Origin of the sequence: Nostoc sp. (genome assembly GCF_036917275.1) — a bacterium.
Classification (GTDB): Bacteria; Cyanobacteriota; Cyanobacteriia; order Cyanobacteriales; family Nostocaceae; genus Nostoc.
Genome location: NZ_JBALDF010000041.1, coordinates 230686 through 271115, shown reverse-complemented (window position 1 = coordinate 271115; position 40430 = coordinate 230686). Strand labels below are relative to the sequence as shown.

36 protein-coding genes and 3 pseudogenes (1 of these 39 running past the window's edge) are annotated in these 40430 nt (G+C 41.8%); 19 read left to right on the top strand and 20 right to left on the bottom strand.

The features are described from left to right. The 4 genes and pseudogenes from V7K35_RS16400 to V7K35_RS16385 all read right to left on the bottom strand — a co-directional run. A pseudogene (locus tag V7K35_RS16400) lies at window positions 1–194 on the bottom strand (photosystem II q(b) protein); the annotation flags it as partial. Between the two features lie 212 nt (window positions 195–406). After that, a complete protein-coding gene (locus V7K35_RS16395; RefSeq protein WP_335080298.1) occupies window positions 407–1078 on the bottom strand; it encodes a DUF2834 domain-containing protein in 672 nt (223 codons plus the stop codon). Window positions 1079–1294: 216 nt separating this feature from the next. Next, window positions 1295–2425, bottom strand: a complete 1131-nt coding sequence (gene hrcA, locus V7K35_RS16390; protein ID WP_335080297.1) for a heat-inducible transcriptional repressor HrcA — start codon at window positions 2423–2425, stop codon at window positions 1295–1297. Window positions 2426–2860: 435 nt separating this feature from the next. After that, window positions 2861–3193 (bottom strand): rhodanese-like domain-containing protein, encoded by a 333-nt coding sequence (locus V7K35_RS16385; RefSeq protein WP_335080296.1) that lies wholly within the window; start codon window positions 3191–3193, stop codon window positions 2861–2863. A gap of 157 nt (window positions 3194–3350) precedes the next feature. Here V7K35_RS16385 and V7K35_RS16380 point away from each other — a divergent pair, with 157 nt between their 5' ends. The 6 genes from V7K35_RS16380 to cysE all read left to right on the top strand — a co-directional run bounded on the left by V7K35_RS16380 (window position 3351) and on the right by cysE (window position 8523). Further along, entirely contained in the window at window positions 3351–5009 is a 1659-nt protein-coding gene (locus V7K35_RS16380) for a DUF3352 domain-containing protein (protein ID WP_335080295.1), read from the top strand. A 521-nt stretch (window positions 5010–5530) separates the two neighbouring features. Next, window positions 5531–5716, top strand: a complete 186-nt coding sequence (locus V7K35_RS16375; protein ID WP_335080294.1) for a hypothetical protein — start codon at window positions 5531–5533, stop codon at window positions 5714–5716. A gap of 166 nt (window positions 5717–5882) precedes the next feature. Beyond that, the gene (locus tag V7K35_RS16370; RefSeq protein ID WP_335080293.1) at window positions 5883–6497 is read left to right on the top strand and encodes a molecular chaperone DnaJ; all 615 of its coding nucleotides are present in this window, start codon (window positions 5883–5885) and stop codon (window positions 6495–6497) included. Beyond that, window positions 6490–6969, top strand: a complete 480-nt coding sequence (locus tag V7K35_RS16365) for a nucleotide exchange factor GrpE (RefSeq protein ID WP_335080292.1) — start codon at window positions 6490–6492, stop codon at window positions 6967–6969. Before V7K35_RS16370 ends, V7K35_RS16365 begins: the two co-directional genes overlap by 8 nt. Before the next feature lie 164 nt (window positions 6970–7133). Further along, a complete protein-coding gene (locus V7K35_RS16360) occupies window positions 7134–7625 on the top strand; it encodes a hypothetical protein (protein WP_334795432.1) in 492 nt (163 codons plus the stop codon). A gap of 133 nt (window positions 7626–7758) precedes the next feature. Next, window positions 7759–8523 carry a serine O-acetyltransferase gene (gene cysE, locus V7K35_RS16355; RefSeq protein ID WP_335080291.1) on the top strand — a complete coding sequence of 255 codons (765 nt, stop codon included), beginning with the start codon at window positions 7759–7761 and terminating at the stop codon, window positions 8521–8523. A gap of 270 nt (window positions 8524–8793) precedes the next feature. Here the strand turns inward: cysE and V7K35_RS16350 are convergent, their stop codons facing one another. After that, complete coding sequence (locus V7K35_RS16350; protein ID WP_335080290.1) at window positions 8794–9378, bottom strand: Npun_F5749 family FMN-dependent PPOX-type flavoprotein; 585 nt, start codon at window positions 9376–9378, stop codon at window positions 8794–8796. Window positions 9379–9469: 91 nt separating this feature from the next. After that, the gene (locus V7K35_RS16345; RefSeq protein WP_335077043.1) at window positions 9470–9592 is read right to left on the bottom strand and encodes a hypothetical protein; all 123 of its coding nucleotides are present in this window, start codon (window positions 9590–9592) and stop codon (window positions 9470–9472) included. A gap of 26 nt (window positions 9593–9618) precedes the next feature. On the opposite strand from V7K35_RS16345, the gene V7K35_RS16340 reads away from it, so the two are divergent. The 4 genes and pseudogenes from V7K35_RS16340 to V7K35_RS16325 all read left to right on the top strand — a co-directional run. After that, on the top strand, window positions 9619–10500 hold the full coding sequence (locus tag V7K35_RS16340; RefSeq protein ID WP_335080289.1) for an isopenicillin N synthase family dioxygenase: 882 nt from the start codon (window positions 9619–9621) through the stop codon (window positions 10498–10500). Further along, window positions 10501–11628 carry an NAD(P)/FAD-dependent oxidoreductase gene (locus V7K35_RS16335; protein WP_335080288.1) on the top strand — a complete coding sequence of 376 codons (1128 nt, stop codon included), beginning with the start codon at window positions 10501–10503 and terminating at the stop codon, window positions 11626–11628. A gap of 335 nt (window positions 11629–11963) precedes the next feature. Next, window positions 11964–12179 (top strand): hypothetical protein, encoded by a 216-nt coding sequence (locus V7K35_RS16330; protein ID WP_335080287.1) that lies wholly within the window; start codon window positions 11964–11966, stop codon window positions 12177–12179. Window positions 12180–12385: 206 nt separating this feature from the next. After that, window positions 12386–12867 (top strand): annotated as a pseudogene (locus V7K35_RS16325) (ATP-binding cassette domain-containing protein); the annotation flags it as partial. Here the strand turns inward: V7K35_RS16325 and V7K35_RS16320 are convergent. Both V7K35_RS16320 and V7K35_RS16315 read right to left on the bottom strand, forming a co-directional pair. Then, entirely contained in the window at window positions 12830–13570 is a 741-nt protein-coding gene (locus V7K35_RS16320; protein ID WP_335080286.1) for a hypothetical protein, read from the bottom strand. The pseudogene V7K35_RS16325 and the gene V7K35_RS16320 overlap by 38 nt on opposite strands. 101 nt (window positions 13571–13671) lie before the next feature. Beyond that, window positions 13672–14454 carry an ABC transporter permease gene (locus V7K35_RS16315; RefSeq protein ID WP_335080285.1) on the bottom strand — a complete coding sequence of 261 codons (783 nt, stop codon included), beginning with the start codon at window positions 14452–14454 and terminating at the stop codon, window positions 13672–13674. A 149-nt stretch (window positions 14455–14603) separates the two neighbouring features. Here V7K35_RS16315 and V7K35_RS16310 point away from each other — a divergent pair, with 149 nt between their 5' ends. Together V7K35_RS16310 and V7K35_RS16305 are read left to right on the top strand one after the other, a co-directional pair. Next, window positions 14604–15209, top strand: a complete 606-nt coding sequence (locus tag V7K35_RS16310) for a DedA family protein (RefSeq protein ID WP_335080284.1) — start codon at window positions 14604–14606, stop codon at window positions 15207–15209. Between the two features lie 488 nt (window positions 15210–15697). Next, window positions 15698–17146, top strand: a complete 1449-nt coding sequence (locus tag V7K35_RS16305; protein WP_335080283.1) for an FAD-dependent oxidoreductase — start codon at window positions 15698–15700, stop codon at window positions 17144–17146. A gap of 146 nt (window positions 17147–17292) precedes the next feature. On the opposite strand, the gene V7K35_RS16300 is transcribed toward V7K35_RS16305, so the two are convergent. Further along, the gene (locus tag V7K35_RS16300) at window positions 17293–17850 is read right to left on the bottom strand and encodes a hypothetical protein (protein ID WP_335080282.1); all 558 of its coding nucleotides are present in this window, start codon (window positions 17848–17850) and stop codon (window positions 17293–17295) included. Between the two features lie 131 nt (window positions 17851–17981). Between V7K35_RS16300 and V7K35_RS16295 the strand changes: the two genes are divergently transcribed. Next, the gene (locus V7K35_RS16295) at window positions 17982–18572 is read left to right on the top strand and encodes a thioredoxin family protein (RefSeq protein WP_335080281.1); all 591 of its coding nucleotides are present in this window, start codon (window positions 17982–17984) and stop codon (window positions 18570–18572) included. Between the two features lie 152 nt (window positions 18573–18724). On the opposite strand, the gene V7K35_RS16290 is transcribed toward V7K35_RS16295, so the two are convergent. From V7K35_RS16290 to V7K35_RS16280, 3 genes are all read right to left on the bottom strand, one after another. Next, window positions 18725–18955 carry a DUF6737 family protein gene (locus tag V7K35_RS16290; protein WP_334795444.1) on the bottom strand — a complete coding sequence of 77 codons (231 nt, stop codon included), beginning with the start codon at window positions 18953–18955 and terminating at the stop codon, window positions 18725–18727. A gap of 394 nt (window positions 18956–19349) precedes the next feature. Further along, window positions 19350–21386 (bottom strand): NAD-dependent DNA ligase LigA, encoded by a 2037-nt coding sequence (gene ligA, locus V7K35_RS16285; RefSeq protein WP_335080280.1) that lies wholly within the window; start codon window positions 21384–21386, stop codon window positions 19350–19352. A gap of 86 nt (window positions 21387–21472) precedes the next feature. Next, a complete protein-coding gene (locus tag V7K35_RS16280) occupies window positions 21473–22537 on the bottom strand; it encodes a vWA domain-containing protein (protein ID WP_335080279.1) in 1065 nt (354 codons plus the stop codon). A 323-nt stretch (window positions 22538–22860) separates the two neighbouring features. Between V7K35_RS16280 and V7K35_RS16275 the strand changes: the two genes are divergently transcribed. Both V7K35_RS16275 and V7K35_RS16270 read left to right on the top strand, forming a co-directional pair. After that, a complete protein-coding gene (locus tag V7K35_RS16275; RefSeq protein WP_335080278.1) occupies window positions 22861–23163 on the top strand; it encodes a hypothetical protein in 303 nt (100 codons plus the stop codon). A gap of 280 nt (window positions 23164–23443) precedes the next feature. Continuing rightward, on the top strand, window positions 23444–24538 hold the full coding sequence (locus tag V7K35_RS16270; RefSeq protein ID WP_335080277.1) for a DUF3466 family protein: 1095 nt from the start codon (window positions 23444–23446) through the stop codon (window positions 24536–24538). A gap of 308 nt (window positions 24539–24846) precedes the next feature. Here the strand turns inward: V7K35_RS16270 and V7K35_RS16265 are convergent, their stop codons facing one another. The 4 genes from V7K35_RS16265 to V7K35_RS16250 all read right to left on the bottom strand — a co-directional run bounded on the left by V7K35_RS16265 (window position 24847) and on the right by V7K35_RS16250 (window position 30070). Continuing rightward, window positions 24847–25542, bottom strand: a complete 696-nt coding sequence (locus tag V7K35_RS16265) for an SAM-dependent methyltransferase (RefSeq protein WP_335080276.1) — start codon at window positions 25540–25542, stop codon at window positions 24847–24849. Window positions 25543–25762: 220 nt separating this feature from the next. After that, a complete protein-coding gene (locus V7K35_RS16260) occupies window positions 25763–26869 on the bottom strand; it encodes an iron-containing redox enzyme family protein (protein WP_335080275.1) in 1107 nt (368 codons plus the stop codon). Window positions 26870–27263: 394 nt separating this feature from the next. Continuing rightward, window positions 27264–29102, bottom strand: coding sequence for a peptidoglycan D,D-transpeptidase FtsI family protein (locus V7K35_RS16255; RefSeq protein WP_335080274.1), 1839 nt, complete (start codon window positions 29100–29102; stop codon window positions 27264–27266). A 272-nt stretch (window positions 29103–29374) separates the two neighbouring features. Beyond that, window positions 29375–30070, bottom strand: a complete 696-nt coding sequence (locus V7K35_RS16250) for a hypothetical protein (RefSeq protein WP_335080273.1) — start codon at window positions 30068–30070, stop codon at window positions 29375–29377. Between the two features lie 492 nt (window positions 30071–30562). Here V7K35_RS16250 and V7K35_RS16245 point away from each other — a divergent pair, with 492 nt between their 5' ends. From V7K35_RS16245 to glgB, 3 genes are all read left to right on the top strand, one after another. Then, window positions 30563–30805 carry a hypothetical protein gene (locus V7K35_RS16245; protein WP_335080272.1) on the top strand — a complete coding sequence of 81 codons (243 nt, stop codon included), beginning with the start codon at window positions 30563–30565 and terminating at the stop codon, window positions 30803–30805. Window positions 30806–31645: 840 nt separating this feature from the next. Beyond that, window positions 31646–31978, top strand: a complete 333-nt coding sequence (locus V7K35_RS16240) for a hypothetical protein (protein WP_335080271.1) — start codon at window positions 31646–31648, stop codon at window positions 31976–31978. A gap of 204 nt (window positions 31979–32182) precedes the next feature. After that, window positions 32183–34474 (top strand): 1,4-alpha-glucan branching enzyme, encoded by a 2292-nt coding sequence (glgB, locus tag V7K35_RS16235; RefSeq protein WP_335080270.1) that lies wholly within the window; start codon window positions 32183–32185, stop codon window positions 34472–34474. Between the two features lie 159 nt (window positions 34475–34633). Here the strand turns inward: glgB and V7K35_RS16230 are convergent, their stop codons facing one another. Next, window positions 34634–37048, bottom strand: a complete 2415-nt coding sequence (locus V7K35_RS16230) for a beta strand repeat-containing protein (protein WP_442939733.1) — start codon at window positions 37046–37048, stop codon at window positions 34634–34636. Between the two features lie 401 nt (window positions 37049–37449). After that, window positions 37450–38562: pseudogene (locus V7K35_RS16225) on the bottom strand (IS630 family transposase). A 210-nt stretch (window positions 38563–38772) separates the two neighbouring features. Between V7K35_RS16225 and V7K35_RS16220 the strand changes: the two are divergent. Then, entirely contained in the window at window positions 38773–38961 is a 189-nt protein-coding gene (locus tag V7K35_RS16220) for a hypothetical protein (RefSeq protein ID WP_335080268.1), read from the top strand. 397 nt (window positions 38962–39358) lie between these two features. Here V7K35_RS16220 and prmA read toward each other — a convergent pair whose 3' ends face one another. Together prmA and serA are read right to left on the bottom strand one after the other, a co-directional pair. Then, the gene (gene prmA, locus V7K35_RS16215) at window positions 39359–40279 is read right to left on the bottom strand and encodes a 50S ribosomal protein L11 methyltransferase (protein WP_335080267.1); all 921 of its coding nucleotides are present in this window, start codon (window positions 40277–40279) and stop codon (window positions 39359–39361) included. 146 nt (window positions 40280–40425) lie between these two features. After that, a protein-coding gene (serA, locus tag V7K35_RS16210) for a phosphoglycerate dehydrogenase (RefSeq protein WP_335080266.1) crosses the window boundary here: on the bottom strand, window positions 40426–40430 show its 3' end. Its footprint extends 1576 nt past the window's final position; 5 of the gene's 1581 nt are visible here — the last part of the coding sequence; its start codon lies beyond the right edge, outside the window — the gene reads right to left on this strand; it ends in the stop codon at window positions 40426–40428.

The window sequence follows — 40430 nt, the reverse complement described above, 5'->3', positions numbered from 1 at the left end:
TCACGGATACCATCGATGTCTACTGGAGGTGCGGCGATGAAGGCGATTACGAAGCAAGCGGTGGCGGCTAGCAGGGTGGGGATCATGACTACGCCAAACCAACCGATGTAAATCCGGTTGTTTGTGCTGGTGATCCACTCACAGAATCGATCCCATACGTTGGCGCTTTCGCGACGTTGAATGGTTGTTGTCATTGTTTTATAAATGCGATTATTTGCAAATGAATTAGGTAGGTTTGACTACCTGTTACACATATTAAAGGATTTATTGCGTTTTGTAAAGTACTTTCAGAAAAAAATTTTCTCTTGGGATTTACACACCCGCAACAGAAAATCCCCGATCTACTGAAAAAGGCGATTTTGGGTAATACCATTTTGGATTGCGAAAAACGCACTTACTTTATTCTTCAATTTACTGCTGGCTGCTTGGATATTGACTCTACACCCACTTCTTGTAAAGGTGGACGCACAGATAAATAAATCAATGGGCCGAATAGCGGTATCAACGTTATTAACCAGAAAAACTGGGGATTCCAACTGCGACGCGCCATATCATCCCCTAGTAATGCGGGAAATAATAGGCAAAGTAGGCAGAAATCTAAACTCATCACATTGATGAAGCGATTTGTTTGCCACTGTTGCACAAAATTACCCCAATCTCCTCCTGTTAAACCATAGGCAATTAGAATAACCGTGGCTACTGTCAAAACAACCCCAGTAACACGAGAATCTAGCAGCTTAAGCAAGGCATTCTTTTTACCGACAAACTTGTTATTAGGTTCCCTAAGGGCTAAGTAGGGTAACAAGGCAAATATCCCGACTGCGAAAGAGGCGATCGCAAATAACCAAGCAGGTATTTTTTGCCCTCTACCGTCAATAAACACTACTGCACTGTAGATGAGAGGCCAGATACCCATGAGGTTGAATAGTGCTATGACTAACGGGTTGACGCCTTGCCACTGACCACTAGAAAGGTTTTTAATTAACTCCAATGTACCGGGTTGTTCAGGAGGAGCGAGGAAAAAAGCATAGGTAATAAATCCTAGCCACAGGAAGCCAAAGGCAATTTTTCTAACCATAAAAGATTTAAGTATAGCAACAGCCAAGGTGGTTAGGACATTAACAGATGATAAAACTTAGACACAAAAAGGCTTTTCACCCAGTCCCCAGTCCCTAGTCCCCAGTCCCTTGCTATAGTATTAATTATTGATTTTGCCGCTACAAATTGGGATATCTGCCTGCTATGGTATTGTTCACTCGCCTATACCCACAGCAGCTTGTCCCTGAACATCACCTTAAGGATTGAAATAACTGAAAGCTTCTGAGAGGTAATCGGCAGCAGATGCCACAACTGCGATCGCACTTTCATAATCTAGTCGCGTTGGCCCCAAAACTCCCACACTTCCTACTGGTATTAAACCTCGGCGATAGGTGGAAGAAATTAAGGTACAGGTACGTATCGGTTCTAGTGGATTTTCGGCGCCAATGCGAACCGTTACCCTTGACTTACCCACATCCTCAGGCTCTGGTTCCTCAAATATTAATCGCCATAGTTGGTCTTGTTCTTCTTCCAGCAGGTGGATAATTGTTTGTACCTGCTGTAACTGGGAAAATTCCGGCTGGCGCAAAACTTCTGACACACCCCGAACCATAATTTGTGTTGCAGTTGGCGCAAGAGTGCGACGAGTCAATTCTGCAACTGAATTTTTCAAGAATTCCCCGTAGCGTTGGAACTCCTGATCTAGTTCGCTCCAGTTGAGGTTGGCTAATTCCAACAGACTTCGCCCCCGCAAGTGGCTATTCAAAAAATTAGAAACAATCTGCAACTCACGATCAATTACCTCTGAATCCCGTTGTGTTTCCTCTGGTATTGGCGACAAATCCATCAACTTGGAATGTGTCTCATAACCTTCAGTCACTACAATTAACATGATCCGCCCCGCTTCAATTTGCACTAATTGCAGATGTCGCAATAGCGCTGTAGTTGTTTGCGGCATCGTAATCAAGCTAATGCAACCACTTAAGGTTGCTAAAATTTGTGCAGCTCCTTGTAGTAGGGTTTCTAAACTCCAATCTTCCCACTGGAGGCGCTTTTGTAGTGCCACCTCCACTTCTCGTCCTAAAGTTTCCGTTCGCGTAACGTCTGTCTGCGACACGCTGCGCGAACGCAGCGAAGGTGTAATTAGCTGGTCAACATAAATGCGATAGCCTGAATCTGAAGGTATTCGTCCGGCAGAGGCGTGTGGTTGGTAGAGTAATCCAGACTTTTCTAAAACGCCCATCACATTGCGAATTGTGGCTGAACTTACACCCAGATCGTACTCTTCGACCAAAGCCTTTGAACCAACAGGCTCTGCTGTAGCAATGTAGTGACGTACTGTTGCCCAAAGTATATGCTGTTGTCGATTTGTTAACTGGACTTCCATAGGGTATGTTTCGCTAGAGGCAAATTTTAATCAGACTCTGGAAAAATTCGTTGATTTGATCGAAAACAAAGAATATTAATAATTAATTAAGATCATAAATTATACAATTATCTTGTGATAATTAACTTTAAGGTTTACATACAGCACTCTTTAAAAGTGCGCTCCAAACAGAATTTAGGCTTTTGCGGCAAAAGCTAAGAGTTTGAATTTACAACATCCTTTTTCGACTTATATTTGCATAATTCTACACTGATAAAAGTATTATTAGATACGTATTTTTGCGGTGATAGCCGCAAAAATTGGGGTAGAAAAACTCCGTAGATATGTACAAATTGCCAAAAGTGGCAAGCCCCTAAACTTATCTACTGCTGGTTTCACAATAGCAAAAGCCAGATAAAGAGTAAGTTCCATCTGAGTAATGCACCTAAACACAAGCTAATACTGAGGAATTGAATGGTCTACTAAGAGGGAGTAAGCATCAATACCACCCGAAATATTTTGCACATTTGTAAAACCTTGAGCAATCAACCACTGGCACATCTGGGCAGAGCGGATGCCGTGGTGACATAACACAAGGGTTTCAGCTTGGGGATTGAAGAGGTTTGGGACTTGATCTCCCCATTCGGTAAACTGACTCAGGGGTAGGTTGACAAAGCCTTCAATGCTAGCGATCGCCAATTCTTGTGGTTCTCGTACATCTACTAGCTGAATATTTGCATCACCAGAAGAAAGACGTTGTGCCAGTTCTTCTACACTAATCTGGTTCATGGGTTGACTAAAAGAATTCCCTATAAAGAGTCCTAATACTATTTATGGTTACAGAAAATCTCTGCCTTTGCATGAGTATCCATTCTCAAGAAGGCTGATATATCCTGGTAAGCTTTCTGCTTAAATGGCTGTAAACCGTCTTTATTAAAGGTTTAATGTGAATAGGCAACGTTCATTTATTGGTTTTATCGTCGCAGGCGCGATCGCACTGCTAGTGATTGCGATCGTTGGCTTTTACTGGTTTTTCGCCAAAAGTCCAGCTAACCTGATTGGTTCTACCTCCCAGCCTGGTGCAGCCATATTCGTGTCAAAACTTTCCCCTGTAATGGTTTCATTACTAGCGAATCCTGAACGTTTGCAGGCGCTGGAGCGGGAAGAGGAACTATCTAAACTCAAAACCAGTTTATTCGCCAAGAGTGGCATAGATTACAAACAAGACATTCAACCCTGGTTAGGGGACGAAATTACCTTAGCTATCACCACCTTAGATATTGATCGCGATCAAGAAAACGGACAGCAACCAGGGTATTTGTTGGCACTAGCAACCAAGCAACCGGAGAAAAGCCGCGAGTTTGTCGAGTTGTTGTTTTCTAAACGAGCTTTAGCTGGAGCAAACTTAGCTGTTGAACAATACAAAGGCGTAAAGCTGATTTCTGACAATTCTCAACCAGAACAAGACTTGCTTGCTGGTGCTGTTGTTGGTGAAGACTTTGTGTTGTTTGCCAACGATCCTAAAGTGTTGCGAGACGCGATTAATAACGTCCAAGCGCCCGATCTCAATTTGACTAGCTCCTCTGAATACCGAAAAGCTACAAAACAACTTCCCAAAGGGGGTTTAGCTGTAGCTTTCTTGAATCTTCCCATTGTGGCAAAATGGCAAGGGTTAGAACTGCCAGAACAACTTTATAACAGCCAAATTATTTCCCTGGCGTTAAACCCCAAAGGATTGCTAGCAGAAACTACCTTTCTGACTTCATCAGAAATTGTCCCTCCATCCCCACCGCTATCTAAACCTGTGGGAGCATTGCAGTATATTCCAGCGTCCACAGGTTTGGCAATTTCTGGCTCAAATTTAAGTAATTTGGGTGACAGTGATGTAGCCAAACTTTGGAGACAAGCAACAGCAACTATATATGGTTCTAAGGAAGATGTGGTTTCTCGACTAGCAAAACCTTTGGCGGATGTTCAAAAACGCTGGGGGATAAACTTTCCAGAGGATATTTTCAGTTGGGTAAAAGGAGAATATGCCATAGCATTGTTACCAGAAGAGCAAGCAACCCCCCATTGGATTTTTGTGGTGGAAAAATCCGAGGCTGTAGAACAAGGTGTTACTCGATTAGATGCGATCGCCTCATCAAATGGACTCAGCATTAATCCGCTGACTATAGACAAGCAAAAAATCTCTGCTTGGACAGAGTTAACTACGGCTACAAAAAAAAGTGATGTTAAAAAAGGAGCATCCTTTAGCATTGAAACAAAAGTGCGGGGATTGCATACAACTTTAGGAAATTACGAAATTTTCACCTCTGACTTAGAGACGATAGATAAAATTCTCACAATCAAGAATAATTCCATAATTGATAATCCCAATTTCAAAGATAGTATCGCTGCGATTCCCTTACCAAATCAAGGCTATATATATCTTGACTGGACAAAGAGCCAGAATTTGTTAGAGCGTCAAGTACCGATTCTTAAACTAGTGGAAGTCTTAGGTAAACCGTTTTTTGATAATCTGCGATCGCTCACAGTTAGCAGTTATGGAACTGATACAGGAGCGCTTAAAGGAGGCGTCTTCTTTAAACTCAATAATTCGTGAGATTTTCATGGAGATAGGACTTACATCGAACCACAGAGGCGCAGAGGACACGGAGAAATGAGAGTTTAAGAGAGTCAAAGTGCAGAAGGTTAAAAATTATTTAACCTTCTGCCTTTTTTTTGCCCCATAATATTTACGTAGACTTTCTGTAGCATTTGCTATAGCAATCCTATTTGAGATCCGAACAGGGGTCATACTGATGCAGCTTAGGAAAATCAAATTCTTGGTGATTGGTAAAGAACTTATATAACGCCATTTTTACTGCTATTGCCCGTTTAAGCTCCCTTGCTTCTGGATGACTGTGAATGAACTCTGTTAAAATTGCTATTCTTTCTCATTTTTGTTGTTGTTTTAGTAAAAAATTATTCATCAGTATAATTTGTCATCAAGACTTTAGTATAAAAGTATCATGAGTTTGGATCTCATTTAGGATTGCTATATAAACACGACTTACGCAAAAATTGCTAAAAAGCTTAATTTATCGAACCGCCAAGACGCCAAGAGCGCCAAGAATTCGTAGAGTGTGCGTAAGTCCTAATAAATTAGGCTATTGGGCTTATGAACTCTGTCCAGATGATCCAAATATCCAAGAAGTTTATCGGTTTAGCCAAGAACTAAAGGATATTCAAAATCTGATGAAATGCGATCGCTTTGATGAAGCCGTCCGTCGGGCAAAATATTCACAACATAACTCTATTCACAACTAAGTCGCTGAGTTTTTTATTAATACCTTGGTTAAAGGTATCCAAAACCGCAATTTATCTTTTGATTTAATTCAGCAATTAGGTCGTTGGGCTTATAAACTTTGTCCAGACGAACCTGCTTTTCAAGAAATGTACCGTAGCCTCAACCTTCGTTAATTAAAGGTATTTTATGGAATATAATCCTTATGATATTCTGGGTGTATCCCCAGCAGCATCCAAAGGTGAAATTGCAAAAGCTGTAGCAGTGGCAATGAAGCACAAAAAACATCCTGTGGATATCATTGCTAAAGCCCAAAAAAGCTTACTAAAACCAGAAGAACGGATCATAGCCGATTATTTGCGTCCGATACTGCCCACGATTAAGCACTTCAAATATAGTGATTTATCGGTTTTGCTTCAGCCAGCACCTAGATTGGTATTATTGCCAGAATTTGATGGATTAGAGCAAGCGATCGCACAATCTGCCCAAGAAGAACGCCTAGAGCGAGAGCCTTTACCGATAACCCTATCAGAGTTATTCACTGAGGGCATTATAGCTTGTAAAGAGGAACGTTACCCCAAAGCGATAAAATATCTAGAAGACTACTGCCAAGGCTGTACAGACACTAATAGTAAAGATTACATTCAAGCCCAAATGTGGTTGATTAAAGTGTATAAAATAGTTGGACAGTTAGAAAGAGCGATCGCGCTTTGTCAGCTTTTGAGTAACCATACCCATCCGCAAGTGCAAAATTGGGCAACTAAAACTTTACCGAAGTTATCAAAGGAGGTTTCCCATGTCTAATTCTATTATCAGTCAAGAACAGATCGACTTGACTATAGAACAATTTGGCAACCTCCAAAAGGAAAATGTTTCACAACAACAGTCTTTGCGAGAACAGCAAACGCAAACCGCAGCAGATACAGAAGATTTATTTTTAGAACTGCTAGAAATTCGTGATGCACTAGAAGCCTTGCTGGACTACCTCAAAAACAATGGCGACTCCAACCCAGAATTTATCCAGCGTTTACCCAAGTCTGTAGGAGCGGTCAATCGTAAGTTTCTCAGTTTACTAAAAAAGCGCCAAGTCTTACCTATAGAACTGCAAACTACACAGCCAGATTTTAATTTATGTCGTGTTGTTGATCGTGAAGTCAGAAATGATATAGCAGACCAAACAATTACTAAAATCGTCCGTCAAGGGTTTTCTTTAAAAGACAAGATCCTGCGTCCAACAGAGGTGATCACATCCAAATTAGAAGTTGAAGAATTGTAGCTGCTGTTTATATCAAGAAAAAGCCTAGCAATTAACGGCTTGCTTTCACAACCCTTTATTGTGGCACATTTGAATGTGGCACAAGCAACTGAAATTTCACTAGAATTTTTTCAGTAAAATATGTATATATCATTACTAATTTAAAAGCCTGTTGGAGGGCTACTATGAAATACTGTCGCCCCCGACTTCAGTTTCACGGTGGCTGGCTGTTGGCTATACTTACCGCCATCACAGCTACCCCTGTAATAGCAGAGACAGCAAATTTTGGTACTTTCAATTTATCAACAAACTTCGATCCAGCACAAGGAAGAGTGCAGGGGTTTACAGGTGGTTCTTACTCATTGTCTGCCATAAGTAACCGCGATCGCGATCAAAAAGCCTGTATTGGCTTTGCTGATCCCACTCCAGATCACATTATGGTTTTGGAAAAGGACTTTTCCCAGCTAACAATACAAGTTGATAGCAACAACAATGACACAACTTTACTGATCCAAGGTCCAGATCAAACCACAATTCGTTGCGGTGATGACACTGGCAAAAGTAAAGATGCTAGCGTTAGCGATCGCAAATGGAAAAGTGGCACTTATCGGATTTGGGTGGGTACATTTAATCCTGGGGTTAAGCGCGATTATACTCTGACAGTGGAGCAGCAGTGAATTAAAGAGTTAGGAGTTAGGGGTAAAGTCCCCAATTCCTAATTCCCAATGCCCAATTCGCAATTTTTACGCGCAACACCTGAAAGGATAATATGGGAGAGTCGCTTGTTGTGCTTTTCGAGGGTGCTATCTCGTGCTATCTATACTACGTGCTGACTTTCGTATCATCTTTGAACGTGACCCAGCTGCCCGTAACTGGTTGGAAGTTTTATTTTGTTACCCTGGTTTGCAAGCCTTGCTATTCCATAGGCTGGCTCACTGGCTTTATACTGTTGGTCTTCCCTTTATTCCTCGCCTGATTTCTCACTTGGCTCGGTTTTTGACTGGAATTGAAATCCATCCTGGTGCAGCAATTGGGCAAAGCGTGTTTATTGACCACGGGATGGGTGTAGTAATTGGTGAAACTGCGATCGTGGGAGACTATACGCTAATTTATCAAGGTGTCACCCTTGGAGGTACTGGTAAAGAATGTGGCAAGCGCCATCCCACTGTGGGTGAAAATGTCGTAGTTGGAGCTGGAGCTAAGGTACTGGGCAATATCCAAATTGGCAACAATGTCCGTATTGGCGCTGGGTCTGTTGTTCTCAGGGATGTCCCTTCTGACTGTACTGTAGTGGGCGTGCCTGGACGGATTATGTATCGTTCTGGAGTTCGGGTTTCACCTCTTGAACATAATAACTTACCAGATTCAGAAGCTCAAGTAATTCGTGCTTTAGTAGACCGAATTGAGGCGCTGGAAGAACAAATACAAACTCTTCAGCGCACCAACTCTTCTGGAAAAACTCTTGTCTTGACAGGTTGTGTAACTTCTAACCAAGCTGATTTCTTACAAAATGCTCCTGTGTGTAACCTTAGAGATAAGGCAATACAGCAGTTTCTAGATGGTGCGGGTATTTAAAGAAAGTTAGGAGTTAAGAGTGAGGAGTGAGGAATAAAAATTATAGATGCTAACTTTGCAGATTCCAAATAGACTTGAAAACAACCTATCCGGCCGCACAGGAATGTTTACCCACTTTGGTAATTACAACTTGATTACCCAGTAGCAAATATACCTTGTTCTTATGAAATAAATGCTTGCGGAAAAATAGCTAGAATAAGGTTGCCCAAGGGATGATGTGAAAGAGAACCGAACTGTATTCTCCCCATTCCCCATTCCCTTTTCAAAAAATTAAGGATTAATTTCTTCACAAAACCATTCTTGATTTTCATCGCGGCGATAAAACTTTCTATTTTGTGGTTCACCTTGCAATTCTAAGTGGTCTACCTGCACTGGGTCGAGTAGCAGTAGACAAAAATTAGACAATGGTTGTACGGGGTTGGGTGCTGGTGGTGCAAAAGCTTCTGGGGTTTCAACTCTAGGTTTACCAGGATGTGGCCAAGCAAATTGTAAACGTGCAGCATCACTCAGTTCTTGCCAAATAGAAATGCGGGCTGGCTGTAAATCCTGGTGAGAATCATCATTTCCTACCAGGGTCAAACAGCCAGTGATGCGGAATTGTTCTCGTGTATTGGGGAAGTACCAGCAAACTTCTGCCCAAGGTTGTTGGTGTATCTGGTCGGCTTTAGCGCTACGGCTATCGATGATAAATTTTAGCTGGTTTGTATCTTCTAGAAAGCCGCGAAAGACTAGGGTACGATTAGCGGGGTGACCGTTCGGCTGCACCGTTGCTAGTTGCAGGTAACGGGCATAAACAAGGCTGCGGTTGCAATCGAGTGCATGAGCGATCGCGCTTCGCCAAGGAGCAAGAGTCATTGTCAAATTCCGTACCTAAGTATTGAGTATACTACTGTTAATAAAACACAAAATCTATAATCATATAGCAGTCCTAAATCATTTGTGAAAATTATATGTCTCTTTCTTCTTTCTTCCCTTTGCGTCCTTGGCACGCCAGTTGCTTCAAGTCGGCACAGCCGCCCAACGCACTGGCTCGTCCTTGGCGGTTCGTTTCATTATCTACATTTTTCACAACTCAGATAGGATTGCTATATATAAATGGTTACAATTCCAGTAATAGATTTAACTGCCTTTACCAATGGCAACACAATAACTCGACAAACTGTTATCAAAATCTATCAAGCTTGCCATGAAATTGGCTTCATGTACTTACAAAATTCAGGAATATCAAAAGACCTAATCAGGCAAGTATTCACTCACAGCAAATATTTCTTCAATTTACCCTTAGAAGTTAAGCAAAAGCAAGCTTGGAGTGATGAGTTTAGTAACACGGGTTATGTTGGTCTTGAAAAAGAACGTCTTGACCCCAACAAACCAGGCGACTTGAAAGAGGCGTTTAATGTAAACAAACAAGCGGCTGTAGACATAGATGCTTCTATTGTCGCCCTTTATGATAGTTGCACAGAACTTGCAAACACGGTACTGCAAGCTTATGCTTTGACGTTGGAATTACCAAAAGATTTTTTTATCACAAGACACAATCAACAAAATCATACGTTGCGCTTACTCCACTATCCCCCATTGCAGATACCACCTAAACCCGGACAGGTGCGTGCTGGTGAGCATTCCGATTATGGCAGTATTACCTTACTTTTCCAAGATGACGTTGGCGGGTTGGAAGTACAGACAGCATCTGGAAATTGGATTGGCGCACCAACAATTCCTGATACTGTGGTAGTTAATACTGGCGATTTAATCCAACGGTGGACAAATGATATGTTTTGCTCAACCAAGCATCGGGTAATGATTCCCAGTGATAATAGGATGAAGCAATCCCGGTATTCTATTGCTTTTTTCTGTCATCCTAATGATGATATAGAAATTGCTTGTTTGGAAAGTTGCCAGAAAGAACAATCGCCTATTTATCCCCCTATTCTTGCGGGAGAATATCTTTTAAATCGTTTACAAGCAACATATTAGATGACAACTTACGATTGGATTGTAGTTGGTGGTGGAATTACGGGTGCTGCACTCGCCTACGAACTGGCTAAAACTGGCTTCTCTGTACTTTTGTTGGAGCAATACAGCAGACCACAGAATGCAACTCGTTATAGTTATGGTGGGCTTGCTTATTGGTCGGGGAATACGCCACTAACTCGGCAATTGTGCGAAGATGCGATCGCGCGTTACCATATCCTATCTCAAGAGTTAGACGCTGATATCGAATTTCGGGAATTAGATTTATTACTAACTATTTCAGCCGCTAGTGACCCAGAAGCAACTGCTGCATCATATAATGATTGTGCTATTCCACCCCGTTTATTGAGTGTCCAAGAAGCTTGTGAGTTAGAACCACTGTTGAATCGAGAGGCGATATCTGGGGCTTTAACTGTCAAACACGGTCATATCCATCCAGAAAAAACAACACAAGCTTACATCCAAGGCTTTCTGCGGGCTGGGGGTGAAATGCAGATTACCCAAGTATTACAAGTGCTGCAAGATGGTGTAAAAACAACTACTGCAACTTTCCACAGTGCTAAGGTTGTCATTTGTGCAGGTGGACTCAGCCGCCAGCTTCTAAAATCTGCTGGTATTCCCATCAAACTGTATTTTACCCACGCAGAAATAATTGAAACCTCGCCCGTTGATGTGCAGTTACGCACCTTAGTTATGCCAGCTAATGTGCAACGGTTTCAACTAGAAGCTGAATCTACTCAAGTTGATGAATTGTGGAATCAACCCGGTAATGAGCCAGTACCGCCAATAATAGATGCGGGTGCGATTCAGTTTCAAGATGGTAGCTTCCGCATCGGTCAAATTAGCCGCGTTCTCACAGATCCTCTTGCCTTGGTAGACTTAGAGGCGAGTGAAAAGTGGCTGCGAAAAAGTGTCGGTGAAGTTTTGCCAGTTTTGGAGAATTTAGCAGGAACTTGGCATCATTGCTTGGTAGCATTTAGTAGCGATCGCTTGCCCTTGATTGGTACTATCCCAGGATTTGAGAGCGTTCATATATTCTCTGGGTTTAGCAATCCTTTGGTGATTATACCACCTTTGGCGAAGCGCTTTGCAACTAATCAACAATTCAAGCGTTCAAATTGTATGGGTTGATGAGAGGATGTTTGAAAAGTCATGATTGATGTATCAAATATTTTTTACCCCACCCTAACCCTCCCCTTTCTAAGGAAAGGGAACTAGATTTCCGGTCTCCCCCCAATACATCGGGGAGCCACTGCGTTGCGGTGAGGCAGTCCGGTCTTGGGGGTTTCCCCCATGAGGAACTGCTGAACCCGAAGGGAGGTTCCCTCCGTTGTAGCAAGTGACGTGGGATTAAGGGGAGTAATTAAAATCACACCTAACCACTTTTCAAACAACCTCTGAGCCGCTACATCGAGAAGCAATAGATTTATTGTTTAGCAAGATAGGATATAGCGGTTCCCATTCAGATGCAGTACAACGTTACATCACGAGGTGTAGGGGCACGGCATTGCCGTGCCCCTACGGGTGTACCTCACGTAAACGATAATTGCTATAAAACCTATTTGTTATGTGATGCTGTAAGTTTTGTGTTAATGCGTAGGCAAGGAATTATGGAGGCATTAACAACTGATAAACACTTTGAGCAAGAAGGTTTTACTCGTTTGTTGCGGTCAGTAGGCTAACATTGCTCTGCTGCTCTTACCTGTGAGCCTATTACGCATCCCAAACTTGAGGTAATTGACCTAGCAAACTTTGGTTTTAAACTTGTAAATTAAGTTTTTGAACTCGAAAACTTAGTTTTGAACTTGAAAACTTAGTTTTGAACTCGAAAACTTAGTTTTGAACTCGGAAATTAGCTTCAAAACTCCTAAACCTATTTTTTGGAACAAGGACAAAGTTAGGAATTGGTTATGTCCCCCAAGGACGAGAAATTATCCCCCGGTTGACAGTCAAAGAAAATCTGTTGCTGGGGTTGGAAGCTAGACGTAAACCAGTAAAAAAAGCAGAAATTCTAGAGGAAGTTTTTAGCTTATTTCCGGTATTAAAAACGATGCTTTCGCGGATGGATGGCGATTTAAGTGGGGACAGCAGCAACAATTAGCGATCGCCCGTGCTTTAATGGGGGAACCTCAATTACTCGTCTCAGATGAACCTACCGAAGGTATTCAACCTTCAATCATCCTAGAAATTGAAGCCGCAGTCCGTCGCATCGTCGAAACCACGGGTATTTCGGTTTTATTAGTAGAGCAACATTTGCACTTTGTCCGTCAAGCTGATTACTATTACGCTATGCAAAAAGGTGGTATTGTCGCCTCCGGTTCCACATCTGAACTCAGCCAAGATGTGATTCAACGCTTTTTAGCGGTTTAATTTTTGATATTTCTATATCAATTGTGTCACTAGCAATCAAGTCTGCTGCTTCTTGTAAAAGCTCAGTTTGTTCTTTTTGAATTGTTTCTAAACGATTAGAAATTTCTGCTAATCGTTGTTGTTTATTTGGTTGAAAACTTTCAGGTAGTAAAGCTGGCAGGTTATCAGTTGTTTTATTAGCTGTGATTCTTTGAATACCAAAGCTACCAACTTTAACTAAGAATAAAAAGCTAACTTGAATTAAAGCTTGAATTAATTTTATTGGTACTTTGAGTATTGACCAACTAGCTGTTTCAATTAAGCGGACAATTGCTTTGATGATGCTCCAAACTAGAGCAAGTGCAAACAGCAAAACCACTATACTAATAATTGGGTGATTAGTCGCCCAACCTAGTATTTGAACTAACTTAAAAAATATCGGGTGTTGTGTCAGCCAATCACTTGCAGAAGACGCGATCGCATCTTTAACTGCTCCCGATGTTGTACTCTTAAATTTATCAGCAGTTTGCCAACTTTGTTCTAAGCTTGTCGTAACTGTATTAATTGCTTTATCAGTCGTTGTAGTGGCTGTTGACTTCAAAGACTCCCCAACTTGTTCTGCTGAATTAGTCAAAGAGTTAACACTTTCATTTACAAAATCTTTCACATTTTGCAAGCGTTGTAAAATTCCATTAGGCAAAGGTACGTCTATTGGAGATGCCATATAACATTTCACCGAGGTTGAAATCAAACCCTTAACCCATCTTTGGGGCGATTAGTGGGAACTAACACACTAACTAAATGAACTACGAATTACGAATTATTTTAACTCGAAGCACTAGTATAAAACCGCAACGCAAATCGCCAAAACCAAGTAGAAGCGAAAAACAACGCTACTGCTAATATTGCCGCACCTATCAACCAACTAATTTCACTCCGACCCAACAGTGCTTGGGCTGGTACAGTAGTTAAAAAAGCTACTGGCATCACAAAGGTGAAGAAAAAGCGGTAAGCAGTGGGATATGCGGCGATAGGATATCGTCCAGCTTCCAACAAACCACTCAACACTTCGGTAACGTTGTATATTTTGACAAACCAGATACTCGTCGCTCCCAACATAAACCACAGGCTGTACAGAATCACCAAGCTGAACAATAACGGCAGCACACCAAATAGATAGTCGTCTATCCCTACACCGAGACGTTTACCTGCGTAGCCAATAATAATACTACCAAAAATTAGATCCGGGAGTCCCCAAGGTGAAAGGGTATGGGTAGAAAGCCAAAACTGACTGCGGATAGGTTTTAATAATATAAAGTCCAAAGTACCTTCTTGGACATGGCGGACAATGCGATTCAAGTTCGACGCTAGAAAAGTAGCAGAAAATCCTTGTAGTAAGGTAAAAATTCCGAGAACTACTAAAGCTGCTTCCCATGACCAGCCACTAAAAGTGTAGCCAGTGCGGTAAAACAAGAATAGTCCAAACAGGCTGCCGAGAAGATTTCCCAAGCTGCTGAAGGTAGCTATGAAAAAGTTAATCCGATACTCTAACTCGGCTGCGATCGCAGCAGTCCAAAATAGTCTTAATACTTTCAAATATCTTTGCATTTTGCACCTTTAACATAAAATATGCTATCCGTAATAACATTTCCCAAGATTACACAATAACTTTACGTAAATTTAATATTACTTTTTATTCAGGAAAATTGCTAAACGTTAAGATGTGGTGGATCTATTGTTGAAAGGTAAGAAATTCTATGCATCTAGATTTACCACAATTGGTTAAATCAATTGGCTACCTTGGGGTATGGGCAATTATCTTTGCTGAATCTGGCTTGTTAATTGGTTTTTTTCTGCCTGGAGATAGTTTATTGTTCACTGCTGGATTTGTCGCATCTCAGAATTTACTGAACATTTGGGTTCTGATTTTTGGTGCTTTTGTTTGTGCAGTTTTAGGTGACAATGTTGGCTATTTTACTGGGCATAAATTTGGCAGAAGACTATTTTCAAAGGAAGATTCATGGTTGTTTCATAAAAAACATCTTGTTAAAACCCAAAACTTTTATGAACAACACGGTAAAAAAACGATTGTTTTAGCTCGTTTTTTACCCATTGTACGGACTTTTGCGCCGATTGTGGCTGGGATTGGTGCGATGCATTATCGCACATTTATGTCTTACAACTTAGTCGGTGGCTTTCTTTGGACATTCGGCATCACCATTTTAGGGTTTTTCTTAGGGAAGTCTCTGCCACCTGAACAGGTAGATAAGTATTTGTTACCGATTATTGGATTAATTATAGTTATTTCTTTAGTCCCATCAATTATTCATGTAATACAAGAAAATAGAGCAAACAAAAGTTGAAGTATTTTTTGTAGCTCCTTAGTAAATGTTTTCTTGTAGAGACTAAGTATATTTATTTACTGAATCCACAAACATCAGAGTTTGAAAAAATGCCCTCATGACCGATAAAGAAAAAATACAGAGCAACTAAATTTATTTATGGGAATTTTTAATTTTGAATTCTCACTAGACCTCTTGCATAAGTCGAATAGACCCCCCTTAATCCCCCCTTATAAAGGGGGGAAACTTGAAATCTTGCTCCCTCCCCTTTAGAAGGGGAGGGTTGGGGAGGGGTGATTCAAGGATTTTTGCAAGAGGTCTACTCACTAAGAAGTTTTCACTGCGTTCAAGATTGGTTGTAGGTGATGAGGAGCGTCACCTGAAGCATCTTCTCCAGTCTACTTTAAGGTTGAGGCTGGGGACTCCCGCGATCCGTTGAAAGGCTAGTTAAATTTTAGAAAATTGTTTAGCCTAGTAATATACCACAAAATTCTTTTGCAAGAGGTCTAATGAATCATTATTACAAGAAAAACGTTGTCATTATGGGAGGAGGCCCGGCAGGATTAGCCACAGCTTTAATGTTAGCGAAAAGAGGTTGGAAAGATATTACAGTTCTTGAAAAAAGACCATCAGCAGATTATTACGAACCAGATAAATCCTTTAGTTATCAAATTGATGGTAGAGGGCAAAAATTAACTGATTTGTTAGAAATAACTGCCAAACTAGCTGATTTAAGTGTCGCTAGTACCGAATTTTATTTGACTATCATTCAAAAAGACGGCACACGTAAAACAACGAAAGTACCCATTGCTGATTCTAAACGCAAGACTGCCTATTGGCTGCCAAGAGCATCTTTTGTGGAGTTACTTTACCAAGAAATTCATCAACATTGGCAAGATTCGATTCAGGTCTTATTTAATACTGAAGGTGTAGAAATTAAACAACATGTAGAGCATTTAGAAATTATTACCCAATCTCAATCTCAAGAAAAATTGAGCTTTATTCCTACTCTGATAGTAGGTTGTGATGGCTTAAACTCTATTGTGCGTGAAACTCTTCATCAAATGGAAGGTCAATCACATTCCTTTGAAATGCAAAAATTTCCTTCTCCTAGTTCCGGTTTAAAATACAAAATTCTCACTTTACCTCCTCAATTTCCCTTATCAGAGTCAGAAGGAGATTTAGCACAAATTACAATGGCTTATGCCATTAGATCTGCTTTTAAAGGGCGTAAAAAAGCAATTTCTCTGGGGTTATTACCCTTTAAAAATCCTCATCAACCAAGAACGGGAAATATTATTACCTACCCAGATCATCAAATCTGGCAATTAAAAACTAAAGAAGAAGTTAAACAATTTTTGAAAGAAGCATTTCCTCAGCTTCCCCTAGAAAAAATTATTTCTCCTGAAGAAATAGCTAGATTTACATCTAGTGATGGGGGTAAATTTCCTATTCCTCAATATTGTTCAGGGTTGTATAAAATTTGGGGAAAACCTGAAGATAACCAAGGAACAGCAGTAATTTTATTGGGAGATGCAGTTCATTGTTTTCCTCCTGATATTGGACAAGGCGTTAATTCAGCTTTAGAAGATGTCTATGAAATCCATGAAATTTTGGCAGCAACTCAAGATAATCTCTCTCAAGCACTTCCTCGCTATGAAAGCTTACGTCAACCAGATATTAAAGCTTTAATCCGTTTAGTACAAATTAGTTATCCTTGGCAATATAATCAAGACCTTTTACAGAAGCGATTATGGAGTATTAACTTCTTTCTGCGCTTACTTTTAAATCGTTTATTCCCTTTTTTATTTAATCCTCATTCCATTTTACTGATTCAGAATCCTGAACTATCTTACTCAGAAATTCTCGCTAAAAGTAATAGAACTACTCAAGTTTTAGGTATTTTAGGAGGATTGGCAATATTGACTTTAATCGTGAATTTTATGACTTACAAATAAAAACCTTTTGGGTTCTAAAAGCAAGTTGCAGTAGGTACGATATTTATTGGTTTTTGAATTGGTGCTGTGGATTGTTAACTACGCCATAAATGTTTATTAATTGCCACGGTGTTTCACTTTTAAGTAAAATCCAACTCTGACGTTAGCTAAGGATTAATCGCAGAATTAGCCATTTTTACCAAAGAAGTGCGATCGCCTGCTTTTAGCCCAACAACATACTGTACACCTTGTTGTCTCCAAGACAAGGTAGCATCTGAGCAACCAGCACCACAAGTAAAATCTACAAAATAGCCAGTGATGCCCTTAGCTAAAGATACAGGTTTACCACTAAGGCGGGGTGTTTTGTGGGTTACAGCTTCAGCAGAAATAACGCCCAAACGACATGCAGAGGCACCATTACAGTCTGGAGTGAAAGCCAGTAAAATCTCATACTTTTTTTGCGTTGCAGCTTCTATAATTGCGTAAATTGGATTTTCCCCATCTGACTCAGGAATGAACTTTGGCAATAAAATCTTAATTTGAGTCTTTTGTCTTAATTTAGGCAGAATAGATTTAAAAACTGGGTGTAGCTGGGTTTTACTCTGCTGCGCTATCAGTTGGGACTGGTTGTTTATAGTGGCGATCGCTGATTTGTGAAAGCTGCTAACGCTGACTAATAAAAATACCGCACACACAGCACTGTTATTTCTGAAGCTTAAAATCATCTTTTAAAACCTATATCATCTAAAGTACTTATTTGTAATACCCATTTTGAGGATCAAATTACGTATTAAAGAGCGCTTGGAGTCAGCTAGACTGAAGAAGAAATTACTTAATAAGTTTTTATAATTTTGTTATGAGTACTGATTCATCTGTTAATTCCCCCGATAAGTCTGAATCCACATTCGGGAAGCGTTTGAGAAACTTCTTGATTGTAATGGTAGCGATCGCTCTAGGCGTTGCCCTGATCTTAGGATTGCGAACTGAAACAACCTCGGTTTCCCTTACCAAATTAAGCGATTCGTCTACACCGCTAGAAGTAGCAATCAGCAACGGCAAACCATCTTTAGTAGAGTTTTATGCAGATTGGTGTACTGTCTGTCAAAAAATGGCACCAGATATCGCTCAATTAGAAACAGAGTATGCTGACAAGATGAATTTTGTCATGCTGAATGTGGATAATACAAAGTGGCTACCAGAGATGTTGAAATATCGGGTAGATGGGATTCCCCATTTTGTATTTTTAAGTCACCAAGGGGAAACCATAGCCCAAGCGATTGGTGATCAACCCCGGAAGATTATGGCTAGCAACTTAGAAGCTTTGGTTACTGGTTCGTCTCTCCCCTATGCTGAAGCTAACGGGAAAGTTTCCAAATTTTCAGCCCCAGTAGCACCAACAGCTAGTCAAGATGATCCCCGCAGTCATGGCAGCCAGGTGGTAAATTAGCAAAAACAACAGGATCTTGAAGTTTGGGGGATAAAAAGGAAATCCAAAGCAGGCGGACTTTTTTAATGCGATCGCCCCAAAACTTCACTTTTAATGTCAGTAAAATAATTTTATCTCTTTGGAGCAATTTACAGTAACATATCAAGTTCAAACTAGTCTTTATACGACTCCAAAATACCACTGCGAATCATTAGTTGTGGCCAAAACAATACAAAAAATCCCATCCACGTCACTACAGGAATAGAGACGAGAACTGTTAGCCAGATAGTTTTAAATATTAACCAGCTACCACCAATCAGTGTTACACCTGTGAGAACTATAGACCACGGTTGACACCACCAAGGTTTGTAATTCCAGGGACTTACGGGCTTTTGTTCAGACATTGGTTTTATTTAATAAAACTCCAAATTTTGCTTTTACAATTTTTAGGATAAATGCAGATAAATTCAATGGTATTACTATAGCGCTTATCGTTTGTATGCAATACATTTTTACCTCACTTCTAAAACGAGTGAGGCTTTGAATCTTACCCCCTAACGTTACCTGACTTTTCAGGTATCTGGAAAACCTCACTTCCATTTCTCTCTTCCTTTAAGGAGAGAGACTTTGAATTTTCCCCCTTCCCGTGTCGGGAAGGGGGTTAGGGGGTTAGGTTTTTCGTGGGCTTTTCCACATGACTTGAATTGTCAGCTAACGCTACAAGGGTTGGGGGAGAGGTGTAAATCCTGTCCTTAACCCAAGCGTATTGTGATCTGAGTGTGACTTGCCAAATATGCATCAATCCTCAAGCATCTCCAACAACTGCACCTCGCTTAACTGCACAATTCCAAAAGATAGCGCTTTTTCTAATTTAGAACCTGCATCTTCTCCTACCACCAAATAATCTGTTTTTTTACTTACTGATTCAGTAACTTTCCCACCAGCTTTTTGAATCAAAGCCTTCGCATCATCTCGCTTTAAGGTTGGCAATGTTCCCGTAATTACAAAAGTTTTACCTGCGAACTTTTGATTACTATCACCAACTGTTTTTGTTTCTTCTGTGGCAGTTAATTGCAATCCTTCTACTTGTAAGCGTTCTATTAACCTTTGGTTGGCATCAATCCGAAACCACTGATACACAGATTGGGCAATTTCAGCACCGATACCATAAATTCCTTCAATATCTGATTGCTTTGCTGTCGCTAACTCGTCTACAGTGAAATATTTTTGAGTCAACAATTGGGCATTCACGCTGCCAACGTGACGGATGCCTAAACCATACAATACCCTTGACCAAGGTTGGTTTTTTGATTGAGCGATCGCATCTACCAACTTTTCTGCTGACTTTTGCCCCATCCTTTCCAATGCACACAATTTCTCTGCTGTCAACTCATACAAATCGGCAACAGAATGCACCAAATCTTTATCAACGAGTTGATATACCAACTTTTCGCCTAAACCTTTAATATCTAAGGCATCACGACTTACCCAATGTTCAATGGAACCTTTAAGAATCGCTGCACAGGAAGCATTGACGCACCGAGTTACCGCCTCACCTAATTCTCGCACCACTGGTTGACCGCAGACTGGGCAATGGGTGGGCATAACGAAGGGTTCAGTGTCAGCAGGGCGAAGTTCTTTGATTACCCTCACCACTTCTGGGATGATTTCCCCAGCTTTGCGGACGATGACAGTATCGCCAACGCGGATATCTAATTGAGTAATGCGATCGCTGTTATGTAAAGTAGCGCGAGAAACTGTTGTTCCCGCCAGTTGCACAGGGCGCATCTCGGCTAACGGCGTTAACGCCCCCGTTCGTCCCACATTCACAGCAATATTTTCTACACGAGTGGGTGCTTCTTCGGCTGCGTACTTCAAAGCGATCGCCCAGCGAGGGAATTTCTGCGTAAACCCTAGCTGTTCTTGAAGTTTAAAAGAATTCAGCTTTACTACTACCCCATCAGTCATGTAGGGTAAATTTAGCCGTTCCGTATCCCAGTATTCATAATATTTTGCCACTTCTGCGATCGGGGCACACAATTTATGGTTGGGGTTGACTCGAAAACCCATCTTTTCTAATAACTCCAATGCTTCCCATTGGGTATTGGCAATACTGGCGTCATCTCTACCAGGAATGTGCAAGGTGTAGCCAAAGAAATCTAATCGCCGTTTAGCGACAATGCGCGAGTCTAGTTGCCTGAGTGTACCAGCTGCGGCATTACGGGGATTGGCAAATAATTGCTCACCTGCTTTTTGTCTTTCCTCGTTAATTTGTTTAAATACTTCCAACGGTAAAAACGCCTCGCCCCGTACTTCTACCCTTTCTAGAATTTCTAACCCTTCAAAATTCAAACGCAAGGGAATTGAGCGAATTGTCCGCACATTTTGGGTGATATCTTCACCTGTCGCCCCATCACCCCTAGTTGCACCCCTAACTAGAATGCCATTTTGATAGGTAAGAGCCAAAGCAGAACCATCAATTTTAAGTTCACTGACATATTCCACCGAGTCTATTTTCGGTACTTGTCGCCGCCAACGATGATCCCAGGCTTGCAACTCATCAATATTAAATGCATTCTCCAGACTGTACAGAGGGATATTATGTCGCACCGAGGTAAACGGGGTATGCTTAAGCTCACCCACGCGCGCAGTCGGACTATCGGGAGTCGCCAATTCTGGATATTGAATTTCCAGTTGTTGCAATTCTCGATATAGCTGGTCATAGATTGCATCCTCCATAATTGGAGCATCTAAAACGTAATAAGCATAGCTGGCTTGTTGCAATAACTGGCGCAGTTCTTCTGTACGTTTTACTTCCGGCTTAATCTGGGTCATTAGACTTATTACAAAATACCTAGCGAATAGAATAGCCTGCATCAGCAGGCTTTGTTTGGGTAGCCGCGACTTGTAGTCGTTGGGATTTAGCGATCCCAGTCTTCGACTTCATATAAAAATCGAGTTTTGCCAATCAGTTTACGATTAGCAGAGGTACTTTGGACAAACACAACATACTTTTCTAGGTTACTAGGTTTAATCCGAATCGTTGCATCCATCGGTAGACCTAACATTTCTCGTGCAGCGCCTCCTTCAAATAAATCACCCGTTCCCCGATCCATTAAAATAATTTCTTTTTGAGCCTGGATAGTTTCTGTTTTTGTGAATTCGTAGAAACCCCGCCCAACTTTAAAACTTAAACCATTTTCTAATACAAACGCTTTAATTGAAATCTCTTGTTCAACCTCTAAAATTTGGAAACGCCCCGGAGAAACTGCTCGTAAATCAGCCGATTCGTAATAGGATGTTGCTTCCCGCTTCATCATGGTGTTAAATATTTTATTTAACCCCCGGCTCATGCGTCCTTGATCAATTACTTCTTGTTCATAAGCTTGTAGCTGATCGTTAGAAGATTGTTGGTAGCAAACTGCTAAAAACAAATCACTAATATACGAAAACTGGTCTAAGTTGATATGAAAACCGCCAGACTTTTCTGCAAGTTCTTGATAAAAAGGACTAGCATGAGGGCGATTGAGTGCTTGAACTCCGTAAACTGTAATTTCTGCCTCAGCTAATTTATCTAACTCTTTGCGCCAATTTAGTTTTTTCGGATTGTGTGCTGGAGGGTGGGGAATATCATCGCCAATCAAAACCAATGATTTTGTTGCTGATTTTGACCAAGATAAAGATTGGGATTCATGTAATACTAACTCGTAACATTCTGGTGCATCTCCACCACCAGTAGGTGCAACATTTTGCACAAAATCACAGATAGCATCAACATCACCGGATATATTAAATGTTTTGGTGACATAAGTTGAGCCTTCATCGCAGTAGTCACCATGAGCAATAATCCCAATTTTAATTAAGGGAATTTCGTCTATCAGTCTGGTAACAGTATTTTTAATTTTTCGCCGTACCTGGGTAAGGCAAGGGTACATACTCCCAGTTGTATCAAAACTGAAAACAATCTCAATATTATTACTTGTCATCCGCTCACCTAAATTAATATTTAATTTTTAACTTACAAAATTACAAATGGCACGCAATTATGGTTAAAAATTTTACACGTAAGCCCCCAATTATGATTGCTCACCGAGGCGCTAGTACCGCAAGGCGGAAGTCAAAAGTCAAAAGTCTTATGGAATGAGCTTTTTAGATATTAGACCTCTTGCATAAGTCGAATAGACCCCCCTTTATCCCACGCCACTTGCTACAACGGAGGGAACCTCCGCAACGCAGTGGCTCCCCGATATATTGGGGGGAAACTTTAAATCTTGCCCCCTCCCCTTCATAAGGGGAGGGTTGGGGAGGGGTGATTCAAGGATTTTTGCAAGAGGTCTATTTTAAATGGTTGCTCTATTTCCGCCGTGGCGTACTAGTGGTTATTGTCCAGATACATACTGCTGCCTATAAATTAGCGATACCTGCGGCGGGCTGCGCCTACGCACTGGGCGCTGATCATATTGAATTCGGGCAGTTGTTTATTGAATTCGGGCAGCCGTTTATTGAATTCGGGCAGTCGTTTATTGAATTCGGGCAGTCGTTTATTGAATTCGGGCAGTCGTTTATTGAATTCGGGCAGTCGTTTATTGAATTCGGGGGGGAATGTTTATAGAGACAGCAGTGGGAAATTGCATAGACGCGAAGCGGCTTATCGCCAGACATCGCCAACATCTTTAGTCATCGATGCTCATGCAGTTGGTTTGTTAGTTCATGTCTGGACTTTCGCAATGAAGACTATTTTTTACATTAGGTGTTGATGACGTATTTAGCGACTACCCAGATACGGCAGGTTTTCACTCTACTGTTCAGTGGTAATTTAGTAGGGGAATAAAAAATCATGGAAAAGTCACATGCTTTTACTTAAGTGGAAATCCTGTATAACAGCAATAACCTTGACTGCAATCAGTCTCACTGCATCCAAGTCAGTATTGGCGGCATCACTATACTCAGTTACTGACTTAGGCGCTCTTACGGGACAAGCCTTCAGTTATGCTACAGGCATTAATGACTCAGGTGAGGTAGCCATTAATTCTTTGACGAGTTCTTTTTTTTACAGCAATGGTTCAGTTAAAAAAATTAGTCCCCTACCTGGCGATAATCAACTTGGAGTAACCGGTATCAATAACTTGGGGCAAGTAGTTGGTAATTCGGTTGGTAATAATAACTTTACTGGAAATGACCCTTTCCTATATAGCAATGGCATCACCCAACCCCTCGCTATCCAAGACGCTATTCCTTATGCGATTAACGATCGCACCCAAATAGTAGGGGGATCGAGCAAACTTGGGCCTTTCTTGTACAGCGATGGTATTGCAACCAGCATCGGAACTCCTGGTACTGTTGCCTACAGTTTAAATAACTTGGGACAAGTAGTGGGCATTCTGAATACAAACACAGCTTTTCTGTACGAAAAGGGCCAAACTACTAATTTGGGAACTTTGCCAGATGATGCGTACAGCGTAGCAAATGATATTAATGACTCAGGACAAGTGGTAGGTAGTTCTGGACTTACGGGAGTAGATGATGGTAATGCTTTTCTTTACAGTTCCAGTACGGGACTCCAAGACCTCGGTAGGTTACGTCCTACAGATTTGTTCAGTGCTGCTATAGGGATCAATAATTTAGGTCAAGTAGTCGGGTTTTCTGGCACTAACAATGACTTTTATACACCAAATGGCAATGGTTTGCGGGCTTTTCTTTACAGTGATAACACTCTGTACGACTTAAATGACCTGATTGCTCCTGGTTCAGACCCTGGTTTTACTTTGACAGCAGCATCTGCTATTAATAATAATGGACAAATTGTTGGTCGTGGTGCAGTTAATGGTGAATTACACGCCTATCTCTTGACACCAACCTCATCTGTCTCTGTAGCTGAACCAACTTCAGGCGTTTCTATTTTGTCGTTCGGTGCTATCGTAACTTTATTTGCAGCGCTCAAGCGCAAAGGTCACTCTAGCAGTACAGCCATACAACAAACAAGTTAATGCAATAACCTCAGGTAAACAAAGTGATTACTTGAGAATATAATGGATTTATTTAATATCGCGTAATTCTCCTTCCTGCAAAACGCTAAGGAGAACTACGCGATGCTTTCTGCAAAATACGTTTACGTGATTGCTCCAAAACTAAAAGTGAAAAGCGATGTCTACAATGGGCTATTTAGCGTCGCACCTATGCAAATTTAGTGACTGAATCATGTTTAAAAGATATTGCTAAATATATACATAGGCGGTTGACATTTAGAAAAACTCACTATTTCATAGACACAAGACTGGGAAGTTGTTCTCAATTTTCACAAACTAGTTATTACCTGAGCTAATTGATTAGATAAATCAACTACAGAATCTTGGCATTTTTTAAATAAAACGCCAGCTAAAAAATAATAATCGCCAGAATAAAAGGCCATTTTATTTTTTCGGAGTTCTTCTATGTGTTTCTTTACTTTAGGATCAGAGCTATAATAGCCAAATTCCAAAGGTAACACCATGAACTTCTGAACACAATATCCATTTTCTTTTGCTAGGTTCAGCGTGCTTATAGGATTAGAAAAGCTAGATATTAAAACCAACACATTTTCATAACCTAATGACAAAAGCTCATTGGTAACTGTGGCTCCATCTACGCCCCCAAATAAGAGTGGCATATAAATATCATTATCTGGTGCAGGGAGATATGGTGGATTCGCTACAAGATACTCTGCTTCAAGTTGAGAAGAATTAAACAAAGATGAATTATGGATTATGTATTTATTAGTGAGATTATATTCATCAATGGTTGAATTGGCGACTTTCCATGCAGAAGTATTTAATTCAAATCCCTGAATTACACCATTAAACTTGTTTCTTAATAAGGAATTGATTACAGGACTACCATCCCCTGAGCCAAACTCCACAATAGATTCGGAATTTTTACAATTTCTGATCACAAAGCTTTCTAAGCAGTGAGAGTAGAAATTAGATTCTTCAGGGCAAAAAAAGATATCTTTCATTTGACTACAATTCAATGTGTAAGGTATAATCAATGTGATAGAAGGTTATTTAATACCTTTAATTAAGGCAATAAATAACAGTTCCTTTAGTGAAGAATTCTCACTAAAGAAATTGGGTTATAGGTGGATTTGCAATAAAATGATTTAGAAATTTGAAATTAGAAATGCTAGAAAGAATCTGCCATTTTTAATTCCTAATTTTTTAGATTACTCACAAGAGTCAGACGGCTTGTTCTGCTTCGCGGATTGATCGCACAACAGCAGCAGCGGCGCGATCGCCCATTAGTTTCTCCTGGTCATACCCAAGCACCAGTTCCCATGCATCATTGGGATATCGTTCTGCTAAAGGTAAAGCCACATCATCCAACATCCAACGACCGTGGCGTTCATCTTCTTTGATGTGCAGTTCCCAATAACCCATCGCCGCCTCAGAGAGTCCCAGTCGTTGCGCCGCCGTCAGATAGTTTCTGTAAGCCGCAGGCCCAGCCACCTCAAAATAAGTCAATCCGCCACTGTAACGGAGGAAATAGCGTTTGCGATCAGTGGTCAGAAAGCTATGATTAGCGCAAGCTAGAACTTCCCAAGGTACTAAATCGAAATATCCTTCTGGTTCGGTGTTCATCCCAAACTCAGCCAGCATTTGAGCAAAAAATGTCGAGTGCTTGCGAGATAAACGACCATTGCCGTATTCTTCTAGTAATACTCGCACCAGCGTACATTGCATTTCATTAGCAGCACCACCCAATACGTAGCAAAGGCGACTACCTTCTACTAAACCATCAAAAGAACCGATCGCTAGTAAGTGACGATAGCCAACTTCTGTCATTTCCTCACGAATGTAGCGACTACTCTCCGATAAAGCCGGATTTAAATCGGCAGATGCACGCTCAATTAAAGCTTGTCTTACATCTAATTTTTGGAGTGCAGCCACATCGATTTGTGCCAATTCCCACTTTTGCCAAGCAGCTTCAATTTGGTCACGACATGAGTACAAGTAAGGCGATCGCTCATTGGTATAGTGCTGCAAATCGTCGTACCAAAACAGCTTTAGCCGATTAATTCGATAAAGTATCCGCTGGAGAAAACGGTGAGCCTGTTCATCAGAGCGATCGTTTTTATAGGCGGCGTGAATTGCTATAGAGAGCGTTTGTTCAAACTCACTGGCTCTTGCAGGTTTTAGATCCAGTTGATTGTCCAAATCCTCCATTGCTAGCAGTTCTATAAATTGTTCCTCAGCACGGTTGTACTTGGTAATTGTTCTTTCTTCTGTTTGCGTGCTCTTTTTCGCAGCCCCAGCGTTAGGAAATATAACTAAATTGCTTTGCATGGAATCTTCGGTAGCTTTGCAAAAGTGAGAAATTAATTTCACCTATAGTACATAAGTTTTCATATAAGTAGCTTTGTCTACATCTTTCCCAGGTTATAAAGAAAAGATTAAGTTTAGAAGAGTACAGGGCATAGAGCATTGGGCATTGGGCATGGAGAATGAGTCTTTTATACTCGTGAATGAGTCTTTGAACTCCGTGAATGAGTCTTTGATACTCGCCGACGAGTCTTTTATACTCGCTGACGAGTCTTTTATACTCGCTGACGAGTCTTTTATACTCGTGAATGAGTCTTTGAACTCCGTGAATGAGTCTTTGATACTCGCTGACGAGTCTTTGATACTCGCCGACGAATCTTTGAACTCCACTCCTCTGCTCCCCTGCCCCTGCCCCTCCCTACGGCGCTTTCGTCTGTTGCTCAATCTCCTTACTTGGCGGAATCTCCTCAAGAGGAATCAGAGCTTCAATCACCGACTTCACAATTGGGGCGGCGACAGTAGAACCATAGGCACTTTCTCCTTTTGGCTCATCTACCAGTGCAAACACTACATAGCGAGGAGATTCCACTGGCAAAATAGCCACGAAGCTGGTCATTCTAGCACCCTTGATGTACCCGCCATTAGGACTAGCTTTTTGGGCTGTACCAGTTTTACCAGCAATCCGATATCCCGGAATTTGTGCCGCCTTCCCACTACCCTCAGTAACAACAGTTTCCATCATTTGCACAACCTTTTGGGTTGTTGCAGCTGAGAAAATTTGGCGGGGGATGGTGCGAGGAGGTGAATCATGCATCTGCCCTTTGCTATCAATCAGCCCCCGAACTACATGGGGTGTGACCAATTTACCGCCATTGGCTAAAGCACCGTGCATTTGCACTAGCTGTAACGGTGTCATGGAAAAGCCTTGTCCAAAGGAAGTAGTAGCTGGTTCAATTGGCGAAGCGATAAATTCTTCTTGACTTTTGAGCCGACCGCCAACTTCAAAAGGTAAATCTGTATCAACTTTTTGTCCTAGCCCCAAGCGTTCTAGCCAGTTGTAATAGATTGAAGGCTTTAAGCGTTGGATAATTTGCACCATGCCAATGTTGCTGGAATATTGCAAAATCTGAGCGATGCTGATTCGCCCATTAGCATTACTCATCGCATTTTTGATGGTGTAATTAGCGACTTGAATAGAACCGGAGTCATTAAACATATCATCTGGTTTGATGACACCATTTTCCAGAGCGATCGCCACATTCAAAGGCTTGAAAGTCGATCCCGGTTCATAAAGATCCGCCACTGTCCAGTTTTTAAATAGCGAGATATTAGCTTTAGAGTATTCATTAGGGTTATAGTTAGGCTGAGAAACCAGGGCCAGTAAGGAACCATCCAACGCATCCATCACAATTACCGCTCCCCGCTTGGCGTTAAACTTCTCCATCTGTTGTTTAAGCGCAACGCGAGCAATTCGTTGTAGACGGCTATCGATAGTGAGTTGCAGTTGCAAATCATCAAAATGTAGAAAACCTTCAGGCGCGTGATCCGGCATCAAGTCCCCATTACCTGACCGACTGAGCCGTACCGTTTGCACAGGACGTTCTAGCAACTTCTCTTGAGAGTATTCCACACCTGCTTGACCACGACGGTCAAGATTCACATAGCCCACTACATCAGCAACCAAATCATCTGGCGGGTAATATCGAGAGTATTTTTGAATCCACTCCAAGCCATTTAAGCGCAAAGAGATGACGCGATCGATCATTTCTTCGGGTAAGTCTGGGGCAAGTATAATTCCGCTTCTTTTGCTTTGAAAAGTTTTTACTAATTCAGCAGTATCCTTTGCCAATATTGGGGCAAGTCGCTCTGCCATATCTTCATTAGACTTATCAAATAGCTTGGGATGAGCGTATAAAGTATATACAGGACGGTCAATCGCCAACAAATTACTATTGCGATCGACTACCGGGCGACGGGGCATAAAAGGTCGCAAATTCACCATTTGCTGGTTTCGCGCCTGTTCTGTTAACTTTGCTCCTCGAACAATTTGCAGGTTATACAAGTTGACACCTAACCCCAACCCTGCTGCCATTAATGCGCCCCAGACTATAAACAGTCGAGACTTAGTATTGGATGTTTGGTCTTGGATCTTAGAGGCAAGTGTCCCCAACAATCCTCGTTTAGAACCCTTCTGTCGCCTTGTGAATGCTGGATTCCGAAACTTTCTGAATTTTATTTTGCTTGGTGATTTTTGCATTGCCCTACTCAGTAGCAAATTGCTTTTCGGAATCAAGAGTCAAGGGTCAAAGTTAGTTACTCTCAACTTTGAGCTTTGACTCCTAAAAGTGGCAATTTTAGATTTTGAATTTTTGGATTGAAAGAAAAATTTAAAATCTAAAATCTAAAATCTAAATAGGACTTACGCAAAAATTGCCAAAAAGCTTAATTTATCGAACCGCCAAGACGCCAAGAGCGCCGAGAATTCGTAGAGTGTGCGTAAGTCCTACTAAAATTGAATGACTCCTAACCTTAATACCCCAGTGGCGAGAGTGTTTGCTGTTGTGTTTCAGAATTCGGCGTTGTGTTAGACGATGCTGGCTTCGGACTATGAGATGCTGGAGGCAAGAAAATCATTCCTTGAGGAGTCGGCGATACCAGTCCTGTTGCTGGTTGTTCTGCTTCATCAGCCATTTTATTTGTCAGCGTCGCGTTAGTAGTCGTTAGCAGCCGCTCATGACGTTGGAGGTTTTGCAGTCTGCGATATGACTGACTCCAAAGCTCTTGAGAATATACCGTCCAGCCATAAACAGCAAGTGTCGATGCTACTAACAACAACGCCAAAGCTGACGAATAACGATCAAAGATGTATAAGCGCAGCAACCATAACGGTGCCGCTCCAGAATTAGGCATTATGGGAAGGCGAAGAAAACCTACCCTCGGAGTCTTCTGGTTCGCACTCGACTGCTGATTGAGATTTGGCAGTTGTTTACCCAACTCTTTCACCGATTTAGGCAAAACTGCCTCATTTGTGGGAGAAACCGTGAAACTTTTCGAGGAACGCTGTTGTCTTTGAGAAAATACTGGTGCAGCTTGGGCAGCGGGTGTAGAAGCGCTCCGTGCTGCTGACTCCAGACGCAAAGAACGTCGCCTCCCTAAAGAAAGGATAGAATTTCGCCCGAACCAAGTACCTCTTGTAGAAACAGCAGATTTACGAGCAACTACCATAAATTTTTTTAGATGGGAAATATTGTACTTTAGATTGATTGTCTGTTTTTGCTAAGGTTAAAATCGCCTTCTGTGCAGCGCACATAACACACTACACCCTTTTAACTGTTCTGATAGGTAGCTGTACCAATGTTTGCATCCTCTAGATATTGCAACGTTTGCAATCAGCGATTAGCAACTGGACAGCTTGCCCTTTAAATATCGCACCTAAAGTATGGCAACGTAGGGTAGCAAAATGCAATACTCCGTGAAAAAAATAAAATTTTTTGTTATGGTAGCTCGGTTTGCTAGAAAATTTGGGAATTTCCGTTTTGCTCCTGAGTTAAAAGAAACTAATCAGATGGCTGTATAATACCTAATCTGAAAAAAATACCCCAAAAGATTGTTTTTTTTAAGTATGTAATCTCACAGCATTTAAAAAAAAGCAATAAATACGGTATCGTATTCAACAGGTGAAAAATTGTTCTAGCCAAAATTGGTGAAAGAGGAGTTATGAAAACAAAAATCTTTGGTTTGGCAGTAATGTTAAGTCTGGCGACAATTCTCGGAGCCTGTGAAGGCGGTGGTGATGGTGCTGGTACTACCACTAGTACTCCAGCTGCTACAGGTGAACCAACTGATGCACCTGCTGCTGGGTCTAGCCCTAGCGTTACTCCCCTAACTACTCCCCTAACTACTCCCGCAGCTACTCCCGCAGCTACTCCCACTACTAAACCCACTGCTAGTCCTAAATAAGGCACCCTAAGCTTTAGTCGGACTTACGCATACTTTACGAATTATTCTCAACTCTTGGAAAGGCTGTGCCAACGAGACCCTCCGCGTTGGCGCAGCCTCTGGTAGAAAAGGCGCTCTTAGCGTCAACTTTTTACCAGAGGCTGCACGTTTTCTCTAGCGTCTGGTAGAGAAGGCGGTAGCCTGGGGCAAGCTACTACCTATGTACGATATAGTTAAGCTTTTTAGCATATTTTTGCGTAAGTCCTGTTTAGTTTAAATCATGCCAAAAACAGCTTAACGATAAGGCTCATCACCACATAGCTTGAATTAATTAGGTTCACGTAAAAACCTGCATGTTTTCTATTGGTATATCACAGCCTAAAGTTTGCTCAAACATCAGTTAAGTAAGGCAACCAGTAAAGGATACTGTTGATGAAGATTCCCTCCTCAACCAAGTGTCCGCCTGAAATTCTCACCTGACCGAACCTTGTTCCAAATCCAAGGGAGTTGAGTTATGTAAATCTAAGCGAGCTTGTGGGCAAGGTTGTTTGCCTCATTTGGTGTTTGGAATGGCTTAGACTCCTGAGTTTTGAGAGGACAAAAGAATTCATTGCGATCGCTGGCAATTACTCAAGAGCATTCACTGTAGTCTATTCCGTATCAGAAGAGACCTGGTAATGTCCCCTGATATTGCCAGATTTTTATTGGAAAAATTCTAATCTCTAGTTTTAAAATTGGGCATGGGGGAGCCACTACGTTGTTCGGGTTTCCCGGCTTGTACCCCTACAGAGAAGCAAGTGGCATCATGGGGCATGGGAACAAACAGATATTTCATCCTGCGTTGTGAACGCAGTCTAGAAGATGGGGAGAGTAAAAGCGAGAAAGGCGATAAAATTATTGAGTATAATTGTAACTAGTGCAATGTTGGTTGGATTAAGTAGCCATTGGGAATCAGCAGTAATAGGATTACCGCCACCAGAGGATACACCAGAAGAAATATTACGGACAAAGATTATCATAGAAGCGCGATCGCCTATTGATGGAAAATTCCTAACAGCTGCCGAATACGCCCAATTGCAAGCGCAGCTGCAAGAAGCCCCGCCACCAAAACTAGACCCCAAAATTCGGGAACAGATTTTCTTGCTTCGCCTACGTAAAACATTATTGCAGTTTTTCCCATTTTTAAATTTTTGATAAATTACTTAAGGGTTAAAAGTCAAGAGCTTTCCCCCATCTTCCCCAATCCCCAGTCCTCATGCCCCAAAAAGATTGATGACTCATTCTGAGGTAGGATAACGGTGGCGACAAAATTGCAAATAAATGTAAAGAATATATAAATATATATAGATGTGAAAAAAGTAGATTTAGTCAATCACGTTATTTCATTTAGGTAGCCTCATGTCCATGACCACGATCGCCTCTGAACAGGTTAACCGTATCGTTTGGAATCAGCATAACGATCCCTTTGAAATACTAGGTTCTCATCCCATAGAACAAGATGGCAAAACTGTCTGGGCTGTGCGGGCCTACCTACCAAATGCAAGTGCAGCATGGGTTGTTCTTCCTGAAGAACGCAAGGAATACCCAATGCAAACAGTGCATCATCCCCATTTTTTTGAATGCACGATTGACACTCTAGAACTGGCAAACTACCAGTTACGCATTAAAGAAGGGGAAAATGAGCGTGTCACCTATGACCCTTATGCTTTCCGTTCTCCCAACTTGACAGACTTTGACTTGCATTTATTTAGTGAAGGCAACCATCACCGGATTTACGAGAAACTGGGAGCGCACCCCACGGAAATAGGCGGCATTAAGGGCGTTTATTTCGCTGTTTGGGCACCCAACGCCCGTAATGTTTCATTGCTGGGAGATTTCAACCTCTGGGATGGGCGCAAACACCAGATGCGTAAAGGCCCCACGGGGATTTGGGAATTGTTTATTCCTGAAATCGGTGTGGGAGAGCATTACAAATATGAAATCAAAAATTTTGAAGGGCACATTTACGAAAAATCCGATCCCTACGGTTTCCGACAGGAACTCCGCCCGAAAACTGCATCCATTGTTACTGATTTAAATGCTTATAGTTGGAATGACGAAGACTGGATGGTAAAACGGCGTCGCATTGACCCCCTTACCCAGCCAGTTTCAGTCTACGAAGTGCATTTAGGCTCTTGGTTACACGGTTCGAGTGCCGAACCTGCTAAACTGCCAAATGGTGAAACTGAACCTGTAGTTGTCGTTTCTGGACTGAAGCCGGGCGCACGCTTCCTTACTTACCGGGAACTGGCAGAAAAACTAATTCCCTATGCCAAAGACTTGGGATACACCCACATAGAATTGTTGCCCATTGCGGAGCATCCCTTTGATGGTTCTTGGGGTTATCAAGTAACTGGGTACTATGCCCCCACTTCCCGTTTTGGCAGCCCCGAAGATTTCATGTATTTTATTGACAAATGTCATGAAAATGATATGGGGGTAATTGTAGATTGGGTTCCTGGTCACTTCCCCAAAGATGGACATGGTTTAGCTTTCTTTGATGGTAGCCACCTATACGAACACGCTGACCCCCGCAAAGGCGAACATAAAGGATGGGGTACTTTGGTGTTCAATTACGGTCGCCATGAAGTTACTAATTTCCTAGCAGCAAATGCTCTCTTCTGGTTTGACAAGTACCACATTGACGGGGTTCGTGTCGATGCTGTTGCCTCGATGCTCTATAACGACTATTGCCGCGAACCAGGAGAATGGCTGCCCAATCAGTATGGTGGCAGAGAAAACCTAGAAGCAGCTGATTTTCTGCGTCAGGTAAATCACATGATCTTCAGCTATTTCCCCGGTGCTCTCTCAATTGCTGAAGAATCGACTTCCTGGCCAATGGTATCTTGGCCCACCTACACAGGCGGACTGGGCTTTAACTTGAAGTGGGATATGGGCTGGATGCACGATATGCTGGATTATTTCCACATGGATCCTTGGTTCCGTCAGTTCCACCAAAACAATATCACCTTTAGTATGTGGTATAACCACAGCGAGAACTTCATGCTGGCCCTGTCTCACGATGAAGTGGTGCATGGCAAGAGCAATATCATCGGTAAAATGCCGGGGGATACATGGCAGAAGTTAGCAAATGTGCGTTGTTTATTTACCTATATGTTTGCTCACCCAGGTAAGAAAACCATGTTTATGAGCATGGAGTTTGGGCAATGGAGTGAGTGGAATGATTGGACTGATTTGCAATGGTATTTATTGCAGGATGAAGCCCACCAACAGTTAAAAACGTTTTTCCAGGAATTGAACCATCTCTACCGTTCTGAACCAGTTTTGTACACGCAAGATTTTGCCCAAGCGGGGTTTGAGTGGATTGACTGTAGCGATAATCGCCATAGTGTAGTTGCCTTCATGCGTCGTGACAAGGATTCTGATGATTTTGCGATCGTGGTTTGCAATTTTACACCGCAACCCCATTCTCACTACCGCATCGGTGTACCGCAAAAGGGATTTTATACCGAGTTGTTCAATAGTGATGCGCGTAAATATGGCGGCAGCAACATGGGTAACTTAGGTGGTAAGTGGACGGATGATTGGTCTTTGCACAGTCATCCCTATTCGCTGGATTTGTGTTTGCCACCTTTGGGTGTGCTGATTCTCAAGTTGGATAAGGAGAAGACTGCTGAGGTAATTGGATAACAATTTGGGGTGGGCATTGCCCACCCAGTTAAAACGGCGGTTAGAAAAACTACCCCTCCCTAACCCTCCCCTTATAGAATCCATTTGAGATCTTTTTAGGCGAGCGAGTAGAATTGGCAGAAGTAGTTGGAATTGCTGGCAAGACAGGGCTAATAAACATTAAACAACTACAAAATTGTTGTTAGTTAGTGACAATCCAGGAGATAGTTGTGCAAATTTTACCTGAGTAAAGCCAGATGCACTACCATCTTCATCAAAGAACAATGCACCTGTAGCGCTGTTGTAGATAAATTGCTCTTCGTTAGTGGTTGCAGATGTTCCGATAGTAAACTGGCTTGTCTGAAGTGAACCTAATGATAAGGCGTCACTATAACTACGAGCTGATACCTGAATCAGGTCATTAGTGGGGTTGAAGTCAGAAAGATTACCAACTTCTTCTCCTAATAGAAAATCGAAAACAAAAGTATCACTACCTCTCCCACCTGTGAGGGTGTCATTTCCAGAGCTCCCGGAGAGGGTATCGTTGCCATTGCTCCCCACTATGTTGTCATCGTAGCTTGTACCCTTAATGTATAATCTTTCGATATTCTTGTAACTAACGCTATTGGTTCCTACCGTAATCGAGCCACTGTTAATAGTGGGATTGATTGTAGAAGTTATTCCCTTTGTAGCATTGCCGCAATCGACGGACAAAATATCGTCCCCATTACCCCCATCTATGGTATGATTACTGTAATAAACGGACAAAAAATCGTTCCCATTACCTCCATTGAGCGTATCATTGCCATTATACCCACCAAAGAGGCTATCGTTCCCATTACCTCCATTGAGGGTATCGTTGCCACTATACCCCCCGTCAAGGCTATCGTTACCGTTGCCCCCCAATATATAGTCATCGTAGCCTGTACCATCAATATTTAATCGTTCAATATTCTTGTAACTAACGCTATTGCTGCCTGCGGTAATCGTTCCACTAGTAGTAGTAGCATTAATGGTTGAAGTGATTCCCTTTGTAGCACTAGTATAAGAGAGGCTCAACAAATCGTCGCCAGTCCCTCCATCTATGGTATCATTGCCACCATCACCCGTAGAGAGGGTATCGTTGCCACTGTTCCCCACAATGTTGTCATTGTAGGCTGTGCCTGTGATATCTAATTGTTCGATATTCTTGTAATTAACCCGATATGTGCCTGCGGTAATTGAGCCAATGTTAGTAGTTGCATTGAAGGTCGTTGTAATCCCCCCAGAAGTATTGTAGTAATTTACGGACAACAAATCGTTACCCGTACCGCCATCTATAGTATCTTTGCCACCACTGCCCGTGGAGAGGGTATCGTTGCCACTGCCTCCGACAATATTGTCATCGGAGTCTGCACCTGAGATATATAATTGTTCGATATTCTTGTAACTAACACGATATTTGCCCGCCGTAATTGATCCAGTGTTAGTGGTAGGATTAAAGGTTGAAATGGTCGAAACACTTCTCTCCATATCCAATCTGTAGAAGGACAACAAATCGTCACCTGTACCCCCATCTACCGTTTGAGTCACTAAATCGATAGCTAGTGTATTTGTGGTGCTTAGACTGAAAGAATCATTGCCATCGTCTCCAGAGAGAAAGTTATTGCCTGTTGAAAAATCGGCCCTCAAGTAATCGTCACCAGCGCCACCAATGAGGGTGTTATTGCCTAAGGAAGGGTAATAATAATCACCTTCATCGGTGAGATACCCAGAGATAGAGAGAGAATCATTACCATCGCCGCCAAATAGTAAGTTATTGCCGGAGGAATACTCAGCATTTAAGGTATCGTCACCAGCGCCACCGTCGAGGGTGTTATTGCCTGATGAGCTAAAACTAAAGAATTCTCTGTGAAAGTGAAAACCAGAGGTAGAGAGATAATCATTACCATCGCCCCCAGAGAGTGAGTTATTGCCGCCGGATGGAGACTGAGCCGTCAAGTAATCGTCACCAGCGCCACCGTCAAGGGTGTTATTGCTTGAGGAGGGAATATAGTTGTATCCGTCGTTAGTAGTAAGGTAAGAGGCACTAAGAGAATCATTCCCATCGCCACCAGATAGCAAGTTATTGCCGGATGTTGCTCCAGCATCCAAGACATCTTTACCAGTGCCACCCAAGAGTAGGTTATTGCCTGTTGAAAATTCAACGTTCAATGTATCATTGCCCACACCACCAATGAGAGTATCATTCCCTGCACCACCCCGCAAAAGGTCGTTGCCACTTTTGCCGTCAATAATATCATCACCGCCTTGACCATTAATCACATCATCTGAATTGTCAAAGCCGTTAACATTATTGTCGAGGTCGTTAAGGAAGGTGACTGTATTCTTGTTGAAGATAGTACTTTGGGTGGAGTTTGCATTGAAGACATCAAAGCTGTCAGTAATGGTAGTTTGCCCATAAAACTGTATATTGCCCAAGTCTACAGTGGCTCCTGTAGATTTACTCAAGTTATCCAGGTTTTCCAGGGCAAAGTTTTGCAAGACGAATTTGCCTAGGTAAACCAGCCCTTCAAAGGTGATTTCGAGATTGCTGCCATTTTGGGTCAGCAGCATATTTCGGGCAGTCAAGTCAGGTGTCTGTAAATATTGTAAATTTAGAATGTCCACTTCAGCAATAACTGCTGCTGAGGGATTTGCGCCTTTACCTACCCCACCAAAATCAGTGATATAAGTACCGTAGTAGGGTTCGTAAATATCGTTGCCACCTGCACCAGTCAAGGTGTCGGTGTTACTGCCGAATAGGGTATCGTTACCCTTAGTTCCAATGATATTTGCCATAATTTTTACCTACCTAAATCTGATTTTTTGAGCAAGTTTCAGTTTTCAATCTACTATTGGTGCTGTTTTCGGGCAGGAACAAACCGCCGAAATTTGACCTTTTCGAGACACTTTGTCAGCCACTTTTGAACAAAAGTAATTTTTGTCTAAGATTCACTTATTTAACTATAGGAATCCTATTTGATTTTTGAAAAAACTCCGTACATCTGAAGAGTGGCGAAATCAAATGTAGTGTGTCGAATAAACCACTCAAACATCCACTTTAGATGCAGGAATGTTGGAATTAAGGCGCAGAAGCGTCGAACCCATGTTTTTGCTTGCAACCAAATATCTTCAATGGGATTTTGCGTAGGGCAATTGGGAGCTTTAGCGTTCACAATGTATTTTCCATTCCTCTGTTGGTAAATCAAGATTTACCTCGGACAAGAAATCTTGAATTTCTTTGGAACGATGGTAGCTCGCACCATCCCAAAAAATCAGCAATCGCTGTTCCTTCGATTCAGCTAGTAAATATCGTAGGTAGTCGATAGTATTTTTTGAGTTCCCTGCTTCGTAGGCTTTGAGAATTAACTCTCCTTCGAGGTAGTCAACAGCACCATAATATGTTTGCTTTTCTCGCTCGTTAACTACTGGAACTGCTATTTCTTGGTCACTTCTACCCCATACATAACCACTTAAATCTCCCCACATTAAATGACACTCATCTATTAGCAGTACTCTTAACTTTCCTGCTTCGATTTCCTCCCGGTTATCTGCCAACACTGTTTCAAGCTTTTTTTTTCTGCGACAGCATTTGGATTTCCTTTAGGGTTTACTTTGGTGGTTTTCTTCCAACTAATTCCTGCTGCGTTGAACAAGTCATAGTAGCTTTGTTTTGACTCATAAATCACATCATACTCAAAAGCTAGTTTATATTCGAGTTCCCCCAGTTCCCAAAAATCCTTGGTTTGCAACCAACTCAATACCTGTTCTCTTTGTTCGCTACTTAAGTAACTTTTTTTGCCTTTGTGATCTAAGCGCAATCCATCAATTCCGTACTGTTCGTAGGCCTGCTTCCAACCTGTTATCGAACCCAGTGATACATCTAAAATTGTTTGAATTTCTTCATACAAGTAACCTTGATAAACTAACTTTACTGCCAGCGCTTTCCTTACCTCACGGGCATTTGGGCGAAGAGCTATAAATTCTTGTAGTTCTGCGATCGCATCCAAAGCGGTTTCTTCAGATGGAAGTATCGCAGTTGTCACTCCCACAGTCGGTATTGCCGTTTGTGAATGCTGCTTTACCATTGTTTGTTCTTACACTTTTACTCTCCTACGTATTCTCTCGTGTTCTTTTTCAAAAATCAAATAGGATTCCTATACCAATTTAATATGAAGCTGCGCGGATTCTTACTGCTTTCTTTGCCCTTATTGGTTTTAGTTTACGTGTGATTCGGCGCAAGAATTGGGGGAAGAAGGGAAAACGAAAAAGTGTTCCGGGGGAACGGCGGCGTGGACGTGCAAAGCCGGAGACATGATGAAACCAGGGTGGGATTAAAAACTTTAACGGGAAAAGTAATTACGGCTGCTGGAGTCAAACCAACTGTAGCCGTGAAATGGGAAAGAGAAAATTTTGGGATTTATGGTGCAATTGAACCATTAACAGGACGACATTTTCAGCCAAGTTTACCCGCATCTGAATGGTGACTATTTTCAACAGTTTTTAGACTGGTTATCGCAACAATTAGGTTCAGATTATGCAATTTTACAAATAGACTAAGCTCCTGCTCATATCAGTGGTGCGATTAATTGGCCTGAAAATATTATTCCCCTACTGCAACCACCTCATGCTCCTGAGCTTAATCCCATTGAAAAGCTGTGGCAGTTTATCAAATAATCTCTCAAGAATGAACTGTTTTCTGACTTGCAAGATTTACGCACTCGCCTACAACAATTGTTCGAGCAATTAACATTTGAACAGGTAATTTCTATCTCTTCTTATAACTTTATTTTAGAAGCTCTTTTCTATGCAGCTTCATATTAAATTGGTATAAGGTCTTAAAGATAGGCAAACTGACGCCACAGTGTACTAGTATCCCCTGGGTTAAGAACGGCGTACATTCAAGCAACACCATTGTTTTCGTTTCCACAGGGTAGCAACGACCCAACCATTTTCTTCTAAAGCGTCAGCAACAGCTTTAGATTGTTCTAGTAAAATACCACTGAAGATAGCCCAAGTTTCAGGTTTAGCGATCGCACTCATTTCTGGAACCAATTCAATAATCACATTAGCCAAAATATTGCATACAATACCGTCCACTGGTTTTTCAACTAGTTTTGTCAAAACGTCTACACTTCCCAGTGCTGGTAGTAAACGTTCTGAGCTAATGTCGTTCAGGGCACCATTACTGATAGTTGATTGCACCGCCAAAGGGTCGGTATCTACTGCATAGACTTTCTCTGCTCCCAGTAGCAGCGCCCCAATAGAAAGGATACCAGAACCACAGCCAATATCCGCAATTACTAGATGTTCATGTTTGCCACTAGTACCCACAAACGACTGAGGAAGTTCACTCAGGCGCATTTCCAAGGATTCCAAACATAGCTGAGTCGTGGCATGGTTGCCCGTACCAAATGCTACACCTGGGTCAAGACGAATCACTAGCCGTTCCGTTGTTTCTGGTAATGGTAGCCAAGCGGGGTTAATTAGGAAGCGATCGCCTATTTCCTGCGGATGCCAATATTGTTTCCAGCTAGTCGCCCAATCTTCCTCATCAATCAACTGCCATTGCAGGGAGGGAGATGAAAGTCCTACACAGAGGGCATCTTGACGCAGCCACAGCGACAGTGCTGCCAAATCTAGTAGCTGCGTTTGAATTGTCGGTAGATAAGCTCTAACTAAAGATGAATTTCCTTTGTTTTCACTAGCTGTACCACGGCAGCCAAAATCTTCCAGTCGCCAAAAGATAGAATCTTCTAGGTCTGGCTCACATAAAATCTGTAGTTCCCACCAGGTGTTTGCCATATAATTTTAGATTTTAGATTTTAGATTTTAGATTGGGGACTAGGTAACGGATAATGACCAATGCGAAAAACAATGAGCAATTAGCCATTACCAATCCAAAATCCAAAATCGTTCGACTGAGCGTAGCCGAAGTCCGAAATCCAAAATTAAA

Excerpts from the sequence above, each read along its gene's own strand:
- V7K35_RS16395 (WP_335080298.1), bottom strand. The coding sequence starts at position 1,078 with ATGGTTAGAAAAATTGCCTTTGGCTTCCTGTGGCTAGGATTTATTACC.
- hrcA (WP_335080297.1), bottom strand. The coding sequence starts at position 2,425 with ATGGAAGTCCAGTTAACAAATCGACAACAGCATATACTTTGGGCAACA.
- V7K35_RS16385 (WP_335080296.1), bottom strand. The coding sequence starts at position 3,193 with ATGAACCAGATTAGTGTAGAAGAACTGGCACAACGTCTTTCTTCTGGT.
- V7K35_RS16370 (WP_335080293.1), top strand. The coding sequence starts at position 5,883 with ATGGAATATAATCCTTATGATATTCTGGGTGTATCCCCAGCAGCATCC.
- V7K35_RS16365 (WP_335080292.1), top strand. The coding sequence starts at position 6,490 with ATGTCTAATTCTATTATCAGTCAAGAACAGATCGACTTGACTATAGAA.
- V7K35_RS16360 (WP_334795432.1), top strand. The coding sequence starts at position 7,134 with ATGAAATACTGTCGCCCCCGACTTCAGTTTCACGGTGGCTGGCTGTTG.
- V7K35_RS16350 (WP_335080290.1), bottom strand. The coding sequence starts at position 9,378 with ATGACTCTTGCTCCTTGGCGAAGCGCGATCGCTCATGCACTCGATTGC.
- V7K35_RS16340 (WP_335080289.1), top strand. The coding sequence starts at position 9,619 with ATGGTTACAATTCCAGTAATAGATTTAACTGCCTTTACCAATGGCAAC.
- V7K35_RS16335 (WP_335080288.1), top strand. The coding sequence starts at position 10,501 with ATGACAACTTACGATTGGATTGTAGTTGGTGGTGGAATTACGGGTGCT.
- V7K35_RS16330 (WP_335080287.1), top strand. The coding sequence starts at position 11,964 with ATGCAGTACAACGTTACATCACGAGGTGTAGGGGCACGGCATTGCCGT.
- V7K35_RS16320 (WP_335080286.1), bottom strand. The coding sequence starts at position 13,570 with ATGGCATCTCCAATAGACGTACCTTTGCCTAATGGAATTTTACAACGC.
- V7K35_RS16315 (WP_335080285.1), bottom strand. The coding sequence starts at position 14,454 with ATGCAAAGATATTTGAAAGTATTAAGACTATTTTGGACTGCTGCGATC.
- V7K35_RS16310 (WP_335080284.1), top strand. The coding sequence starts at position 14,604 with ATGCATCTAGATTTACCACAATTGGTTAAATCAATTGGCTACCTTGGG.
- V7K35_RS16305 (WP_335080283.1), top strand. The coding sequence starts at position 15,698 with ATGAATCATTATTACAAGAAAAACGTTGTCATTATGGGAGGAGGCCCG.
- V7K35_RS16300 (WP_335080282.1), bottom strand. The coding sequence starts at position 17,850 with ATGATTTTAAGCTTCAGAAATAACAGTGCTGTGTGTGCGGTATTTTTA.
- V7K35_RS16295 (WP_335080281.1), top strand. The coding sequence starts at position 17,982 with ATGAGTACTGATTCATCTGTTAATTCCCCCGATAAGTCTGAATCCACA.
- V7K35_RS16290 (WP_334795444.1), bottom strand. The coding sequence starts at position 18,955 with ATGTCTGAACAAAAGCCCGTAAGTCCCTGGAATTACAAACCTTGGTGG.
- ligA (WP_335080280.1), bottom strand. The coding sequence starts at position 21,386 with ATGACCCAGATTAAGCCGGAAGTAAAACGTACAGAAGAACTGCGCCAG.
- V7K35_RS16280 (WP_335080279.1), bottom strand. The coding sequence starts at position 22,537 with ATGACAAGTAATAATATTGAGATTGTTTTCAGTTTTGATACAACTGGG.
- V7K35_RS16265 (WP_335080276.1), bottom strand. The coding sequence starts at position 25,542 with ATGAAAGATATCTTTTTTTGCCCTGAAGAATCTAATTTCTACTCTCAC.
- V7K35_RS16260 (WP_335080275.1), bottom strand. The coding sequence starts at position 26,869 with ATGCAAAGCAATTTAGTTATATTTCCTAACGCTGGGGCTGCGAAAAAG.
- V7K35_RS16255 (WP_335080274.1), bottom strand. The coding sequence starts at position 29,102 with ATGCAAAAATCACCAAGCAAAATAAAATTCAGAAAGTTTCGGAATCCA.
- V7K35_RS16250 (WP_335080273.1), bottom strand. The coding sequence starts at position 30,070 with ATGGTAGTTGCTCGTAAATCTGCTGTTTCTACAAGAGGTACTTGGTTC.
- V7K35_RS16245 (WP_335080272.1), top strand. The coding sequence starts at position 30,563 with ATGAAAACAAAAATCTTTGGTTTGGCAGTAATGTTAAGTCTGGCGACA.
- V7K35_RS16240 (WP_335080271.1), top strand. The coding sequence starts at position 31,646 with ATGGGGAGAGTAAAAGCGAGAAAGGCGATAAAATTATTGAGTATAATT.
- glgB (WP_335080270.1), top strand. The coding sequence starts at position 32,183 with ATGTCCATGACCACGATCGCCTCTGAACAGGTTAACCGTATCGTTTGG.
- V7K35_RS16230 (WP_442939733.1), bottom strand. The coding sequence starts at position 37,048 with ATGCTGCTGACCCAAAATGGCAGCAATCTCGAAATCACCTTTGAAGGG.
- prmA (WP_335080267.1), bottom strand. The coding sequence starts at position 40,279 with ATGGCAAACACCTGGTGGGAACTACAGATTTTATGTGAGCCAGACCTA.